This is a genomic window from Hoeflea sp., from assembly GCF_039975035.1.
GTDB lineage: Bacteria > Pseudomonadota > Alphaproteobacteria > Rhizobiales > Rhizobiaceae > Hoeflea.
The window spans coordinates 1-43492 of sequence record NZ_JBDWHW010000126.1; the positions used below are offsets into that span (position 1 = coordinate 1).

The 43492-nt window shown below is 60.5% G+C and carries 35 protein-coding genes and 1 pseudogene; 12 read left to right on the plus strand and 24 right to left on the minus strand.

What is annotated here, in order from left to right; all coding sequences use genetic code 11:
- From ABJN75_RS10605 to ABJN75_RS10645, 9 genes are all read right to left on the minus strand, one after another.
- The coding region (locus ABJN75_RS10605) for a beta-galactosidase (RefSeq protein ID WP_348439479.1) at nucleotides 1-1215 on the minus strand (1215 nt) is incomplete at its 3' end.
- Nucleotides 1216-1237: 22 nt separating this feature from the next.
- Nucleotides 1238-2125: an SMP-30/gluconolactonase/LRE family protein gene (locus ABJN75_RS10610; protein ID WP_348439481.1), complete on the minus strand. Its 888-nt coding sequence runs from the start codon at nucleotides 2123-2125 to the stop codon at nucleotides 1238-1240.
- The gene (locus ABJN75_RS10615) at nucleotides 2122-2760 is read right to left on the minus strand and encodes a 2-dehydro-3-deoxy-6-phosphogalactonate aldolase (protein ID WP_348439483.1); all 639 of its coding nucleotides are present in this window, start codon (nucleotides 2758-2760) and stop codon (nucleotides 2122-2124) included. Before ABJN75_RS10615 ends, ABJN75_RS10610 begins: the two co-directional genes overlap by 4 nt.
- Nucleotides 2757-3689, minus strand: a complete 933-nt coding sequence (locus ABJN75_RS10620; RefSeq protein WP_348439485.1) for a 2-dehydro-3-deoxygalactonokinase — start codon at nucleotides 3687-3689, stop codon at nucleotides 2757-2759. The genes ABJN75_RS10615 and ABJN75_RS10620 overlap by 4 nt, the downstream gene beginning before the upstream one ends.
- Nucleotides 3686-4456 carry an SDR family oxidoreductase gene (locus ABJN75_RS10625; protein ID WP_348439487.1) on the minus strand — a complete coding sequence of 257 codons (771 nt, stop codon included), beginning with the start codon at nucleotides 4454-4456 and terminating at the stop codon, nucleotides 3686-3688. The genes ABJN75_RS10620 and ABJN75_RS10625 overlap by 4 nt, the downstream gene beginning before the upstream one ends.
- A complete protein-coding gene (locus ABJN75_RS10630; RefSeq protein WP_348439489.1) occupies nucleotides 4449-6602 on the minus strand; it encodes an alpha-galactosidase in 2154 nt (717 codons plus the stop codon). The genes ABJN75_RS10625 and ABJN75_RS10630 overlap by 8 nt, the downstream gene beginning before the upstream one ends.
- A gap of 1 nt (nucleotide 6603) precedes the next feature.
- Entirely contained in the window at nucleotides 6604-7452 is an 849-nt protein-coding gene (locus tag ABJN75_RS10635; protein ID WP_348439491.1) for a carbohydrate ABC transporter permease, read from the minus strand.
- Nucleotides 7452-8384 carry a sugar ABC transporter permease gene (locus tag ABJN75_RS10640; RefSeq protein WP_348439493.1) on the minus strand — a complete coding sequence of 311 codons (933 nt, stop codon included), beginning with the start codon at nucleotides 8382-8384 and terminating at the stop codon, nucleotides 7452-7454. The genes ABJN75_RS10635 and ABJN75_RS10640 overlap by 1 nt, the downstream gene beginning before the upstream one ends.
- A gap of 111 nt (nucleotides 8385-8495) precedes the next feature.
- Nucleotides 8496-9734: an ABC transporter substrate-binding protein gene (locus tag ABJN75_RS10645; RefSeq protein WP_348439495.1), complete on the minus strand. Its 1239-nt coding sequence runs from the start codon at nucleotides 9732-9734 to the stop codon at nucleotides 8496-8498.
- Between the two features lie 342 nt (nucleotides 9735-10076).
- Between ABJN75_RS10645 and ABJN75_RS10650 the strand changes: the two genes are divergently transcribed.
- Nucleotides 10077-10826, plus strand: a complete 750-nt coding sequence (locus ABJN75_RS10650) for an IclR family transcriptional regulator (RefSeq protein WP_348439548.1) — start codon at nucleotides 10077-10079, stop codon at nucleotides 10824-10826.
- Nucleotides 10827-10914: 88 nt separating this feature from the next.
- Nucleotides 10915-12000, plus strand: coding sequence for a sn-glycerol-3-phosphate ABC transporter ATP-binding protein UgpC (gene ugpC / locus ABJN75_RS10655; protein ID WP_348439497.1), 1086 nt, complete (start codon nucleotides 10915-10917; stop codon nucleotides 11998-12000).
- Between the two features lie 79 nt (nucleotides 12001-12079).
- Here ugpC and ABJN75_RS10660 read toward each other — a convergent pair whose 3' ends face one another.
- On the minus strand, nucleotides 12080-13708 hold the full coding sequence (locus ABJN75_RS10660; protein WP_348439499.1) for a long-chain-fatty-acid--CoA ligase: 1629 nt from the start codon (nucleotides 13706-13708) through the stop codon (nucleotides 12080-12082).
- A gap of 318 nt (nucleotides 13709-14026) precedes the next feature.
- Between ABJN75_RS10660 and ABJN75_RS10665 the strand changes: the two genes are divergently transcribed.
- On the plus strand, nucleotides 14027-14761 hold the full coding sequence (locus ABJN75_RS10665) for a LuxR C-terminal-related transcriptional regulator (protein ID WP_348439501.1): 735 nt from the start codon (nucleotides 14027-14029) through the stop codon (nucleotides 14759-14761).
- A 27-nt stretch (nucleotides 14762-14788) separates the two neighbouring features.
- Here the strand turns inward: ABJN75_RS10665 and ABJN75_RS10670 are convergent, their stop codons facing one another.
- From ABJN75_RS10670 to ABJN75_RS10680, 3 genes are all read right to left on the minus strand, one after another.
- Nucleotides 14789-16444, minus strand: a complete 1656-nt coding sequence (locus ABJN75_RS10670; RefSeq protein ID WP_348439503.1) for a VCBS repeat-containing protein — start codon at nucleotides 16442-16444, stop codon at nucleotides 14789-14791.
- A complete protein-coding gene (locus tag ABJN75_RS10675; protein WP_348439505.1) occupies nucleotides 16441-17877 on the minus strand; it encodes a di-heme oxidoredictase family protein in 1437 nt (478 codons plus the stop codon). Before ABJN75_RS10675 ends, ABJN75_RS10670 begins: the two co-directional genes overlap by 4 nt.
- A gap of 184 nt (nucleotides 17878-18061) precedes the next feature.
- Nucleotides 18062-19285, minus strand: coding sequence for an ROK family transcriptional regulator (locus ABJN75_RS10680; RefSeq protein ID WP_348439507.1), 1224 nt, complete (start codon nucleotides 19283-19285; stop codon nucleotides 18062-18064).
- Nucleotides 19286-19497: 212 nt separating this feature from the next.
- Between ABJN75_RS10680 and xylF the strand changes: the two genes are divergently transcribed.
- The 3 genes from xylF (at nucleotide 19498) to ABJN75_RS10695 (ending at nucleotide 22693) form a co-directional block, all read left to right on the plus strand.
- Nucleotides 19498-20532 (plus strand): D-xylose ABC transporter substrate-binding protein, encoded by a 1035-nt coding sequence (xylF, locus tag ABJN75_RS10685; RefSeq protein ID WP_348439512.1) that lies wholly within the window; start codon nucleotides 19498-19500, stop codon nucleotides 20530-20532.
- 86 nt (nucleotides 20533-20618) lie between these two features.
- A complete protein-coding gene (locus ABJN75_RS10690) occupies nucleotides 20619-21920 on the plus strand; it encodes a sugar ABC transporter permease (protein ID WP_348439514.1) in 1302 nt (433 codons plus the stop codon).
- Nucleotides 21917-22693, plus strand: a complete 777-nt coding sequence (locus tag ABJN75_RS10695) for an ATP-binding cassette domain-containing protein (protein WP_348439516.1) — start codon at nucleotides 21917-21919, stop codon at nucleotides 22691-22693. Before ABJN75_RS10690 ends, ABJN75_RS10695 begins: the two co-directional genes overlap by 4 nt.
- A gap of 115 nt (nucleotides 22694-22808) precedes the next feature.
- Here ABJN75_RS10695 and ABJN75_RS10700 read toward each other — a convergent pair whose 3' ends face one another.
- Nucleotides 22809-23054, minus strand: coding sequence for a hypothetical protein (locus ABJN75_RS10700; protein ID WP_348439518.1), 246 nt, complete (start codon nucleotides 23052-23054; stop codon nucleotides 22809-22811).
- A gap of 77 nt (nucleotides 23055-23131) precedes the next feature.
- Here ABJN75_RS10700 and ABJN75_RS10705 point away from each other — a divergent pair.
- Nucleotides 23132-23305, plus strand: a pseudogene (locus ABJN75_RS10705) (MFS transporter); the annotation flags it as partial.
- 107 nt (nucleotides 23306-23412) lie between these two features.
- Here the strand turns inward: ABJN75_RS10705 and ABJN75_RS10710 are convergent.
- The 10 genes from ABJN75_RS10710 to ABJN75_RS10755 all read right to left on the minus strand — a co-directional run bounded on the left by ABJN75_RS10710 (nucleotide 23413) and on the right by ABJN75_RS10755 (nucleotide 32865).
- The gene (locus ABJN75_RS10710; protein WP_348439520.1) at nucleotides 23413-24306 is read right to left on the minus strand and encodes a LysR family transcriptional regulator; all 894 of its coding nucleotides are present in this window, start codon (nucleotides 24304-24306) and stop codon (nucleotides 23413-23415) included.
- A gap of 6 nt (nucleotides 24307-24312) precedes the next feature.
- Nucleotides 24313-25167: a formyltetrahydrofolate deformylase gene (purU, locus tag ABJN75_RS10715; protein ID WP_348439522.1), complete on the minus strand. Its 855-nt coding sequence runs from the start codon at nucleotides 25165-25167 to the stop codon at nucleotides 24313-24315.
- A gap of 105 nt (nucleotides 25168-25272) precedes the next feature.
- A complete protein-coding gene (locus ABJN75_RS10720) occupies nucleotides 25273-26700 on the minus strand; it encodes a gamma-aminobutyraldehyde dehydrogenase (protein WP_348439524.1) in 1428 nt (475 codons plus the stop codon).
- 17 nt (nucleotides 26701-26717) lie between these two features.
- Entirely contained in the window at nucleotides 26718-27533 is an 816-nt protein-coding gene (locus ABJN75_RS10725) for an ABC transporter permease (RefSeq protein WP_348439526.1), read from the minus strand.
- Nucleotides 27523-28479: an ABC transporter permease gene (locus ABJN75_RS10730; RefSeq protein WP_348439528.1), complete on the minus strand. Its 957-nt coding sequence runs from the start codon at nucleotides 28477-28479 to the stop codon at nucleotides 27523-27525. Before ABJN75_RS10730 ends, ABJN75_RS10725 begins: the two co-directional genes overlap by 11 nt.
- On the minus strand, nucleotides 28476-29465 hold the full coding sequence (locus tag ABJN75_RS10735; RefSeq protein WP_348439530.1) for an ABC transporter ATP-binding protein: 990 nt from the start codon (nucleotides 29463-29465) through the stop codon (nucleotides 28476-28478). The genes ABJN75_RS10730 and ABJN75_RS10735 overlap by 4 nt, the downstream gene beginning before the upstream one ends.
- A gap of 140 nt (nucleotides 29466-29605) precedes the next feature.
- Nucleotides 29606-30769 (minus strand): ABC transporter substrate-binding protein, encoded by a 1164-nt coding sequence (locus ABJN75_RS10740; RefSeq protein WP_348439532.1) that lies wholly within the window; start codon nucleotides 30767-30769, stop codon nucleotides 29606-29608.
- A 129-nt stretch (nucleotides 30770-30898) separates the two neighbouring features.
- Complete coding sequence (locus ABJN75_RS10745) at nucleotides 30899-31807, minus strand: LysR substrate-binding domain-containing protein (RefSeq protein ID WP_348439550.1); 909 nt, start codon at nucleotides 31805-31807, stop codon at nucleotides 30899-30901.
- A gap of 154 nt (nucleotides 31808-31961) precedes the next feature.
- The gene (locus tag ABJN75_RS10750) at nucleotides 31962-32252 is read right to left on the minus strand and encodes a hypothetical protein (RefSeq protein WP_348439534.1); all 291 of its coding nucleotides are present in this window, start codon (nucleotides 32250-32252) and stop codon (nucleotides 31962-31964) included.
- 97 nt (nucleotides 32253-32349) lie between these two features.
- Entirely contained in the window at nucleotides 32350-32865 is a 516-nt protein-coding gene (locus ABJN75_RS10755) for an arsenate reductase ArsC (protein ID WP_348439536.1), read from the minus strand.
- 685 nt (nucleotides 32866-33550) lie between these two features.
- On the opposite strand from ABJN75_RS10755, the gene ABJN75_RS10760 reads away from it, so the two are divergent.
- The 5 genes from ABJN75_RS10760 to ABJN75_RS10780 all read left to right on the plus strand — a co-directional run.
- Nucleotides 33551-35746 (plus strand): DEAD/DEAH box helicase, encoded by a 2196-nt coding sequence (locus ABJN75_RS10760; RefSeq protein WP_348439538.1) that lies wholly within the window; start codon nucleotides 33551-33553, stop codon nucleotides 35744-35746.
- 492 nt (nucleotides 35747-36238) lie between these two features.
- Nucleotides 36239-36706: a chemotaxis protein CheW gene (locus ABJN75_RS10765; protein ID WP_348439540.1), complete on the plus strand. Its 468-nt coding sequence runs from the start codon at nucleotides 36239-36241 to the stop codon at nucleotides 36704-36706.
- 243 nt (nucleotides 36707-36949) lie between these two features.
- Complete coding sequence (locus tag ABJN75_RS10770) at nucleotides 36950-40312, plus strand: transglutaminase family protein (protein WP_348439542.1); 3363 nt, start codon at nucleotides 36950-36952, stop codon at nucleotides 40310-40312.
- Between the two features lie 18 nt (nucleotides 40313-40330).
- The gene (locus ABJN75_RS10775) at nucleotides 40331-42715 is read left to right on the plus strand and encodes a circularly permuted type 2 ATP-grasp protein (protein ID WP_348439544.1); all 2385 of its coding nucleotides are present in this window, start codon (nucleotides 40331-40333) and stop codon (nucleotides 42713-42715) included.
- A 5-nt stretch (nucleotides 42716-42720) separates the two neighbouring features.
- Nucleotides 42721-43492 (plus strand): transglutaminase family protein (locus tag ABJN75_RS10780; protein WP_348439546.1); only part of this gene is annotated, 772 nt, incomplete at its 3' end.

Genomic DNA, 43492 nt, shown 5'->3' on the forward strand with positions numbered 1-43492 from the left:
CAGCGCCACCCGGGCCTGGGCAGTGCCGACCTCGGGCAGCGCTTCAATTTCGGTCGCCACGTCCTTGGCTTCGGTCAGTCCCAGTGCCTCGACGCTGTCCGGTCGCAGCAGGCCGGCGTGCATCTGCTCCTGAGCAAAGGGCGCCTGGCGCCAGCGAAAATAGCAGACCGCTTCGGCGCCATGAGCAAAGGCCTCCCAGCTCCATAGCCGCACCATGCCCGGAAGCGGCGCCGGATTGTACGGTGCCCAGTTCACCGGACCCGGCTGCTGCTCCATCACCCACCAGCGCTCCCGGCCAACAGCTCGGTAGAGATCATGATGAAAAGCCTGGAAATCAGGGTCCCCCTGTCGGGCAAAGCGGCGTTTCCAGTCATCACACGCATCCGAACGATCTTCAAGAAAGCCCAACGGATAGCTATCCCAACTGGCGATGTCCAGATCCGCTCCGACCCGGTAATGGTCGAAATCGGTGATTCGCGCCATGTAGTTGTGTACAAGCGGTGCATCCGAGTGCTGGCGCAGGATCTCAACCTGAAGACGATTGAACGCGACCACCTGGTCCGAGCTGAAGCGGCGAAAATCCAGTAAGTGTGACGGGTTTGGCTCGGTCACGGTCAGGTTCGGCAATTCGATTTCGCTGAATTCGGAGACTTCCATCGACCAGAACACATTGCCCCAGGCACGGTTGAGCGCTTCGGGCGACTGGTATTTGCGGTGCAGCCAGGCCTGGAATCCGCTGCGGGCGGCGGCTGAATAGGACAGCGTGGTGTTGTGGCAGTCATACTCATTGTCGGTCTGCCAGGCGCAAACCCCCGGATGCTCGCCAAAGCCGCGGGCCAGCGCCAGGGTGATACGTTGGCATTCCTCGAGATAGCCTTCATGGGAGAAGTCATAATGCCGTCGCGAGCCGAATTTTCGCACCGAACCGTCGGCGCCGACCGGCAACATATCCGGCATTTCGTCCACCAGCCATTTCGGCGGCGTCGCCGTCGGCGTTCCCAGCACCACTTTCAGTCCTGCGGCATGCAGCGTGTCGATAGCGCGGCGGAGCCAGTCGAAATCATAGGTCCCGCGTTTGGGTTCAAGCCGCGACCAGGCAAATTCGCCGATGCGGACATGGGTCAGACCGAGCTTTGCCATGCGCAAAGCATCCTGCGCCCATTGGGCTTCGGGCCAATGTTCGGGATAGTAGCAAACACCGAGTGTCCGTTTCATCGTCGCACTCTTCCAGATAAATTCACAGGCTGTAGTCCGGCTCGAACCGTCCCTTGACCGGATGGCCAAGCAGGAATGTCGAGCCGGCGTTCGGATCCTGGTCAAGCTGTTCCGCCGACAGGTTTTCCCGTGCCGAGGTCACCAGCAGCCGGTTGGCGGTCTCGCCGACGAAGGCCGGGCAAGTTGTCTGGCTGGCAGGCACCTCGAGCGAGATGATGCGCTTGCCCTCTGGCGAATAGGCATCGATGCATCCGGCGCCCCAGCGGGCGTTCCAGATGGTCCCCTCGGCGTCGCAAATCGAGCCATCAAGCCCGCCTTTGCCGCGATGCTCATAAAACACAGCCGGTTCGCCAACTGGCAGCGCGGTGGCCGGATCGATCTCCACTCGCATCAGTTGTGCCGCATCGGTGTCGGCGAAATAGGCGACCGTGCCGTCAGGGGAAAAACAGATTGAATTGGGTATGGTGATGTCCGGGTAAAGCCTGCTCACCACCCCGCGCGCCACATGATAGATCGCGCCGGCCTTCGCTTCGGCATTTTTTCCCATGGTGCCGATCCACAAGGCGCCGCACGGGTGAACCCGTCCGTCATTGGAGCGGGTCAGCGGATTGTCGGCCTCGATCGGCGTGATCAGATCGAGCTTGCCGCTTGCACGCTGGCGCAGATGCAGCCCGGTCTCGGTGGCGACGATCTGACGCTCGTCATCGATCCGCGCCAGCACGCTGCCCATCTCCGGCAGATCGTGGATTTTGAAAGTTTCGGCTTCCAGCGCGTATTCGAACAGCTTCCGGCCGACAATATCGAACCACCACGCCGTCTCCGTCTGCGGATCATAGGTCGGTCCCTCGCCAAGCATGCTGACCGGCGTTTTCAGGGTCGATCCTGAAAATACTTCGTGTTGGGCGGTCATGGCTGGTCCTCCCCAAGTGCATCATAAGCCTTGATTGCCGCCTCCGCGCGGGCTGCAACTTCACCCGGCTCCATTCCGGCCTTGTAGAGACTGGAGCCGAGCCCGAAGGTCCTCACTCCGACGCGGGCATAGGCGGCGAAATCATCGTTTGAAACCCCGCCGACCGCGCCAACAGGAACATCTTTGGGCAGGATCGCGCGGATAGCGTTGATCCCTGACGGCCCAAGCACACTGGCCGGAAAGAACTTGAGCGCCGAAGCGCCTGCCGCGCAGGCCGAAAGCGCTTCGGTCGGCGTGAAGACGCCCGGCATCGTCACCATTCCATGAGAGGCAGCCTGGCTGATGACGCCCGGTTCGGCATTGGGGCTGACCATCAGTCGCCCGCCGACACTGTTGAGCCGGTCGACATCTTCAACAGTCAAGACCGTGCCCGCGCCGATTATCACGTTTTTCGGCGCACGCTTGACCGCGATCTCGATGGAGCGGAACGGGTCGGGCGAATTGAGCGGGATCTCGATTGCCGTGAACCCGGCGGCGATCAGTCCGTCGACTATATCGGCGGTTTCTTCAGGTTTGATGCCGCGCAGGATCGCCACCAGGCTGCGCTTCATTGAAGGAAATTTGATCCGTATCATGCGCGCTTGAGATCCCCACTCCTGTTTGAAAATCGATGCCAGGCTTCCACCAGGCCGCTTCGTACCGCCACATCGGCATCAATGTCGCGAACCTGGACGCCGCATTCCGACAGCGCCGCCTGGTAAAGCCGGTGCAGGGCGCCGCTGGCCACCAGCGCGATTTGCTCCTCGCCCTTGATGCCGGCGCCCGCGAATTCCGCGCCGATCAGCAATCCGGAAAGTCGCGCCCGGTTTTCATCCGGACCGCGATCATGCAGCAATTGCGCGGCGCGAATCGAAAACAGATGATGTGTGGTTTTTTCTGGCCGGGTCCATCCGTCGCGCACACCAGTCAGGAAGGCAGGATCGTTGGCGTCCACCGGGCCTTCGCCGCCGGTGGAATGGACCAGAATTGTCCTGGCGCTGATTGTGGCGAACAATTCGCCGGTCATGAAGGTTTCAAAGCCGGTCACCATGGCGCCATCCATGCTCACCCATTTCGAGTGCGTGCCGGGCATGCAGTAGCGCTCGCCGCCGGGCATTTCCAGATGCGCACCGAGCAATTGCGTTTCCTCGCCGCGCATTACATCGGGTTCGCTCATCGAGCGCACCGCCAGGCCGGGTATGATGATGATCTGGCGCGCAACATCCGGCACGATTGTGGCGTGCCGGCTAATGGTCGTCACATCGGCGGGGGTATCGATATAGCCGGCTTCCACCCATCCTTGCCGGGATCCCGCCATGCCGCAGATGACCACCGGCAGCGTTTCGGGGATCGACAATGCGCTCAGATGGCTTTCCAGAACTGTCTCGAAACCACGTTCCGCGACTTCGTTCATGCCCTCATCGCTGCGGTGTTCGGAAAGCACGGTGCCGTCATTTGACATCAGCCACAGCCGGAAACTCGACGTGCCCCAGTCGACCGCGATGATGGCGGGCGTCGTACTCACATCATGCCTCCATCGGCAATCAGCACTTGCGCGGTGATCATGGCGGACGCATTCGAAGCCAGGAACAGGCAGGGACCAACCATGTCTTCGGGTTCGATTGTCCGCTTGAGGCATTGCCGGTCGAGCATCTCCGCAAGTCCCTCTTCGGTGACCCACAGTTTCTTCTGGCGCTCTGTCATCACCCAGCCCGGGGCAATCGCGTTGACGCGAATTCCATCGGGGCCGAGTCGCCCGGCAAGCCCCTTGGTGAGGCCGACGATGCCTGCCTTGGCCGCGGTGTAGGCCGGCATTGCGCCGATGTTGAGCATGTAGGATGTTGACGTGAAATTGATGATGGCGCCTTTTCCGGCCTCGATCATGCCGGGCGCCACCGCCTGCGCCACAAAGGCAGCAGGGCGCAGGTTTATCGCCTGGTTTGCATCCCAATAATCCTCGCTCATGTCGAGGAGATCGTGACGGTCATCGAGCGCTGCATTGGAGACCAGTACGGTGATCGCGCCATGGGCTTCATCGGCCTTTGCGCAGGCGTTGCGCAACTGGCTCAGATCGGTGAGATCGGCTTCGATGAACAAAGGCGCATGGTCGACTTCTCCGGCAAGCCGGTCCACCAGCGTCCGGCTGGCCTCGACGGCAATATCGATGAAGGCGACGCGGGCGCCCTGCCGCGCAAAGCCCTCGGTCAGTGCCGCGCCAATGCCCGATCCGCCACCGGTAATGAGCACCGAGGCGTCTTTCAGGTCTGGAAAAACTGCAGTCTGTTCAGGCATTTCTGACTCCCGTACCTGTTCGGTTTCCTTCAATCACAGTCATGGACGCTGGCTGTGAATTGGGCAAGCGCAGGCCATGGGTCATCAGGAACGCGCCCGACAAACGCACGCTTCCGCCATCGGGCAAGGCATTGACGATCCGCCGGTTGGCTCGTCGGCTGATATCTTCAGGATTGACCAGCTTCAACTCGTAAATGGCTTGAGGGTCGAGTCCCGCCGCGCGCAGGGGGCGCGGGAAGATTTGCGCTGAAGCCCCGGCCTGTCCGGCAAACAGGATGAACCGGTTTGCGCCAGCTCCCACCGTCATTTCCGCAAGGATTTCGCAATCATCGGATTCCAGCCTGTAATGCGAACCCGAAAACAGGAAATCGCGATTCAGTTTCCACCATCCGGTGACGCGGCTCAGTGTTTCTGCTTCCTCCTGGGTGAGTTCGCGCGGGTCCATCTCGAAGCCCATGTGACGCTGTGCCGCCACCCAGGCCCGGAAAGACATCGACAGCACTCGTCCGGATGTATGGCAATGGCGCGGGCCGACATGCGACCCCTGGGCTTCCGGGGCAATCCAGCGGCTGGCCTCGTGCTGCATTCGCAGCCGTTCCAGTGCGTCGTTGGAATCAGACAACCAGACCCGGCTGGCAAGGGTCAGCACCGCGAAATCGATGCGGCCGCCGCCCGAGGAGCAGCTTTCGAAGGCGACATCGGGATGAGCGTCGACAAGCCTTGCGAGCAGTGCCATGAACCCGCGCGCCTGGTCCGGATTGCCGCCGGTCAGCGGCCGGTTGTGATCCCATTTGACATAGTCGATGGCATGGGCCGACAGGATGGTGCTGATCTGCGCAAACAGATGCTCCCGCACATCTTCACGAGCCATGTCCAGCACATGCTGCTGCCGGCCGCTGGGCTGGTCGTCGGGACCGAACATATAGTCGGGATGGGCGCGGAACAGGTCGCTGTTGCGATTGACCATCTCCGGTTCGAACCACAGGCCGAAGCGCATGCCTTCGGCATGGACATGGTCGATCAGCGGAGCCAGGCCATCGGGAAATTTCGCCGTGTCGATCTCCCAGTCGCCGAGGCTGGAGGTGTCGTCGTTGCGGCCGCGGAACCAGCCGTCGTCAAGCACGAACCGTTCGGCGCCGAGACCGGCGGCCCGCGAGGCGATGGCCTTGAGTTCAGCAAGGTCGTGGCGGAAATAGACGGCTTCCCAGCAATTGTAATGCACCGGATGCGGTTGCCGACAGCGCTTCAGGCTGACCGGCGCCTGGATGGCGCGCAGATGGCGGTGGAACGCGTGCGAGAGGTCATTCAATCCCTGATCCGACCACGCCAGCATCAGCTCAGGCGAGATGATCTCGCCCTGCGCCAGTCCATCGTCAAGTATGCCGAATTGCACTTGCCGCCGGCCGTCAGGCAGCTCCTCGGCCAGCATCCGGTGTCCGCCGCTCCAGGCAAGCGTTGCGGCCAGACAGGTGCCTGCGTGTTCTCCGGTCGCGGCTGAGGCCAGTGTGACGCCGGGGAAATGGGCGTGACCGGTGCGGCCTTCGCGGCTTTCGCGGACATGTGCGCCGGTGCGGAACTCGGTTTCCTGACGCCGGAATTCGCCGCACCAGCGGCCCGAATGATCGATGATGCTGCTGGCCCCGGTCGGTGCGGGAACTGCCGGCGCGGCAAGCCAGCTGCTGCTCATGCCCTGGGGCAGCGTCAGGCGGTGCTCTAGATGCAGGATGCCGGTGGCGGGTTCGAGCCGTGCGGAAATGATCAGCTTGACGCCATCGGCATTGCCGCGATCAAAAAGCGTGAAGCGGACGCCGTCGACCCCGTCGGCCTTGACGCCGGCCATCGTCGGATTGGCGAGATAGTCGCGCCCGTCAGCAGTCTGAACAATCATGCCGGGATGACCCTGCCAGCCGGTGATTGCCAGCGGACACAGCGTCAGCGGCTGAAACGGATCGATCTGCCCGGCGCCAACATTTGGAATGGTTGCGAGCGCCAATTGGGAAACATCATCCTGTTCCGGCAAGCTGGCGCCGAAATGGACCAGGCACGGTACGCCGTGGTTGAAACTGGCGAAGGCGGCCGTACGGTCGCCTCCATCGAGCCGGTACACATCCGTGACCGTGAAGTCTGGCATGTCGGAAATGGTCATTTTAGCCTTTCGTGGCGCCAAGCGTCAGCCCGGCGATGAAATGCTTCTGCATCAGGAAGAACATCAGCACCGGCGGCATCGCGGCGATGATCGATCCGGCCGAAACCAGTTGCCACTGCGCGATCCATTGACCGTTGAGCGAATAGAGCCCTGCGGTGACCGGTTGCGTCTCGGCGCTTGTGGTCAGCACGGTTGCCCAGAAGTAATCGTTCCAGATGAAGGTGAAGATCAGCACAGACAGCGCGGCAATGGCGGGCCGCATCAGCGGCAGCACGATGTACCAGAAGATGCGGAATTCGGAGACGCCTTCGACGCGGGCAGATTCGATCAGTTCGAACGGCAGGCCCTTGATGAAGTTGCGCATGAACAGCGTGCAGAACCCCGACTGGAAGGCGATGTGGAACAGCGCCAGCCCGGTGATGGTGTTGTAGAGCCCGGTCGACACCGTGAGGTCGCGCACCGGCACCATCAGAATCTGGAACGGCACGAAATTGCCGGCAACGAACAGGAAGAAGATCAGCAGGTTGAAACGAAAGCGGTAGACCGCCAGTGCAAATCCGGACAGGCAGGATATGGCAACCGCGCCGATCACGGTCGGGATCGTTACCTTGAAGGAGTTGAGAATGTAACCGGCGATCGGCGAGTTGCGGAAGACATCGGCATAGTTCGAGAACGCGAGATAGCTCGGCAGCCCGAAATAATTGCCCGCCGCCAGATCGCTCGACGGTTTCAGCGAGGTCATGGCGACGCCCAGCAGCGGCAGCAACCAGAGCACGAGCGCCACCGGCAGCGCGATCTTGTAGAGGATCTGCATGGGCGCCGAGGTTTTCTCAATGGCAATGGGAAACATCACATGCCCCTTTCGTCGCGGATCATCTTCCAGATGAAACCGGAGATGAACACCATCATGATCGCGAACAGGATCACCGCGATTGCCGCGCCATAGCCCATCCGGTAGCCGTATTCCGACAGCGCCTGTTCATACATGTAGAACGACAGCACCCGGCTCGAGCCGTAAGGACCGCCGTCTGTCATGATCGAGACCAGATCGAAGGATCTGAGCGCGCCGATCACCGTGACGACAACGGCGATGAATGTCGCGGGCCGGAGTTGCGGCAGGATCACATGCCAGAGCATCCGCCATCCCCGTGCGCCGTCAAGCCGCGCCGCCTCGATCTGGTCGGGGGACACATTGTTCAGGCCGGTCAGATACAGGATCATGCAATAGGCGATCTGTGGCCAGAGACCGGCGGCGATGATGCCGTAGGTGACATAACGGTCATCGGCCAGCACGGCGAGGCCGGTGCCGGTGATCCATTCGACCAGATTGTAGAACAGACCGAAATTCGGGGCGTAGAACCAGGAGAATATCAGGCCGACAACCACCTGGCTGATGACGAAGGGAAAGAAGAACAGGGATTTGTAGATGCGGATTCCGGTCACCGTCTGATTGAGAAACAGCGCGATGAACAATCCGGCCGGAACCGCCAGCATATAGAGCAGCAACCAGATGATGTTGTTTTGAAGCGAGGTGTAGAAGGCGTCGTCATCAAACAGCTCGACATAGTTCTGAACGCCGATCCAGACCTTGGCGCCAAGCCCGTCCCAGTCATAAAAGCTCAGCCACATCGATGCGATGATCGGGTAGATGACATAGAGCGTGAACATGGCGATGCCGGGCGCGAGGAATATCCATGGCGCCATTGCGCGCTGGTTTTTCCTCCAGAATCCTTGTTTGCCGCTTCCGGTTCCGGCAAGTGCCGTCGTCGCTGACCCCGTCATGGCTGCCTCCCAGTATGCCGCCGGCCTTGCGCACGTTGCCGTTGTGCTACCGGTCATCTCAGGTCATGAAAATTGTGGCCGGGCGGCACATTCGCCGCCCGGTCTTTTGGCTTATTTGTAGATGCGCTGGCGCGCCTTTTCGAGGCGCTCAAGGATCTTGTCGACATTGCCCGGCTTGACCATGAACTCCTGGAAGCCTTCCATGCCCATCTTGGCCATTTCGGCCGGCGCGTCCCGGTCAAAGAACTGCGCGATGCCGCCATCTGCCGTCGAGAGCATCTCGAAGCCTGCCTGCAGGAACGGGTCGTCGCCAACCTTCGACTGGTTGTTGATCGGCAACTGGCCGAGCGCTTCGTTCAGCTTGGTCTGCACATCCGCCGTGGCGACATAGGCCAGGAACTTCTTGGCATCATCGACATTCTTGGCGCCGGCCGGAATGTGGATCGTGTCGGTCGGCGCTTCCTCGCCCCGAGGGATGCCCGGGGTGATTTCCGGGAAGGTCATGAAGCCCAGCGTGTCGTTGGTCATGCCGCCGTCCTTGAACACGGCTACGGCGAAGTTGCCCATGACATAGTTGGCGGCCTTGCCTTGCACCAAGAGTGATGCTGCATCCTGCCACTCGAGTGCGGCGTGGTCGGCGGTCAGGTAACCGGGCTCAACCAGCTTGGCCCATTCGGCGAAGGTGTTTTTCACCCGATCATCGGTCCAGGCAACCTTGCCGGCGGTGAGATCCATGTGGAAATCATAGCCGTTGGTGCGCAGGTTCATGTAGTCGAAGATGCCGGCTCCGGGCCACAGCGCCTTGGTGCCTGTGGTCAGGCAGTCGATGCCGGCTTCCTTGAACTTGGCGCAATTGTCGATGAACTCGGCCCAGGTTGCGGGAACGTCAACGCCGACCTGCTTGTAGACGTCCTTGTTGTAGTAAATCCCCCACTGGTAATAAGTGTAGGGGATACCCCACTGCTTGCCGTCGATGGTCATCGAACCCTTGGCCGAGGCCAGGCTGTCACCCAGATTGTTGTCGGTCCAGACGTCGGAGATATCCTGGAACTGGCCCGAATTGACGAAGGGCGCCATGCGGTTGCCGGCGTACCAGTTGGCGAGGTCGGGTGAGTCCGCCGACAGGAAGTTGCGGATCGATGTCTTGTAGCCTTCATGATCGAAATTCTGCAACACCACGTCGATGTCCGGATTTGCGGCTTCGAAATCGGCGATCACGGCCTCGAAGGCCGCGAGCGGTGCGGGATCGAAGTCGGCATAATATTTCACAACACGCGCCTCGGCGAATGCGGAGTTGGCAACTAGCACAGCCGCGGCTGAGCCAAGCAGCGCAGTTTTCAAGAGTTTCATTCGGGTCATCCTCCCAATGGTTAACTTCCGAGAATCCCGCCCGGAGTAGCAGCCACCGACAGAGCCGGTTTTACATCCGGGCCGAAGGACACCTCCCAGGATCCTCAAGCCAAGTCAGATCGTCTCCAAAAAATTCCATTATATGGAACACAATTTGACTATTCAGAATTATCAAACTATGGTGTAGTGAATGTCAAGCGGCAAAACACCATTGGATCTGTGTGGCCGGGGGGAGGGAAAGTGGACAAAGCACCTAACAGCGACACGGCGAAGCCGCAGTCTGTCGCGTCGGAAACTTCGCAACCGGCGGCGCGGACGCGGGCGCAACCCGATACCGGAACCCTGGGCAAGGCGATCACGGTGCTCGACATTGTCGCCTCAGCCGAGGTGCCGATGCGCTTTACCGAAATTCTGGATCGGTGCGATCAGCCGCGCGGCACGCTTCACCGGCAATTGAGCAATCTGGTTGAAGAGGGGCTTTTGAGCCTCAACCGTGATCACTCCTATTCGCTCGGCTTGCGATTGCTCAAATTTGCCGCCAAGGCTTGGGCCGGAAACCAGTTCCGCACCATAGCCGAACCTCATCTCAGGACGCTGCACGAGCAGACCGGTGAAACCGTGCATCTGGGTGTTCTGCGCGGCACCGAAGTGATCTATCTCGACAAGGTCGAGAGCCGGCAGGCCGTGCGCATGTACTCCCAGATCGGCAATGCGTCACCGGTGTTCTGCACCGGCGTCGGCAAGGCCGCGATGTCGGCGATGACCGATGATGCGCTTGATGAACTACTCGAAAAGATCACGTTTCGCCGGTTTACCGAACACACGATCATCACGGCGCAGGACCTCAGGAGCGAACTCGTCGATATCCGCAGTACCGGCAACGCCTATGATCGTGAGGAGCACGAGATCGGAATTCGCTGCGTGGCGGCCCCGGTCTACTCGCAAGATCGCAGTTTTCTTGCCGGACTCTCGGTCACCGGGCCGGCCTACCGGGTCTCGATGGAGGCATTGCAGTCCTGGGCAGGCATGGTCCGCCAAGCAGCCGATGCCATCATGGACGATATGGCGCCTCGGCTCGGCCCACGGACGTGACGTGATCGCTGATTGGAATGCACGCCGGAAATAATGGCGTCAACTGAAACAGTCCCGCCAGATGCGGGGTGGAGGAAAGGGAGAAAAAATGGCAGGGCTTGAACTCCGCAAGGTCAAGAAGTCTTTTGGAGCGGTGGATGTCATTCACGGCGTTGATCTATCCGTGGACGATGGCGAATTCACCGTGTTTGTCGGGCCCTCCGGCTGTGGGAAATCCACACTTTTGCGGCTTGTCGCAGGTTTGGAGGATGCCACCGGCGGGACGCTGGAAATTGGCGGAACCGATGTCACCAACATTGAACCCGCCGACCGTGGTGTCGCCATGGTGTTCCAGTCCTATGCGCTCTATCCGCACATGACGGTTGAGGAAAACATGGGATTCGGTCTCAAGATGACCGGCCATCCGCAGGACGACATCAAGGCGCGCGTCGCCCGCGCTGCGGCAATCCTGCATCTTGAACCCCTGCTCAAGCGCAAGCCCAAGCAACTCTCGGGCGGTCAGCGTCAGCGGGTCGCCATCGGACGGGCGATTGTCCGGCAGCCCAAGGTGTTCCTGTTCGACGAGCCATTGTCCAATCTCGACGCCGAACTGCGCGTGCAGATGCGGCTGGAAATCGCCAAGCTGCACAAGGAACTCGGCGCCACCATGATCTATGTGACCCACGATCAGGTCGAGGCGATGACGCTTGCCGACAAGATCGTGGTGCTGCGCGCGGGCAGGGTGGAGCAGGTTGGTTCACCGCTGCATCTCTATGATGATCCCGACAACAGCTTTGTCGCCGGTTTCATCGGATCGCCGCGAATGAACTTCCTGCCGGCCGTGGTTGAAGCCTCTGATGGCGAGACTTTGACCGTGCGGTTGACAGACATGGGTGACGTGGTCGTGCCGATGACAATCACCAGTCCGCATCCGCAAAGGGGCGCCGAACTGTCGCTTGGCATCAGGCCGGAGCATTTCGATCCGGCAGGCGCCATCCGGATCGAGACGCCGGTCGATGTCATCGAAAATCTCGGCGGCTCGTCTTTTGCCTATTCGCGATCCGAGGAAGAACTGCCGCTCACCATCGAACTGCGCGGCAACCGTGAAGCACGGGAGGGGGATCTGCTGAAAACCGGCTTTGACCCGGCCCGGGCATTTCTGTTTGACGCCCGCTCGGGACTGCGGCTGCGCTGACAGGATCGATACCCAACGACGGGCCCGCGCGCGAAAGCTTGCGGGCCCGATTGATGCAGCCGGGGAGCTCCGGCTCTGCTCAGACGGTCGGCAGATGATAGTCCTTCAACTGCTCACGCAAGGTGGTCTTCTGGATCTTGCCTGTGGCGGTGTGCGGGATTTCCTCAACGAACACCACATCGTCGGGCATCCACCATTTGGCGATCTTGCCTTCCAGAAAGTCGAACAGCGATTGTTTGCTCGGCGATCGTCCTTCCTTGACCACGATCACCAGCAGCGGCCGCTCGTCCCATTTCGGATGAGCGACGCCGATCACCGCGGCTTCGGCCACGTCCGGATGTCCGACAGCCAGATTCTCAATCTCGATGGTGGAAATCCATTCGCCACCCGACTTGATCACGTCCTTGGCCCGGTCGGTAATCTGCATGTAGCCATAGGTGTCGACATGAGCGACGTCACCGGTGTCGAACCAGCCTTCGGTGTCGAACTGTTCGGCGCCGCGGCCCTTGTAATAGGAGGATGAAACCGCCGGGCCGCGAACCTTGAGCCGGCCGAAGGTCTTGCCGTCCCAGGGAAGGGCATCGTTTTCGTCATTGGTGATTTTCATTTCGACCGTAAACGGCGGATGCCCCTGTTTGGTTTGCAGGTCGAGCTTTTCTTCGCCTTCCAGATGGCTGTACTCCGGCTTGATCGAGCACAAAGTGCCCAGCGGACTCATTTCCGTCATGCCCCAGGCATGGATAACCTCGACGCCGTAATCGTCCTGGAATGCCTGTGTTATCGCGCGTGGGCAGGCCGAGCCGCCGATAACCACGCGGGAGAGATCAGGCAATTTGCCGCCATGCTTTTCCATGTGTTGAAGCAACATCAGCCATATCGTCGGCACCGCCGCCGTGATCGTGACTTTCTCCTTGGTCAGGATTTCGTAGACCGATGCGCCATCCATTCCGGGGCCAGGCATCACCATCGCGCAGCCGGACATGGGGCCTGAAAACGCTGTCGACCAGCCATTGGCATGAAACAGGGGAACCACCGGCATCAGCCGGTCGCGCGAAGCCAGGTTCAGCATGTCCGGGCCAAGCGCCGTCATGGCATGCAGGACGTTGGACCGGTGGGAATACACCACGCCCTTCGGGTCACCCGTGGTGCCCGATGTGTAGCACATGCCCGCAGCCGTTCTCTCGTCGAAGTCAGCCCAGGCGAAATCGCCGTCGGCATCAGCGATATAGCTTTCATAGGAAACCGCGTTCTTGAGCGAGGATTCCGGCATGTGCGCGTCATCGGTCAGGATGACAACGCGCTCGATGCTTGGCACTTTCGGAACGATCATCTCGGCCAGTTTGACAAAGGTGAGATCGACAAACAGCATCTTGTCTTCGGCATCGTTCATGATCCAGGCGATCTGGTCGGGAAACAGCCTGGGGTTGAGGGTGTGGTAAATCGCACCAATACCCATGATTCCGTACCAGGTCTCCAGATGCCGCCAGGTATTCCAGGCCATTGTTGCAACGCGGTCGCCGAGGACCAGGCCATCCTGCTTCAGCCGTTGCGCCAGTTTGAGCGAGCGACCGTGAATTTCGCTGTAGTTCGTCCGGTGAAAAGGTCCTTCCACCGAACGGGACACCACCTCCCGCTTGCCGTGATAGGTGGCGGCATGGTCAATCACCTTGTGGCAAAGCAACGGCCAGTCCTGCATCATTCCAAGCATGATATCCCCTTTGATTTTTCCTCATCCAGTTTCTGACTCTATGACTTTTAAGCCGTGCCGGACAACATCAAAGTATCCCGGGTGCCAGGTTTTGCATCTCTCCCAATTTGGTATAATCTGGAACGTCACTGGCCGGAGACCCCGCTGGTCGTGGAACTGGTCCGAATTGGAAAAAATGCATCCAGATACCAGTGGGCTGGAAGATTTTGGCGGGCGGGTGAACCAGTTGTCGTGTGAAATGGAAGCCAGAAGTGTTTTGGGTGAAGTTCGGTCCAGTGCAAACAAGCAGACCGGAGAGTTCACCCATTCGGAGTGCCGATGACCGGGCGGAAATCACGCGAGCAGGAAATCCAGGCCATGCGCAGGCGTCTGGAGCAATGCGTTTCGCAGTTTGATATTTTCAGGTTGCTTCGGGAGATCACCGGAATATCCGGTTTCAAATATTTCCTGGTGACAAATACGGCAGGCCCGGCCGACGGACTGTTCTCCGAGGCTGTCATCATCACCTCCGCCCCCACCGATCTGTTCCAGGCTTACGGAACTATCGGATCGATGACGGTTCATCCGCTGGCGGCGATGATACGAGGCACCGGTGCGCCATTCGAATACCGGCTCCACGAAACTGATTCAGCTCAGCCCGACAGTCCTCCTGCGGTCTCTGATGTGGTCCCCGCTCAACCCGATCTCGACTACTGGTTTATCATTCCGGTCTACCATCCCGACCACGGCCCCGCGGCCGTGTGTTTTCTCGGCGACCGGCCGCCGATGAGTTCTTGTGAAACCGCGGAAATGACCCTTCTGGGACACCTGATACATCACAAGCTGCGTCGTGTTTCCGCCGAACCGGTCAAAACCGCCTCTCCCCTGACCGAGCGTGAAAGGGAGTGCCTGCTCTGGACAGCAGCAGGCAAGACATCGGTCGAAATAGGCCGGATTCTTGATTTGTCGGAACACACCGTCAATCATTACCTGAACAACGTCGCCAAGAAGATCGGAGCGGTCAATCGAACCCAGGCCGTGGCCTTCGCCATGCGTCACGGCTTTATCGAATGATGCCGCCGGTCGTCATCCTCCTTGCCGTCATCCTCCCTGCGCGGCAGGGTACCAGTACCGCGCATTGGCTTCGCCGCGGATGATCCGCACATGCTGGTTTGCGAACACTCGGTACGGATGGCTCCACTCGCCGTCGGGCCATTGCACGCGGATGGTGGCGCGTTCAGACACGCCCAGGCCGACATGGACAAAGCCGGCGTGACCCGAGGCGTGACCGCCGCCGATCTGGATCCGGCGGGTTTGGGTGCGGGTGCCGGTGCGCACGGAGATCAGCGAGCCGACCGCGTTGGGATTGATCTTGCCATTGTCCAGCTCCACCTTCACCCAATTGCCCATCGGCCGGTGTCCCCAAGAGGTTTCCGCACCAAGATTGCGAAACAGGCTGGCGGGGTGTTCGCGGTTGACGACGAGAAGGTCGAGCATGCCGTCCATGTTGAAATCCTCCACAACCGCACCGCGCCCGCGCGTCTCAAGCGCGAGTCCTGCTTCCATTCCCTTTTCGTGGAAGGTTCCGTCAAATCCGCCGAGCAACAGATTGTCGGGATCGAAACTCGCGAAATCAGGCATCGCCTGAACATTGCCCTTGGCAATGAACAGGTCGGTCAGGGTGTCGTTGTTGATATCGGCGAACTGACTGTGCCAGCCGGTTGAGGGTTTGTGGTCTCCGCCGGTGTAGGGCCGTTGTGCCGTGGCGCCTTTCTCGAAGGCGATGTCCCGGTAGGTCGGCCGGTCTTCGCCGCTTTCCTCGTCAAGCTTTTGTATTTTGGTATCGCCCATCGAGGTCAGGGCATATTCGGGGAGACCATCTGCATCGAAGTCTGTTTCGGCAATCCCCATGCCCCAAATGGTCAGGCGCTGCCAGCCTTGCGACTGCGAATAGAGCCGGGGCGGGCGCCCCTCCGACATCTGCCAGAGCTGTTCCTGGCCATCGCGGTAATATTGCCGGTCGTTGGTAATCCGCAGATCCGGCCGTCCCGAGCGGTTCCAGTCCGTAAACAGCACCGACAGCGCACAGTAGCCGGGATCAAGTGTCAGCGGCTCCGAATAATCGGGCGAAGCGCCCGGGCGCGAGCGCAGCAACTGATTGGGTTCACAGGTTCCAAATGGTGTTCCCGGAGCTGAACGATCGACATAATTGCCAATCGCGATGGTGGGAAACCGGCTGCCTTTCTCCCAGGTTGCGGACATCCCGGTCGACCAGGCCCGTCCGCCGTCGATCGAAAAGCTCCGGTTGGCCTTTTCGAACTGGCAGTGCGGTCCACCCTTGAGCACCAGGTTGCGGCCAAGCCTGAGCAGCACCAGATCCATGTGCCGGTCATTGTCGATGTCCACAGGGTAGGCACCGAGTACACCGGTGAGGTCGTCGGGATCCAGCCCGGTCTCAATCGGCTTGAACGCCAAGGCTCCGCCTGTCGGGCTCTCGTTGACAAAGAACTCGGCCGGTGAGGCACCCCCGGCAATCATCAGATCGGGACGGCGGTCGCCGTTGCAGTCGAAGCTGGCGACGCCCCCGCCGACAAAGAACTCCCAGCCGCCGGTATAGCTGTGATCGATGCCGGCACTCGCCGCTTCCTCGTGCAGGATAGGCACGTCGGAGGGAAAGGCGGTTTGAGCGGTGACCGGAAGGCTTGAGGCGATCAGCCAGACGGTACTGATGGCGAGGAGTGAACACGGACGAATCATGGGATGATCACCAGGGTTTTGAGAAACGCGATCAATGCCGACTTGTCCGCATCGGCGGCCGCGGCATAGGCGTCACGAGCAGCACGCCCGTCGCCGCCATGGGCAAGAATGATGTCATTGAGGCTGCTGAAATCATTGCGGTGACCATAGGGTCCGGTTGAACCGACCCCCCACAGTTCCGCGGTCTGGAAAATGTTCCTGTCCACGAAACGTTGGGACAGAAGCTCGTTGCCGAGCGCATCGATCTGGTTGTCGGTCATGACGTGCCGTTTCAGGTCGCCGAACAGGGGCACCAGCACGCGGCCTTGTTCGTCGCGGGGCAGCGCCGCCGCCCAGTCCATCAAACCGACATCATAGATCGCCGTCTCCTCGACTTGCCGGTCGTTGAGCGTGCCGGCCAGATCGAACGGGCCGGGGTCGGCGAAGGAAAGGCTCTGGAGCGGCAGGGCAGGGCGATGGCAGACAGTGCAGCCGAAATCGGTGAAGCTTGCTTCGCCGCGCGCGGCCGCCCCGGCCCAGCCATCCACATCCGGGACCTTCCGTACGGGAACTTGCAGCGTCGCCTGCCAGGCAACCAGCGCCGAAACATCGACAGCTGACATTTCCCCGGATACTCCGTCACCGTCAAAATCAGCGGATCCGGTCCAGCGTGCGCCGAAGCGCTCGTCGGATTGCATGCCGTGGTGTTGGTTCATGGCGTTGATGGTGAACTGCCTGAGCGAGGTCATCACGCCTTTCTGGCTGAAAGGACGGATGACAAGATCGGTGTCGACGCCATCGAGATCGTCAAGATTGACCGAGCCGTCGGGCTCGGCGGTAATGAACCCGAACTCCACACCCTTGGTTTCGAGCTTGCGCCGAACGACTGCTTCCTCTGCTCGCGCCTGGGCGAGGGCTTCCGCACGGATCGATTGGAGTTCATGGCTCATTTCCCGCGCCAGCAATTCGACAAGGCCGGCGCCGAACAGATGATTGGTGCCGCGCTCGCTGGAGAATTGGGGATCAAGTGAATCGAAATCCGCGCTCTCGAACCCCTCCGATGCAAAGACATTCGTGACAAAATCGCCCGCACCACCCAGGGCGGGCTGGTTGTGGCAGGCCCCGCACGATCCCGCGTCAGGGCCCGCGGTACGGAAAAACACCTGCTCGCGCGGATGCTTGCGCCGGGTCGGATCGATCGCCTGGGTCGCCTGCGGCCGTCCGACTCCGTCGAGCGGGGTGAAATTTGCGCCAAACAGGGCTTCGCCGGTTGTTCTCAGGCTGTCCAGCTCGGCTTTGGACAGAACCCCGGTCGGCATTTCCCCGATCGCGCCCAGCGCCCGGGTCCGTTCCGCCCAGGGCTCGTCGGCAAGGACTGCCGACGCCCACCCGATTTGCAGGCCGAGAATAACGGCGAGGCTGGTCACTCCCGCCATCCGGTTGCGTGAATTCATGCTGCTGTTCCTCCTGCCCGCGCATAATCGACGCAGTCCTGCCGCCGTCGCCATACCGGTCTCCTGCTTGCCCGCAAGGCTTGTTTTGCCGACGGAAGTTGCTTCGCATTCGACGCGGATACGGTCACCCGCAAATAGCTCGCGCATTCCGGTTTCGGAGGAAAGCTGGCGCCATGTCATGCCGCTAATTCCTCGTGGTTTCCCAAACCCGGTCCGCCTGCGTGGCGTCGATTTCGGAGAGCGCGCCGATGCCGCAGCCGTCCAGAACCAGTGGCATCTCGTCGACGTAGAGATCGATCGGGATGTTGCTTGCGGCCGAAGCGTTCGAGTTCCTGAGAACCTCGCGCAATGCTGGTTCCATCAGATCGAAGGCTGCCGCGCCATGACCGACAAAGGCGATCCTGAACGGATCGACAAGTGCGAACAGGCCGGCCAGGCCAGATCCCAGCGCGCGGCCGGCGGACGCGAAAGATTCGCCCGCAAGGGTTTCGCCTTTGCGCGCAGCTTCGGCAATGCGGATGATCTCCGATGGGTCAACATGGCTTTCCGGTTCCGCGTTGGCGGGCTTGCCGAGGTATCTGCGCAGGATCGCGTAGTCGCCGGCATCCGCCTCTATGCAACCGCGCGACCCGCACCGGCACAACGCGCCGTCCGTCTGGTGCAGCATATGACCAAATTCCGTTCCCGATGACCGGGTTCCGTTGATGATCTGACCGCGAAGAAACAGACCCATGCCAACGCCGTGGGCAAGCAGTATGGCGGCAAAATTTTCGCTGTAGCGCTCCGGATCGCGCCAATTGAGTGCGCGTGCGATCAGGTCGCAGTCATTGGCCAGTCGCACGGGCACGCCAAATTCCTCCTGCAGCCAGTAGGCCAGGGGAATGTCGGTCAGTGGCGTCATCGGCGAGCGCAGCAACTGCAGACCGGCAATATCGGTGGTTCCCTGCAGGCCGATGGAGATGCGCCCGAACTGGTCGTCGGCGAGCCCGGAGGCCTCCCAGGTCTGGCGGATTTCTGTGATCAGTGTATCCCGGAAAATCTCCATGGTGACATTGGCCATGTCGAGATGGAATTGCTGGCGGATGACCACCGTGCCGGCATAGTCGATGATGGCGACATCGACCGCTCCGATCTTGAGAACGATCAGCACTGCATGACAAAACTGTGGGTTGACCGACAGCTCGACGCTCGGGCGCCCGCGCCCCGCGTTACCGTTGATTTCTGCACTGCGCGCAATGAGGACGCCTTCGGCAATCAGCTCGCTTGAGATCGTGGACACCGTCGCCGGACTGAGCGATGCGGACCGGGCGATTTCGCCCCGGCTGATCGCGCCCCCGCGCCGCACGATTTGAATGATGCGCAAGCGGTTGCGTCTCCGCATGTCGTCGGAGCGAAGCACTATCGACATTTTCCCGGGAATCCTCCTCTAAAGTTGGTTGCAACGCAAAATTAATATTGCATTGCAACAGCTTACCTCGATTGCGTTTCATGTTGACATGCAAGCGCTTTTGAGTCACGATTTTTTTCGAGGCTTGAATTAAAAAGCTTCGGAGGAGTGTTTGGCTCTGAAATGCCGGGCACGTTTGATATTTTGGATCGTTATCCATCCGGGAGGATTACATGAGAAAGTTAGTTAGCACGCTCGTTGCTGGCGTCGTCATGACAGCCGCAATGGCCGGCGCCGCATTGGCGGACGGCAAGACAATTGGAGTTTCCTGGTCGAATTTCCAGGAAGAGCGCTGGAAGACCGACGAAGCCGCGATCAAGGCGGCCATCGAAGCCGCTGGCGACACCTATGTGTCGACCGATGCGCAATCGTCGGCAGCCAAGCAGCTGTCCGATGTTGAAAGCCTGATGGCGCAGGGCGTCAACGCGCTGATCATTCTCGCCCAGGATACCCAGGCGATCATTCCCGCCGTGACCGCTGCCGCTGACGAAGGCGTTCCGGTCATCGCCTATGACCGTCTGATCGAAGACAACCGCGCCTTCTACCTGACCTTCGACAATGTCGAGGTCGGTCGTATGCAGGCACGCGCTGTTTTTGCCCTCCAGCCGAAGGGCAACTATGTCATGATCAAGGGGTCGCCCACCGATCCGAATGCTGACTTCCTTCGCGGCGGCCAGCAGGAAGCCCTGCAGGCGGCGATTGATTCCGGCGACATCAAGATCGTGGACGAAGCCTATACCGACGGCTGGCTTCCGGCCAACGCCCAGCGCAACATGGAACAGATCCTGACGGCCAACGACAACAAGGTCGATGCCGTGGTTGCTTCCAATGACGGCACCGCCGGCGGTGTTGTTGCCGCGCTCACGGCACAGGGCATGGACGGCATTCCGGTGTCCGGCCAGGACGGCGACCACGCTGCCCTCAACCGTGTCGCCAATGGCACCCAGACTGTCAGCGTCTGGAAGGATGCTCGTGAACTCGGCAAGGTCGCCGGCGAAATCGCCGTGCAACTGGCCGGCGGCACGGCGATGAGCGACATCGAAGGCTCCGCCGAGTGGACGTCTCCGGGCGGCACTACGATGACCGCGATGTTCCTTGCTCCGGTTCCGATCACAAAGGACAATCTCGCCACTGTCGTCGATGCCGGTTGGATCAGCAAGGAAGACCTGTGCCAGGGCGTTTCCGGCGGTCCTGCTCCTTGTAACTAAGCCACAGGCTCAGTTGCTGATTGCCTGAATGATGTCCCCATCCGCAGGGGTGGGGACGTATTGATGCTCATTACCCGGATACGGCCATGACCGACACGTCCCCCGCAACGAGTACGCAGGCGAAGCCTCGCAATTTCTTCGCCGCGCTTGAACTTGATACCCGCCTGCTCGGCATGATTGGCGCTTTTGTCGTCATCTGTCTGATTTTCAACGTCCTCACCGACGGGCGCTTTATGACGCCCCGCAACATCTTCAACCTGACGATTCAGACCGCGTCGGTCGCGATCATGGCGACCGGGATGGTGTTCGTGATTGTGACCCGCCATATCGATCTATCGGTCGGTTCGCTGCTGGCGACCTGCTCGGCGATGATGGCGATGATGCAGACGGTGGTGGCGCCGGACTGGTTGGGGTTTGGTCTCAACCATCCGCTGACAATGCCGATCGCGATTTTGGTTGGCGTCTTGACCGGCCTGCTGATCGGCGCCTTCCACGGCTGGCTGATCGGCTACCTGGCGATTCCCGCTTTCATTGTCACGCTGGGCGGGTTTCTGGTCTGGCGCAACGTAGCCTGGCACCTGACCAAGGGCCAGACGATCGGCCCGCTTGACGAGAATTTTCAGCTTTTCGGCGGGATCAACGGCACATTGGGCGAGACCTGGAGCTGGATTTTTGCCGGTTTCGCAGTTCTGGCCTCATTCTATGTGCTTTTCCAGTCGCGGCGGAACAAGGTTCTGCACGAGTTTCCGGTCAAGCCGGTTTGGGCCGAAGTCGTCATGGGTGCGATCATCGCAGCGGTGATTGTCGGTTTCGTGGCTGTTCTGAACGCTTACGAAATTCCGACAGCTCGACTGCAGCGGATTTTCGAGGCGCGTGGCGAGATGATGCCGGACGGGCTCGTTCAGGGGTACGGAATACCGATCTCGGTGTTGCTGCTGATCCTGATTGCCTTCGTCATGACGATTGTCGCCCGGCGCACCCGCCTCGGACGATATATTTTCGCCACCGGTGGCAATCCCGAAGCGGCGGAACTGGCCGGTATCAACACACGTCTGCTCACCGTCAAGATTTTCGCCATCATGGGGGTCTTGTGCGCCATTTCGGCCATCGTCGCCTCGTCACGGCAAACCTTTCATTCCAATGATATCGGTACGCTCGACGAACTGCGCGTCATCGCCGCCGCGGTGATCGGCGGGACAGCACTGTCGGGCGGCATGGGCACCATTTACGGCGCGATCCTGGGCGCGCTGATCATGCAGAGCCTGCAATCGGGCATGGCAATGGTCGGCGTCGATGCGCCTTACCAGAACATGGTCGTCGGTTCTGTGCTGGTTCTCGCCGTATTTATTGACATCGTTTATCGCCGCCGGACGGGAGACAAGACATGACCACACCTCTCGTCGAAATGCGCGACATGCAGAAATCGTTCGGCGGCATCAAGGCCGTCGATCATGTCACCATTGATCTGTACCCTGGCGAGGTCGTCGGTGTTCTGGGTCACAATGGCGCCGGCAAATCCGTTCTGACGAAAATGCTGTCGGGCGCATTGCCGCGCGATGGCGGCGAAATTTTCATCAATGGCAAGAAGGCGGCGATCAACAATCCGCGCGATGCGCGCAATCTGCAGATCGAGACGATCTACCAATATCTTGCGCTGGCCGACAATCTGGATGCCGCGTCCAACCTGTTTCTTGGCCGCGAACTGGTGACCCCCCTGGGATTTGTCGATGACGCCTTGATGGAGGCTGAGACCCGAAAAATCCTGAAACGCCTCAATCCGAATTTCCGGCGTTTCCACACGCCAGTGGCGGGGCTTTCGGGTGGTCAGAGACAATCGGTTGCAATCGCGCGCGCGGTCTATTTCAACGCCAAGATCCTGATCATGGATGAGCCCACGGCGGCTCTCGGCGTGCAGGAAACGCGGATGGTTGCCGAACTGATTGATCAGCTGAAATCCGAGGGCATCGGCATTCTTCTGATCGATCACGACATTCACCAGGTGAAGTCATTATGCGACCGGGCCAACGTGATGAAGAACGGCCAGTTGGTCGGGACCGCCAAGGTCGCCGATGTGTCTGAGGACGATCTTCTCGGCATGATTATCGCCGGCAAATGCCCACCCGGGGCGATACCGGGCCCGGGTGCTATTCAAACTGCCTGATCAGACACAAACCGGGGCCCTGAGCCCCGGTTTTTTGTTGCGTCGCGGCAATTTCAGACGTGCTGTTCAAGTTATTGAGTCTGAAGTGTATGAAAAAGCATTAAATAACAGAAACTTAAGAAAATTTATCAACAGATAAAGAAATTTGAAAATTCCTATTGCAATGCAGCATGAACTGCACCATATTTGTTTCAACGCCACGCCGAACTCCTCCTCCTCCCAATTCGGCATGGCAGTAGTCGTGATGCTCTGCACCGGGATCCTCCTCCCAAGCACCGGTCCGGATGTTGCGACGAAGTACAAACGCCTGTCGGGTCTTGCCCGGCAGGCGTTTTGTTTTTCCGGGCTTGCTGCGTCCCACCACAGTAATCTCCCTTGCTGCGGACAGCTTGGAAACTGGCACACCTTCCCCATCTCAATCCGTCGCTGCAATGGACTGGTTTGCTGGTCGGCGGTGTCGGCACCACGACCCACCAGCTCTGGCTGCTGTATCTGGGGTATGATGTGCTCGGAGGCTGCGGTTTGGGGCTGGGTTATGTCTCGCCGGTCTCGATCTTTTTACGCTGGTTTCCGGACCGTCGCGGCATGGCGGACCGCATGGCAATCAGGGGTCTTGGCAGCGATTTTGCGACGATGCCTGCCTATCCGACCGATTATATTCGTACCCAGGCATGGCGGCATTGCTGCTCCCCGCGGCACATGTTTGTGGCGGGGAGGTCCTATCTTTCTAACGGAAAGAAATAGGCCTTGTGCTCTTGCGCAACGGTCGAGATGTGATCCGCCACGGTACGCACCCGCGCCAGGTCGCGCGCTGATTCATGATAGACCATGAAGTAGGATCGCGCGATGCGGTTTTCGGGCAGCAACCGGACCAGATCCGGATCCAGCGCGGCGATGTAATCATGCAAAACAGCAATGCCGGCGCCGGAGCGTACGGCTTCGGTTTGCCCGGTGGCGCTCGATATCTCGAACTGCGCCGTCCAGTTGCGCAGGATTTCGCGGGTGAACTGCAGAGAAGGCGAGAAAATCAGGTCTTCCACGTAACTGATCAGGCGATGCTGCTTGAGATCGTCCGTGTTTTTGGGTGTGCCGTGCTGGTCGATATAGGAGCGTGATGCATACAGCGACAACGAATAATCAACCAGCTTGCGCGCCACCAGTCGCCCCTCGGCCGGGCGTTCGACCGTGATGGCGATATCGGCCTCGCGTTGCGGCAATGAGAAGCTGCGCGGAACCGGAACCAGTTGAAGCCGCAGATCGGGATGCCTGGCAATCAGGGCGCCAAGCCGCGGCGCCAGGAAGGAAACCCCGAAACCGTCCGGTGCACCGATCCGCACCGTGCCGGATATCGCGCTGTCGGTGCGCCCGAGATTGGCCTGCGCCGCCAGCATCTCGGCTTCCATGCGCTCGGCATGGGCCAGAAAGGCTTCGCCTTCCCCGGTCAGCCCGCAACCATTGGTGCGGCGGACCACCAGTTGCGCGCCGAGCGCGGTTTCAAGCGATGTGATCCGCCTTGCCGCGGTGGCGTGGTTGATTCCCAGCCGTTTCGCAGCTGCCAGAATCTGCCCGGCACGGGCGACAGCCAGAAAAACCCTGATATCGTCCCAGTTCACGGCAAACTATCCAAACACCACGGTCTTGTGGCCGTTGAGCATGACACGCGATTCCAGATGCATCTTCACGGCTCGGGCCAGAACCCGTGCCTCGATGTCCCGACCGGCGGCGACGAAGTCATCGGCAGTCATGGAATGGCTCACGCGCTCGGTTTCCTGTTCGATGATCGGGCCTTCATCGAGATCGGCGGTGACGTAGTGCGCGGTAGCACCGATCAGCTTGACGCCGCGCTCATGCGCCTGGTGATAGGGTTTGGCGCCCTTGAAGCTTGGCAGGAACGAGTGGTGAATATTGATCACCTTGCCGAACAGCCGTCGCGAAAGTGCATTCGACAGAACCTGCATGTAGCGCGCAAGGATCACCAGATCCGCGCCGCTTTTGGTGGCAAGCTCCAGCAGCTTTTCTTCCTGGTCCGCCTTGGTGTCCTTGGTTACAGGCCAGTGGTGGAACGGAATGCCTTCGATTTCCGCGGTTCTGCGGCTGTCCTCGTGATTGGAGACGATTGCCACCACCTCGGCGTCCAGCCAGCCGACGCGGATCTGATAAATCAGGTGCAGCAGAGCGTGGTCGAATTTCGACACCATGATGATGATCTTCGGGCGCTTGGCCACTTCATTGATGTCGAGCCGCAGTTCAAACCGTGCTATCGGTGCCTGAAGGCACCGTTTGATGGCCTGCGCATCAACGCCGTCCGGTGTTTCAATTGCAATCCGCATGAAAAAGCGGTTGGTCTGACGATCCCAGAACTGGCTGGATTCAGCGATATTGGCGCCGATCGCCGCAAGTTCGGTGGTGATTGCTGCAACAATGCCCGGCTGATCAGCGCAGGCTATTGTGATGACAAAATGCGGATGCGCCATGACAGTCTCCGGTTATTGATGGCCCTGATCTCGACCGCTCTCCACCGGCTTTGCAGCATCGTTCCGGGACGGTCAAGTCCGCCCCGGAGTTGGATATAAGTCCAGTTAGCCGTGGGCGATCATTACGTGCCGCACTGCGGTGTAATCTTCAAGGGCGTAAAGCGACATGTCCTTTCCATAACCTGACTGCTTGATGCCGCCATGCGGCATCTCGTTGACCAGCATGAAGTGGGTGTTGATCCAGGTGCAGCCATATTGCAGCCGCGCAGCACAGGTCATCGCCTTGGAGATATCCTTTGTCCAGACAGAGGAGGCCAGACCGTATTCGGAATCATTGGCCCAGGTGACGGCCTCTTCGGCATCGGAGAACCGGGTCACGGATACCACGGGGCCGAACACTTCCCGGCGGACGATTTCATCCGATTGCAGGGCACCCGCGATCAGTGTCGGCTGGTAGTAAAATCCGTTTCCGTCACCCGGCTTGCCACCTGTTGCGACTTCGATGTGTTTCATTTCGGTGGCGCGCTCAACAAAGCTTGCCACCCGGTCGCGCTGCCGTTTGGAGATCAGCGGGCCGATCTCGTTGTCCGCGTCATCCGCCTGATCATACTTGATGGTCGATACCGCCGCCGAAAGCCTGTCGACCAGCTTTTCGTAGATCTTCGGTCCGGCATAAATCCGGCAGGCTGCGGTGCAATCCTGTCCGGCATTGTAGTAGCCGAAAGCGCGGAGCCCATCGACCACTGCATCCAGATCAGCATCATCGAACACGATGACCGGCGCTTTGCCGCCCAGTTCCAGATGCGTACGCTTGACCGATTTGGCCGCCGCCTGCAGCACCTTCTTGCCGGTGGCGACATCGCCGGTGATCGAGACCATGCTGATCTTGGGGTGGTTGATTAGCGCATTGCCGACGCTTTCGCCGCGGCCCAGAATGACGTTGACGACGCCTTCAGGCAGGATGTCGGCCAGGATCTTGGCGAACTTCAACGAGGTCAGCGGTGTCTGTTCGGAGGGTTTGAAGACCACGGTGTTGCCGCCGCCGATCGCCGGTGCCAGCTTCCACGCCATCATCATCAACGGGTAGTTCCAGGGCGCAATGGAGGCGATGATGCCGATTGGATCACGGCGCACCATGGAAGTATGGCCCTCCATGTATTCGCCAGCCGCCTGGCCGGGCATGCAACGTACGGCGCCGGCGAAGAACCGGTAGCAATCGACGATTGCCGGGATCTCGTCATTCTTCACTGCATTGATCGGTTTGCCGCAATTGAGCGCCTCGAGTGCTGCGAACCCGTCAGCTTCGGCTTCGATCCGGTCGGCGATCTTGAGCAGATACCCGGAGCGCTCTGCAGGCGTGGTCCGCGACCAGGTGGCAAACGCTTTCTCTGCTGCATTGACTGCAGCCTCGATCTGGATTGAGGAGGCTTCGGGAAGATTGAGAATGGTCTCGCCGGTGCGCGGATTGAAAATCTTCTCTTCGGCTTCGGTCCCGGCTTCAAACCGGTTGCCGATCAGCATTTGGGTGTCCATGGCGTTTCTCCCGTGAGTTATTTGCCCTGTCCGGAGATCTGGTCTCCGTCCCGGGTCAGGTAGTAGGCGGCAAGAATGGGCAGGAAGGTGACCAGCACGACGACCATTGCCACCACATTGGTGACCGGGCGCTGGCGCGGCCTGACCAGTTCTTCAAGCATCCAGATCGGCAGCGTGGCCTGCTGGCCGGCGGTAAAGGTGGTGACGATCACCTCGTCAAACGACAGCGCGAAAGCCAGCATGCCGCCGGCCAGCAGCGCCGTTCCGATATTGGGAAGGATGACATGACGAAAGGTCTGGAACCCGTCGGCGCCGAGATCCATCGAGGCCTCGATCAGCGAGCCCTGCATCCGCCGGAAGCGCGCCACCGCGTTGTTGTAGACCACAACGACGCAGAAGGTGGCGTGGCCCAGAACGATGGTCCAGAACGAAAACGGGATTTCGGCGAGATTGAAGGCCGAGCGCAACGAAATGCCGGTGATGATGCCGGGCAGGGCGATCGGCAGGATGACCAGCAGCGAAATCGCCTCGCGTCCGAAAAACCTGGTCTGCGAGATCGCAGCCGCGCACAGCGTGCCAAGCGTCAGCGCCACGGCGGTCGAGATCGTCGCGACCCGCACCGACAGTCCCAGCGCTTCCCAGACATCTGGCCGGTTCCAGGTCACCGCGAACCATTTCAGCGTCAGCCCGGGGGGAGGGAACTGGTAGCTCTTTTCCTCGGTGGTAAACGCATAAAGAAAGATCAGCAGGATCGGCAGATGCAGGAAGGCGAGGCCGACGCCAGCGGCGATCTTCAGACCCATCGGCGTGCCGGTTTGACGATCAGAGCGCATTGAAGGCTCCCGCGCGTTTGGCCAGCCACAAATAGATCCCCATGATCACCACGGGCACCACGGTAAACGCTGCCGCCAGCGGAATATTGCCCGCTGTCCCCTGATGCGCATAGACCGCCATGCCGATGAACAGGTGCGAGGTGCCGATGATCTGCGGGATGATGTAATCGCCGAGCGTCAGCGAGAAGGTAAAGATCGAACCGGCAATCACGCCCGGCAATGCCAGCGGCAGCAGCACATTGCGGAATGTCTGACCGGGCGAGGCGCCAAGATCGGCGGAAGCTTCCAGAAGGTTGCCTGGAACCCGCTCGAGCGCTGCCTGCATCGGCAGGATCATGAACGGCAGCCAGACATAGACGAAAACCAGAAACGTCCCTGTCGGGCTGACGGACAGGGAATTGCCGCCGACAACCGGCAGGGAAAGCCAGGCGTCGACAACAAAATTCAGATGAAACTTTTCCAGCACCCAGGTCAGGATGCCTTCCTTGGCCAGGATCAGCTTCCAGGCATAGATCTTGACCAGATAGCTCGACCACAAGGGCAACATCACCCCGAGGTAAAACACAGCCTTCCAGCGTCCCTTGGCGTAGCGCGCCGCGAAATAGGCGATAGGAAACGCAATGATCGCCGAAGCAATGGTCACCATCGCCGCCATGGTGACGGTGCGGACGATGATGTCGAGATTGGAGGGGCGCAGCAGTTCGCCATAGGTTTTCAGGGTGAACTCTCGAACCACCATGCCGGAGAACTCATCAATCGAGAAGAAGCTCTGAATCAGAAGGGCGAACAGGCTTCCGAGATAAATCACCCCGAGCCACAGCAGCGGCGGTGTCAGCATTAAAAACAGCAGGAGCTTCGGATTGCGCCAGAACGCGTCCGACAATGCGCCTCCCAGACCGCCTCGCCCGGGCAAAATGGCGGCAGACTGGACGGTTGCGGCGCTCATGCATCCGCCCCCATCAGATGTAGCGCAGAAGGCTCCCAGGAAAACCGGATGCTGGCGTCCTGATCCGGCACTTGCGCGCCGGAAGGCAACAGCACGTTGAGGCTTTGGCCCGCCACATTGAGCGTCACCCGCGTTGCGCTGCCCAGAAAGCTCGTCCCGGTGACGCGGGCCTCATGGCCGGTATCCGTGCCGAGACGGATGTCTTCGGGCCGGAGGCTTGCCCATTCGGCCGGTCCGCCCAGCCGCTGGGTGAATTCAGGGGGCAACACGTTGGAGGAACCAACGAAATCGGCCACGAAACGGGTCTTCGGACGCCTGTAGATATCTTCGGGCGTGCCGGTCTGCATGATCCGGCCTTCGTTGAAAACCGCGATCCGGTCAGCCATCGACAGCGCTTCGCCCTGATCATGGGTGACAAACACGAAGGTGATGCCGAGCGCCTTCTGCAGAACTTTCAGTTCTTCCTGCATCTGCTCGCGCAGCTTGAGATCAAGCGCGCCGAGAGGTTCATCAAGCAACAGAACCTTGGGCTTGTTGACCAGCGCCCGGGCAAGCGCCACGCGCTGTCTCTGGCCGCCAGACAATTGCCCCGGCTTGCGCGCGCCGTAACCGGGCAGTTTGACCATCTCGAGCGCGGCCTCGGCCTCGCGCAAACGTTCAGCCTTGCCAACGCCGCGGATCATCTGCCCGTAGGCCACATTGTCCGCCACGTTGAGATGCGGAAACAGCGCATAGTCCTGAAACACCGTGTTGACGTTGCGCCGGTAGGGCGGCACGCCTTCGGCCGTTTCTCCGAATATCTCGATATGCCCGGCCGTCGGCTGCTCGAAACCCGCGATCAGCCGCAGGCAGGTCGTCTTGCCGGAACCCGACGGACCGAGCATGGCGAAGAACTCGCCAGGCGCGATCTCCAGATCGACGGCGTCGACGGCGCGAACGCTCCCGAAATGACGGGAGACCTGCTGGAATGAGACGGCATACGGCATGGAAAATCCAGATCAGTCCTGATGTGCCCTCGAAGCGGCACCGGCCCACCGGGGGCATCGTGAGGGGGTAGCGAAGCGCCGGTCTCCCTCCCCAAAGTCACGGGAGGGAGATGTTGGCTTGGTTCGGTAGTATGGCCGGTTCAGCGACCGCCGATGACGCCGATATAGTCAGAGACCCAGCGATAATAGGGCACGCATTCGTCCTGGCTTTCGCATTTCGAAACCGGAGTGGTCCAGAAATTGATCCTGTCAAAGTCATCCAGTCCGTTGGCGGTGCAACCTTCGGCGGTCTGCATGCCACGGCCATCGGTGCACGCGGCAGGAACCGAAGGGTTGGCGCCAAACCAGACCGAGAGATCGGACTGCAGGTTGGAGGCCAGCGAATGTTCCATCCACTTGTAGGCGCAGTTTGGATTGGCCGCATCTGCATGCATCATCGTGGTGTCGGCCCAGCCCGTGGCACCTTCCTGAGGAATGGTGGAAGCCACCGGCACCTTGTCGGCCTGCAGCAGATTGACCTGGAAAGGCCACGAACCCGAAGCCACGACACCTTCGTTCTTGAAGTCGTCGATCTGGATGAAAGCGTCATGCCAGTAGCGGCCAACCAGCGTTCGCTGCACACGCAGCAGGTCAAGCGCTTCCTTGTACTGGGCTTCATTGAGCTCGTAAGGGCTCTTGATGCCCAGCTCCGGCTTGTGGAACATCAGGTACTGTGCGGCGTCGGCAATGTGGATCGGACCATCATAGGCCTGGACCCGGCCCTTGTTGGTCTTGCCATCGGGCAGGTCCATTTCTTCAAACACCACGTTCCATGAGGTCGGCGCTTCCTTGAATGTTTCTGTGTTGTACATCAGCACATTCGGGCCCCACATATAGGGAGTGCCGTAGTGAACGCCGTCAACTGTGTGCCAGGGGGCATCCTTGAGGCGGTCATCGACCGTCGACCAGGACGGAATGAGATCAGTGTTGATCGGCTGCACGCGCTTGCCGGCGATCAGCCGCAGCGATGCGTCGCCAGACGCGGTGACCAGATCGAAACCGCCTTCGTTCATCAGCGCCACCATCTCGTCGGATGTGTTGGCGGTCTTGACGTTGACCTTGCAGCCCGAGGCTTCCTCGAATTTGGTCACCCAGTCGAAGGCCTTGTCGGTTTCGCCGCGCTCGATATAGCCAGCCCAGGCGACGATGTTGACCTGACCTTCGCCGGGTCCGACTTCGGTCATCATTTCCGCCGAGGCAAATCCCGGCGCCATGACCGAAAGCGCCAGCGCCATCGCCGTGCATGTATTGAAGATCTTTTTCATGTGCTTGAGCTCCCACCGTTGGTGACCGCCAGAATAACGGTCAGCGTCGGGAGCCAACAGTGATACGGCCAGTCTGGGTGCGCAAATACTTTTATCAGAATTATGATATCGGAAAAATCGATACCTATATCAGCGCTGACGTATCGCTCTCTGCGCCTGAGAAAGGTCAATGAAATCGCGTGCGGCCTGCGTCATCTGGCTGCCACGCCGCCAGGCCACGCCGACCTGCACCATCGGCAGGCTGCCTGATACATCGCGGCTTTCGATCCGGTCGCCTTCCAGCGACCATGGCCTGTAGACAAGATCCGGCAACAGCGCCACACCTGCACCGGTGGCAACCAGGCTGCGCACGGCTTCCACGGATCTTGTCCGGAAGGCGATCTTCGGACGCGAGCCAATGGCGCTGAGCAGTTTTCCGGTGCTTTCCTCGATTTCGTCAATGGTCAGCATGATCACCGGTTCTTCTGCCACATCTGCGACCGTAATGCTTTCAGCAGACGCCAGCCGATGACCGAGCGGCAGCCACAGCCGGTAGGGAGAAACCTCCAGGATCTCGGTTTGCAGCGCCATCCGATTGCGCAAATTGGAGATCACGATCACTGCGACATCAAGTTCGCCGCCGATCAGCAGATGTTCGAGATAATCGCCATTGTCCTCGATCGCCGAAACCGTAACGCCGGGAAAGGCCCGGCGGTAGCGCGCCAGCAGATCAGACAGCACATAGCCGGCCACCAGCGAGGTCACCCCCAGATTGAGCGTACCGGTCAGGTTTTCTTTTTCATCGGAGAAGGTGCGCCGCGCGTCGGACACATCGGAAAGGATCTTGGTCGCGTGGCGAAGAAACTGGTGACCCTTGTGGGTGATTGTCAGCCCGCGCGAATGACGATCAAACAACTCGACGCCCAGATCGCCTTCAAGCTCCTTGATCGCTTCGGTGACCGCCGACTGGGAAATCGACAGATTTTGCGCGGCCCCGGAGACGGTACCCTGGGCGGCGACGGCGACGAAATACTGCAATTGGCGAAGCGTAAAGGCCATGCCCCAGACAACCAGCATTCGTGACGGCTGACAACGGGTTAGATCCCAGTTTGCCGATTTCCGACAGCAGGGAGCGGGTCCGCCCAATCCGGCTGGCGCCATCCCTGCCAGGCGATCAACCGGCGTTCGGTTTACCGCCGCCGCAATTGCGGCATCACAGATCCATCGATCCGGTATTCTGCAGACACTGCGGAGGGTAATACGGCCAATTTGCCTTGCTGCAGGAGGTCGCAATCTCCACGCCGGGTGACACGATCCGAATATGGCGCACACCGGTCTGGTTGCCGGAGCCCGCGCTTTGGGAGACTTGAACCGGTTGTGCCGAATAGCTGGAGGCAAAACCGTTCAAGGCTGCCAGGTGAGAGATTCCGTCCGCGTCGGCGGCAATGGCGACCGCGCCCAGAGCGAGGACAGAAGCAGTTGATATGATGGCAATCTTTTTCATGCCATATTAACGCCTAACATCCGCCTTGGTTCCCGGGAGTGTTCCGGGACTTGTCAAACGGAGCCGCGGCGCGGTCTTGCCGGGCCGCCGGATGGGTTCATCCGCTACTGTCGAGATCCCGTGCGCTGCCAATGGCGTCGAGACGCTTTTGCAGCGCCATCTGATCGATGCTCGCCAGCGGCAGATTGGTGAAAATCGAAATCCGTGCGTCCATCATCCGGTATGCATCCGAGAATGCGAGACGTTTTTCGGCCTCGGTTCCCTCGGCTGCAGCCGGATCCGGCACGCCCCAATGGGCGCTCATCGGTTGTCCGGGCCAGACAGGGCAGGATTCATTGGCCGCATTGTCACAGACGGTGAAGACGAAATCCAGATGCGGGGCGTCCGGCCGGGCAAATTCATCCCAGTTCTTCGAGCGCGCGAAGCTCGTGTCGTAGTTCAGTTGTCGAAGCAGGTCCAGCGTGTAGGGATGGACTTCGCCCTTGGCCTGCGAGCCGGCCGAATAGGCCTTGAAGCGGCCCTGTCCGGCGCGGTTCATAATCGCTTCCGCAATAATAGATCGGGCGGAGTTGCCGGTGCACAGAAACAACACATTATAGACTTTTTCGGTCATGATCGCCTCGCTGGTCGTGGGTCCGGTTCGACGGCTTGCGGGCCGCGGCCTGGCTGTCGGTTGGTTTTGAAAATCAATATATCAAGAATACTTGATGAAAATGAAATTGCAAGATGTCGTTTGAATCAAGTCAACCTGACTGGCGCATTGCCTGTCTGATCGCGACGACAGACCGGTTTGCGGCGGTTTGCCGTCATTACACCCGCTAGTGGTCTGACCGAAACAGATGATACCCATCTGTTTCGAACAGTCAGCCCACAAGCTATTGATTTGGTGGGGCGATTTCTCCTGACAGATGGGAACCATCTGTCAGGATCGCACCACTAGGTGAAGCCATACGCTGTCATCATGGGGCATTTGTTTTCAAGCCTACGATAGGGCCTGGCCGACCCGATGTGTGCACATCCATCTGCATCGCGGCGTTCGGCAATGCAGTCCATTGTGCCGTTTTTGCTTTTGGATTGATGGTATTGGCGGGGTTCTTTCGCAAGCCTCGTGCGCGAACAACAAAGCCGGACAGGCTGCCTGCAGGCCTTGAGCGGATGTATCGTCGGGCAATTTTCTTGCTTGGCCCCGTTTCTTATTGCTCGATTGTGCTTTATGAAGCCGAAAAGCCGTAGCCGCTCATTCGCCCCGCACGGCGCCCGAATGAGCGGGCTCAAACACGAAGTCCGAAAGATCCGACATGACAGACCTTGCGACCATCCAGCCGGCGTTAGCCCGAGCGCTGGCAAAACGCGGCTATGAAACGCTCACTCCCGTCCAGGAAGCGGTGCTTGCGCCCGAGCTGCGCGATGCAGACCTTCTGGTTTCCGCTCAGACCGGATCCGGCAAGACCGTGGCCTTCGGGATTTCGCTGGCGCCAACGCTGTTGGGGGAAGACGAAACGCTGCCGCGCGCCGGTGCGCCGCTGGCTCTGGCGATCGCGCCGACACGCGAACTGGCCATGCAGGTCGAGCGTGAACTGGCATGGCTCTACGGTGAAGCCGGCGCGCGCATCGCCACCTGCGTTGGCGGCATGAACATGATGACCGAACGGCGCACGCTGGAACGCGGGGCACATATCGTGGTGGGAACGCCTGGCCGGTTGCGCGATCACATCGAACGCGGATCGCTGGACCTCTCGGCCATTCGCGCCGTCGTACTCGATGAAGCCGATGAAATGCTCGATCTGGGCTTCCGCGATGATCTCCAGTTCATTCTGGATGCCGCGCCCGACCAGCGCCGCACCCTGATGTTCTCGGCAACCGTGCCCGCCGGCATCGCCAACCTGGCCAAGCGCTATCAGAACAAGGCAGTTCGGGTCACCACGGCTGGCGATCAGAAGCAGCATCTCGACATCGAATACCGTGCGCTCTCGGTTGCTCCCAATGACCGTGAAAACGCCGTCATCAACGTGCTGCGCTACTACGATGCCAAGAACGCCATCGTGTTCTGCAGCACACGCGCCACCGTCAACCATCTGACCGCGCGCTTTTCCAACCGCGGCTTTTCGGTCGTGGCACTGTCGGGCGAACTGAGTCAGAACGAGCGCACCCACGCTCTGCAGGCCTTGCGCGATGGCCGGGCGAAGGTCTGCGTGGCGACCGATGTCGCGGCCCGCGGACTTGATCTGCCGGATCTGGAGCTGGTCATTCACGCGGATCTGCCGAAGAACCCGGAAGGTTTGCTGCACCGGTCAGGCCGCACCGGTCGCGCCGGGCGCAAGGGCGTTTCCGCGCTGATCGTGCCCTACAATGCACGTCGCCGCACCGAAAGGCTGTTGTCCGACGCCCGCATTGCCGCCGCCTGGGCCCGCCCGCCGTCCGCTGTTGAAATTCTCGCTCGCGATGACGAGCGCCTGATGGAAGACGCGTCCTTCCAGGCAGAAGTCGGCGAGGACGAAACCGCAATGGTTTCCGCCCTGCTCGAGCGGCACGGTCCGGAAAAGGTCGCCGCGGCGCTGATACGCATGCACCGGGGCACGCGGTCTTCGCCCGAGGAATTGATTGACGACGGCCCTGTTGCAGCCCCCGGCGGCACCTATGCCGAGCGGGCGCCGCGCGAACATGTGGCGATCAAGGATGCTGTCTGGTTTTCCTTGTCGCTGGGCCGCAAGCAATCGGCCGAGCCGCGCTGGCTGCTGCCGATGCTGTGTCGCGCCGGCCATATAACCAAGACGGAAATCGGCTCCATCCGCATTCATGATCTGGAGACACACGTCGAGATCGCCGGGGCGGCAGTGGCGAAATTCGAGGCTGAAATCGGGCCGACGCGCAAGATCGAGAAAAATGTCACGGTGACCCGCCTCGATGGCGTGCCCCAGGCACCGGCGCGGACACAGCGCCCGGCCAGATCCGTCGATGCGGATGTCTCGCGGGCTCCGCGTGAAGACAGCGGCCCGCGCGCCGACCGGCCTGATCGATCCGGCGATGATTATCATCCGCGCGAAAAAGCAAAGCCGGACTACGCCAAGAAGCGACCGTTTACCGGCGGCAAGAAGCGAAATGACCGCCCGCCGCGTCACGATGCCTACGCCGACAAGAAGCCTTCGGCCCGCGAGGACGCCCCGCCTGCGGCCGGCGCCGGTAGCTGGCCTTATGATGACGTGGCCCCGGCGCCAAAGCCTGGAAAAGTCAAGTCGAAGCCTGAGGCAGCCAAGTCGGCCAAACCCGGCAAGGCCGCCGCCGCAGTCTCCGATGCGGGTTCGGACAAGCCGCCATTTGCCAAGGACAAGAAGCCCAAGCGCGACAAGCCGGGCTTCAAAGCTGATCTCAAGCCGGGTGCAAAGCCCGCCAAACCGCACCGTAAAGGTGCGAAAAACCCGCTCGCCGACGTCACCAAGCGCGTTACCGCAGCCGATGGCGGCAAGGGTGGGTTGAAACGCAAGCCGAAGCCTTGAGCTGATCAGGGACAAGCATTGGATCTTGAACCATGTCGCGCCGGGCGGGTCCTGCTTGGCGCGATATCGGTTCGGGCGCAGATCTCGTTAATTTCGGCGATGTAAAAATGCCCGGCCTGTCGCGACTGATCGGCCAGGCGATTGGGGTCGTCACCAGGCCCACGGCTAGCTTCGCCAGTCAAACGGAACGACCCGTGCGCATTCGGTGTTTCCTGACATGACATAATCTCACCTGTTATTGTCCGGACCCAGTAAATAACTGATTTCTGTGATGGCTTGTTTTCGCATTCTTAACGAAAACATGTTTAGCTCGTGTCATGGGAATTGGCGCTGGCTTCCGGCATGAGACTTTACCCATGCGCGGACTGGGTCCGTGCCCGGCACATGAAGGTTCATCGGGCGTGCCGCCTGTTTATACATTTAACACCGGACAGGCCGGACCCGATGCAGAACCCGTTCTGTACCGGTGGGCCAATTTAAAGCGAGGGTACGATGAGCGATACGCAAACCGCCAACAAGACTTCAGGTCTGGAAATCATTTCGTTTTTCCTCGGCGAACAGGTGTTCAGCGTGAACATCATGGCGGTCAGGGAAATTCGCGGCTGGGCGCCGGCCACGCCTCTGGCCCATGCGCCGCGCCACGTTCTGGGCGTCATCAATCTGCGTGGAACGGTGATTCCGGTCATCGACATGGCGCTGCGGCTTGGACTTGAAGCCATCAACCCGACCGAACGCTCCGCGATCATCGTCGCCAGCATTCGCGGACAACTGGTTGGCCTTCTGGTCGACAACGTGTCCGACATGGTCACGGTGAGCGAAGACGAGATCCAGAATGTTCCTGAAGTCGGTGCGACCGAAGTTCAGAGAATGACCACGGCGATCATCGCCAAGGACAAGTCGATGATCTCTCATCTCGATCTTGATTCCTTGCTCGACGAAGAAGGCGAGCTCGCCGCCTGACATCTGTCGGCAGACAAGCCAATTGTGAAGGGCGGGTGCGCCGGGTCATCCCCGATGCGCCTGCCCTTTGACGTCTGACCGGGTGAAACAATCCGGCCCGGCCCATCCCAACCCGGCCCGGTTGGGTGCAGGCGGCCTCCCGAGGGGATTTTTTGTGCACTGCACCAAGGGCGGTGGACATGACAGGGCAGGCAATGCATTGTGCGCGCTGCCGCAAGGCAGCCCGATCAACGGATACACCCCATGTCGATTCTGGCAAGCGTTCACCACCTGACCCACTACAAATACGACCGTCCGGTTACTCTCGGTCCGCAAATCATACGCCTCAGACCGGCGCCGCACAGCCGGACGAGGGTGGTGTCGCACTCTCTCAAGATCAGTCCCAAAGAACATTTCGTCAATTACCAGCAGGATCCTTATGGAAACTGGATGGCGCGATATGTGTTCCCCGATCCGGTAATGGAACTGAAGATCGAGGTGGATCTGGTCGCCGACATGACGGTCTACAACCCGTTCGACTTCTTCGTCGAGGAGTCGGCCGAAACCTGGCCGTTCAAATATCCCGAGGATATCGAACCGGATCTGGTGATCTACCGCACGCCCGAGCCCGCCGGGCCGCGCCTGGCGGCATTCATGCAGACGGTTCCGCGCGATCAGGCGCGGACGGTGGATTTTGTCGTCGGGCTCAATGCCCGGCTTGCCAATGAAATCGGCTATGTCATCCGTATGGAGCCGGGTGTGCAGACGCCCGAAGAAACCTTCCAGACCGGCAAGGGCTCGTGTCGCGACACCAGCTGGACGCTGGTCCAGATCCTCAGACACCTGGGTTTCGCCGCGCGCTTTGTCTCGGGTTATCTGATCCAGCTCAAGCCTGATCTGGTGGCAATCGATGGTCCGCCCGGTACCGATCATGATTTCACCGATCTGCATGCCTGGGCCGAGGTCTATCTCCCCGGCGCGGGCTGGATCGGGCTCGATCCGACGTCGGGATTGCTCACTGGCGAAAGCCACATTCCGCTGGCCGCGACGCCGCACTATCGCAATGCCGCGCCGATTTCCGGTCTGGCCAGCTATGCCGAGGTCGATTTCGCTTTCGACATGCGTGTCGAACGGATGGCGGAGCATCCGCGCATCACCAAACCGTTCAACCAGGAATCCTGGGCAGCACTTGACGCGCTCGGCCATGAGATCGACGCCAAACTCCAGGCTGGCGATGTCCGGCTGACCATGGGCGGCGAACCGACTTTCGTATCCATCGACGATTTCGAAAGCGAGGAATGGAACACCGCCGCCGTCGGTCCGCAAAAGCGCGAGGCCGCCGACAAGCTGATCCGCAGGTTGCGCAAACGCTTTGCTCCGGGTGGCTTCCTGCATTACGGGCAAGGCAAGTGGTACCCCGGCGAAACCCTGCCGCGCTGGACCTTTTCGCTCTATTGGCGGCGCGACGGCAAGCCGATCTGGCACAATCCCGAACTCATTGCCGATGAAGGCAAGGATACCGGTCAGGCCAGCCCCGAGACTGCCAAGCAGTTGCTTGCAGAAATTGCCGGCAATCTGGGGATTGAAGACGATCACGTTGTCGCCGCTTACGAGGATCCGGCAGAATGGATCCTCAAGGAAGGCAATCTTCCCGACAATGTGACACCGGACAATTCCAAGCTGGAAGATGCTGAGGAGCGTCACCGGATTGCAACCGTGTTCGGCCGAGGACTGGCGACACCCTCAGGCTTCGTGCTGCCGGTTCAGCGCTGGCAGTCCAAGGCCGCCGCGCATGGCTGGCGTTCTGAGAAATGGAAAACCCGGCGTGGTCATGTATTCCTCGTACCCGGCGACAGTCCGGTCGGCTATCGCCTGCCGCTCGGATCTCTGCCGCATGTGCCGGAATCGTCCTATCCGTTTGTCAATCCGGCTGATCCCACAGAGCCGCGCGGAGATCTGCCTGATCCCGCAACCGCGGCCAAGGCGTTCTCCGATGCATTGGCTGATTCCCGGGCCGCGGAAGCTGCTTCACAGCCAGTGGCCCAGTTCACGGCTGCCGAAGCCACACAGCAGCTTGTGGAACAGAAGCTTGGCGATCTGGATGGCGCCGTGCGCACGGCGATCTCTGTCGAACCGCGCGATGGCCGGCTTTGCGTGTTCATGCCGCCGGTTGAGAAGGTGGAGGATTATCTCGAACTGGTCTCAGCCGCTGAAACCGCCGCGGACAAGCTCGGCCTGAAGGTTCATATCGAGGGCTACGGCCCGCCGCATGATCCGCGCCTCAACGTCATCCGGGTCGCCCCCGATCCGGGCGTTATCGAGGTCAATGTCCATCCGGCGACTGACTGGAAGGAATGCAAGGCGATCACGGAAGGCGTTTACGAGGAGGCGCGCCAGACCCGGCTCGGGGCTGACAAGTTCATGATCGACGGACGCCACACCGGCACCGGCGGCGGCAATCACGTCGTCGTCGGCGGCGCAACGCCGCTCGACAGCCCGTTTCTGCGTCGTCCCGATATGCTGGCCAGCCTGATCCTGCACTGGCAGCGTCATCCCAGCCTTTCCTATCTGTTTTCCGGCTTGTTCATCGGCCCGACCAGCCAGGCCCCGCGGATCGATGAAGCCCGTCACGACAATCTCTATGAGCTCGAGATGGCGCTGGAACAAATCCCGCATCCTGATGCCGGTTCGCCGCCATTGCCCTGGCTGGTGGATCGCCTGCTGCGCAATCTCATGACCGATGTCACCGGCAACACCCACCGGGCAGAAATCTGCATCGACAAGCTCTATTCGCCCGATGGCACGACCGGCCGTCTCGGCCTGGTTGAATTCCGTGGCTTCGAGATGCCGCCGGAGCCGCGCATGAGCCTGGCTCAGCAGGTGATGATCCGTGCGCTGATCGCACGGTTCTGGCAGGCCCCTGCCACCGGACGCTTCACCCGCTGGGGCACGACGCTCAACGACCGGTTCATGCTGCCACATTTCATCTGGCAGGATTTCCTCGATGTGCTGCGCGATCTGCGTGATCACGGATTTGATCTCCGGTCGGAATGGTACGAGGCGCAGGCCGAGTTCCGCTTTCCGTTCTGCGGCGAGGTCACCTATGAGGGCGTCCGGCTGGAACTGCGTCAGGCGCTCGAGCCGTGGCATGTGCTCGGCGAAACCGGTGCGATCGGTGGAACGGTCCGCTACACCGACAGTTCGGTCGAACGTTTGCAGGTCAAGCTCGAGACCGCTGATCCATCGCGCTATCTGGTGGCCTGCAATGGTCGGCCGGTGCCGTTGGCCGCGACCGGCCAATCGGGAACATCTGTTGGCGGCGTTCGCTACAAGGCCTGGCAGCCCGCACTGGCGCTGCATCCGGTGCTGCCCGTCAACGCGCCCCTGACCTTCGATATTTTCGATACCTGGTCGGGCAAGCCGCTGGGCGGATGTGTCTACCATGTCGCCCATCCCGGTGGCCGTAACTATGACACGTTCCCGGTCAACGGCAACGAGGCCGAAGCGCGCAGGCTTGCCCGTTTCGAGCATCGTGGCCATACGCCCGGCGCGTCGATGCCTGTGCCTGAAACTCCGCATGCGGAGTTTCCCTTTACGCTTGATTTGCGCCGAAAACCGGGAATCTGAGCCGTGCCGGGTTCAGCCATGGCTTCGCGAAGGCACCGGCCGCCAATTCTGGCGGACTATGCGGTGGTGCCGGGTGTTCCCGATGAATTGCTGTCGGAGTCCGGCAGTATCAGGCCGGCATGGGCCAATCTGATCGGCCATCTGGACGGCTTAAGTCGAGATGAGCGTGAGCGCAGCTTCGCCCGCGGCGCCCAGTATCTGCGTGACGCCGGCGTCTTCGTGCGCCAGTACGGCGATGGCAAAAGCCCGCGGGACTGGCCGCTGAGCCCGGTACCGGTGATCCAGCCGGCGAGTGAATGGAAGGCTTTGGCCGCTGGTCTGGCCGAACGGGCTGATCTGCTTGAGGAGGTTGTCGCTGATCTTTATGGCGAAAATCGTCTGGTCGCCGAAGGTCATCTACCTGCCGGTGTGATTGCGTCCAATCCTGAATGGCTGCGTCCGTTGATCGGAGTGAAACCGGCATCGGGCCATTTTCTGCATTTCCTCGCATTCGAAATCGGCCGCGGACCTGATGGCGGCTGGTGGGTCCTGGGCGACCGGACCCAGGCGCCATCCGGCGCCGGTTACGCTCTCGAAAATCGCGTGGCATCAGTCAGGTCGTTTCCCGGATTCTACACCGGCTCGAATGTCGAGCGTCTGGCCGGGTTCTTCCGCGCTTTCCGTGACGGGCTCATCTCCCTGCGCCGTGAGGATGACAGCCGCATCGGAATTCTGACGCCCGGTCCGATGAACGACACCTATTTCGAGCATGCCTACATCGCACGCTATCTCGGCATGATGCTGCTCGAGGGCGACGATCTGGTGGTCGACAATGGCAGGTTGATGGTGCGAACGGTCTCCGGCCCCAAACCCATCAGCGTGTTGTGGCGCCGGCTCGACGCAGCATGGGCTGATCCGCTTGAACTCATGGCGAGTTCCCATCTTGGAACGCCGGGGCTTCTCGGCGCGGTCCGCTCCCAGGGCGTGACCATGATCAATGCGCTTGGCGCCGGTGTTCTCGAAAGCCGGGCTTTTCTTGCTTTCATGCCGCAATTGTCGAAGGTGCTGCACGGCAAGCCGCTGGCTGTTCCCAACATTGCCACCTGGTGGTGCGGTGGCGAGGCGGAGCGCGCCCATGTGCGTGACAACGCCCACGCGATGCTGATCGGATCGGCCAATTCCACCCGGCTTCCGCTGGAGCCTGATGCCGGCGCGGTGCTCAGAGGCGACATGTCTCAAACCGGTCTTGAACTGGCAGCCTGGCTTGAGGTGGAAGGGCGCAATCTGGTTGGCCAGGAACTGGTCTCGCTGTCGACCACGCCGACATGGGAGGACGGCCGGTTGACGCCGAGGCCGATGCGCGTCCGGGTGTTCATGGCCCGCACCCGCGACGGCTGGCAGCTGATGCCCGGTGGTTTTGCCCGGCTGGCTGCATCCGGTCAGGATCCGTCGGCGGTTTCGATCAGCAGCGGCGGCTCGGTGGCCGATGTCTGGGTCGTGTCCGACACCAAGGTGCCGGAAGATTCCATGCTGACGAAATCAGGTGAGGTGTTCGTGCGGGCCTCGCCGGGGTTGTTGCCCAGCCGGGCCGCCGACAATCTCTTCTGGCTCGGCCGTTATGTCGAGCGGGCCGAGGGCCAGATGCGCCTGACCCGGGCCTACATGAGCAGGCTGGCGGAAACGCCGGCCGGCGGAACGCCGTTGATGACCGCGCTCGAAACCTATCTGGATGATCATGGCCTCGACATGTCGGAGGGGGTTTGCCCGGCCGTCGAGAAGACAATCGGGCTTGCTGTGAATTCCGCCAATCAGGTTCGCGACCGGTTCTCGGTCGATGCCTGGGCGTCGCTGGCAGACCTGGAACGCACGGTGGCCAACATGCGCAAAACCATCGTTCCCGGAGAGGACTCGGCGTCCGCGATGGGTGTTTTGCTGCGAAAGATCACCGGCTTTTCCGGCCTTGTGCATGAAAACATGTACCGCTTCAGCGGCTGGCGGTTCCTGACCATCGGTCGGTCGCTCGAGCGCGCCATTGCAATGGCTGATCTGCTCGCCACCTTCGGCGAATGGACCGGCCCCCATGGCGGCTTTGAACTTTGCGTCGAGGTTGGCGACAGCGTCATGACCCACCGGCGGCGTTATTCGGTCACCGCCAGCCGCGATACGATCGTGGATCTGCTGGCGCTGGATCCGCTCAATCCACGATCGATCGCCTTTCATATCAACGAAATTCGCGATCAGGTCAGCCTGTTGCCGGGTGCCGATGTCAACGGGCAATTGTCAGACCTGTCCCGCGCGATCGTGAGGATTCATGCTGACCTTTCCGTTCACACGCCGCAAACTCTCGATCAGCCCCAACTGGTTGAACTTCAACAGGCAATTGCGCGCCTGACCAACGACATTCAAGCTCAATATCTCGATTGATGGCGATGCGTTACGATATCAAGCTGACCATCGATTATATCTTCGAAACGCCGGCTGCCGGCGCGCGCCAGATCCTGCATGTGATGCCGCTTGCCATTGAAGGCCGGCAACGCCTGATCGCCGGCGGCATTCATATCGAGCCGCAACCGGCCATGCGCCAGTACCGTCTGGATTTTTTTGGCAATTCCCTGACCGAACTGGCATTTAACGAGCCACACAACGATATCATCATTGCGCTGAAGGCCAGGGTCGAAGTGATCGGCGGCGCAGCGCCCCGATCGGAATCGCCGGATCTACCCGAGCTCGCCAGGGCGTTGGACGCTGTAACGGATCTTGGATCCCGTTCGCCCCAGCATTTTCTCGCCGCCTCTCCCTATGCGCCACCCGATACCGCAATCGCCCGCTGGGCCCGGTCCCACCTGCAGCCAGGCCGGCAGACCGCGGACATTGTCGCCACGCTGGGCCAGGCGCTGCACCGGGAAATGCGGTTCGATGCCGAGGCGACCACAGTGGATACGCCTGCCGCAGAGGCCTTCGCGGCACGGCATGGCGTCTGCCAGGACTTCACCCACATTATGATCGTGGCACTCAGGAGCCTCGGCATTCCCTCGGGCTATGTCAGCGGATACCTGCGCACCCTGCCGCCGCCGGGCAAGGAGCGGCTTGAAGGCGCCGATGCCATGCATGCCTGGGTTTCGGCCTGGTGTGGACCAAGCGCCGGATGGGTGGAATACGATCCGACAAACGCGGTCTTCGCCGGCATCGATCACATCGTGG

Coding starts and splice junctions, on each gene's coding strand:
- ABJN75_RS10610 (WP_348439481.1), bottom strand. CDS start 2,125: ATGACCGCCCAACACGAAGTATTTTCAGGATCGACCCTGAAAACGCCG.
- ABJN75_RS10615 (WP_348439483.1), bottom strand. CDS start 2,760: ATGATACGGATCAAATTTCCTTCAATGAAGCGCAGCCTGGTGGCGATC.
- ABJN75_RS10625 (WP_348439487.1), bottom strand. CDS start 4,456: ATGCCTGAACAGACTGCAGTTTTTCCAGACCTGAAAGACGCCTCGGTG.
- ABJN75_RS10630 (WP_348439489.1), bottom strand. CDS start 6,602: ATGACCATTTCCGACATGCCAGACTTCACGGTCACGGATGTGTACCGG.
- ABJN75_RS10635 (WP_348439491.1), bottom strand. CDS start 7,452: ATGTTTCCCATTGCCATTGAGAAAACCTCGGCGCCCATGCAGATCCTC.
- ABJN75_RS10640 (WP_348439493.1), bottom strand. CDS start 8,384: ATGACGGGGTCAGCGACGACGGCACTTGCCGGAACCGGAAGCGGCAAA.
- ABJN75_RS10645 (WP_348439495.1), bottom strand. CDS start 9,734: ATGAAACTCTTGAAAACTGCGCTGCTTGGCTCAGCCGCGGCTGTGCTA.
- ugpC (WP_348439497.1), top strand. CDS start 10,915: ATGGCAGGGCTTGAACTCCGCAAGGTCAAGAAGTCTTTTGGAGCGGTG.
- ABJN75_RS10660 (WP_348439499.1), bottom strand. CDS start 13,708: ATGCTTGGAATGATGCAGGACTGGCCGTTGCTTTGCCACAAGGTGATT.
- ABJN75_RS10665 (WP_348439501.1), top strand. CDS start 14,027: ATGACCGGGCGGAAATCACGCGAGCAGGAAATCCAGGCCATGCGCAGG.
- ABJN75_RS10670 (WP_348439503.1), bottom strand. CDS start 16,444: ATGATTCGTCCGTGTTCACTCCTCGCCATCAGTACCGTCTGGCTGATC.
- ABJN75_RS10675 (WP_348439505.1), bottom strand. CDS start 17,877: ATGAATTCACGCAACCGGATGGCGGGAGTGACCAGCCTCGCCGTTATT.
- ABJN75_RS10680 (WP_348439507.1), bottom strand. CDS start 19,285: ATGTCGATAGTGCTTCGCTCCGACGACATGCGGAGACGCAACCGCTTG.
- xylF (WP_348439512.1), top strand. CDS start 19,498: ATGAGAAAGTTAGTTAGCACGCTCGTTGCTGGCGTCGTCATGACAGCC.
- ABJN75_RS10690 (WP_348439514.1), top strand. CDS start 20,619: ATGACCGACACGTCCCCCGCAACGAGTACGCAGGCGAAGCCTCGCAAT.
- ABJN75_RS10695 (WP_348439516.1), top strand. CDS start 21,917: ATGACCACACCTCTCGTCGAAATGCGCGACATGCAGAAATCGTTCGGC.
- purU (WP_348439522.1), bottom strand. CDS start 25,167: ATGGCGCATCCGCATTTTGTCATCACAATAGCCTGCGCTGATCAGCCG.
- ABJN75_RS10720 (WP_348439524.1), bottom strand. CDS start 26,700: ATGGACACCCAAATGCTGATCGGCAACCGGTTTGAAGCCGGGACCGAA.
- ABJN75_RS10725 (WP_348439526.1), bottom strand. CDS start 27,533: ATGCGCTCTGATCGTCAAACCGGCACGCCGATGGGTCTGAAGATCGCC.
- ABJN75_RS10730 (WP_348439528.1), bottom strand. CDS start 28,479: ATGAGCGCCGCAACCGTCCAGTCTGCCGCCATTTTGCCCGGGCGAGGC.
- ABJN75_RS10735 (WP_348439530.1), bottom strand. CDS start 29,465: ATGCCGTATGCCGTCTCATTCCAGCAGGTCTCCCGTCATTTCGGGAGC.
- ABJN75_RS10740 (WP_348439532.1), bottom strand. CDS start 30,769: ATGAAAAAGATCTTCAATACATGCACGGCGATGGCGCTGGCGCTTTCG.
- ABJN75_RS10745 (WP_348439550.1), bottom strand. CDS start 31,807: ATGGCCTTTACGCTTCGCCAATTGCAGTATTTCGTCGCCGTCGCCGCC.
- ABJN75_RS10750 (WP_348439534.1), bottom strand. CDS start 32,252: ATGAAAAAGATTGCCATCATATCAACTGCTTCTGTCCTCGCTCTGGGC.
- ABJN75_RS10755 (WP_348439536.1), bottom strand. CDS start 32,865: ATGACCGAAAAAGTCTATAATGTGTTGTTTCTGTGCACCGGCAACTCC.
- ABJN75_RS10760 (WP_348439538.1), top strand. CDS start 33,551: ATGACAGACCTTGCGACCATCCAGCCGGCGTTAGCCCGAGCGCTGGCA.
- ABJN75_RS10765 (WP_348439540.1), top strand. CDS start 36,239: ATGAGCGATACGCAAACCGCCAACAAGACTTCAGGTCTGGAAATCATT.
- ABJN75_RS10770 (WP_348439542.1), top strand. CDS start 36,950: ATGTCGATTCTGGCAAGCGTTCACCACCTGACCCACTACAAATACGAC.
- ABJN75_RS10775 (WP_348439544.1), top strand. CDS start 40,331: ATGGCTTCGCGAAGGCACCGGCCGCCAATTCTGGCGGACTATGCGGTG.